The sequence below is a fragment of the Roseovarius sp. MMSF_3298 genome, assembly GCF_030733705.1.
Classification (GTDB): Bacteria; Pseudomonadota; Alphaproteobacteria; order Rhodobacterales; family Rhodobacteraceae; genus Roseovarius; species Roseovarius confluentis.
The window spans coordinates 1-55592 of sequence record NZ_JASHIN010000024.1 but is presented as its reverse complement, the minus strand read 5'-3'; the positions used below and the strand labels follow the sequence as shown (position 1 = coordinate 55592).

Annotated in this window: 57 protein-coding genes and 1 tRNA gene (1 of these 58 running past the window's edge); 22 read left to right on the top strand and 36 right to left on the bottom strand. The window is 63.7% G+C overall.

What is annotated here, in order from left to right:
* From rpoD to RBB18_RS18135, 9 genes are all read right to left on the bottom strand, one after another.
* Positions 1–793, bottom strand: partial view of an RNA polymerase sigma factor RpoD gene (gene rpoD, locus RBB18_RS18175; RefSeq protein WP_103764381.1) — the 5' end (the start) only. 1199 nt of this gene lie to the left of the window's left edge; the window shows 793 of its 1992 coding nt (coding positions 1–793); its start codon is at positions 791–793; the stop codon falls past the left edge of the window.
* Between the two features lie 113 nt (positions 794–906).
* Positions 907–2859 (bottom strand): DNA primase, encoded by a 1953-nt coding sequence (gene dnaG / locus RBB18_RS18170; protein ID WP_274593511.1) that lies wholly within the window; start codon positions 2857–2859, stop codon positions 907–909.
* A 50-nt stretch (positions 2860–2909) separates the two neighbouring features.
* Positions 2910–3239 (bottom strand): hypothetical protein, encoded by a 330-nt coding sequence (locus RBB18_RS18165; RefSeq protein WP_146050063.1) that lies wholly within the window; start codon positions 3237–3239, stop codon positions 2910–2912.
* A 41-nt stretch (positions 3240–3280) separates the two neighbouring features.
* Complete coding sequence (locus RBB18_RS18160) at positions 3281–3832, bottom strand: sarcosine oxidase subunit gamma (protein WP_103764384.1); 552 nt, start codon at positions 3830–3832, stop codon at positions 3281–3283.
* Positions 3825–6746 (bottom strand): sarcosine oxidase subunit alpha family protein, encoded by a 2922-nt coding sequence (locus RBB18_RS18155; protein ID WP_306111582.1) that lies wholly within the window; start codon positions 6744–6746, stop codon positions 3825–3827. The genes RBB18_RS18160 and RBB18_RS18155 overlap by 8 nt, the downstream gene beginning before the upstream one ends.
* Complete coding sequence (locus RBB18_RS18150; protein ID WP_306111581.1) at positions 6743–7006, bottom strand: sarcosine oxidase subunit delta; 264 nt, start codon at positions 7004–7006, stop codon at positions 6743–6745. The genes RBB18_RS18155 and RBB18_RS18150 overlap by 4 nt, the downstream gene beginning before the upstream one ends.
* Before the next feature lie 62 nt (positions 7007–7068).
* Entirely contained in the window at positions 7069–8322 is a 1254-nt protein-coding gene (locus tag RBB18_RS18145) for a sarcosine oxidase subunit beta family protein (protein WP_274593506.1), read from the bottom strand.
* A gap of 93 nt (positions 8323–8415) precedes the next feature.
* Positions 8416–9015, bottom strand: a complete 600-nt coding sequence (locus tag RBB18_RS18140) for a DUF6151 family protein (RefSeq protein WP_146050064.1) — start codon at positions 9013–9015, stop codon at positions 8416–8418.
* 22 nt (positions 9016–9037) lie between these two features.
* Positions 9038–10471 (bottom strand): Glu/Leu/Phe/Val dehydrogenase, encoded by a 1434-nt coding sequence (locus tag RBB18_RS18135; RefSeq protein WP_306111580.1) that lies wholly within the window; start codon positions 10469–10471, stop codon positions 9038–9040.
* Positions 10472–10796: 325 nt separating this feature from the next.
* Here RBB18_RS18135 and RBB18_RS18130 point away from each other — a divergent pair, with 325 nt between their 5' ends.
* The 3 genes from RBB18_RS18130 to RBB18_RS18120 are packed head-to-tail and all read left to right on the top strand — an operon-like array spanning position 10797 to position 13704.
* A complete protein-coding gene (locus tag RBB18_RS18130) occupies positions 10797–12590 on the top strand; it encodes a pilus assembly protein TadG-related protein (protein WP_245890535.1) in 1794 nt (597 codons plus the stop codon).
* Positions 12587–13123, top strand: a complete 537-nt coding sequence (locus tag RBB18_RS18125) for a TadE/TadG family type IV pilus assembly protein (protein WP_103764391.1) — start codon at positions 12587–12589, stop codon at positions 13121–13123. The genes RBB18_RS18130 and RBB18_RS18125 overlap by 4 nt, the downstream gene beginning before the upstream one ends.
* Entirely contained in the window at positions 13123–13704 is a 582-nt protein-coding gene (locus tag RBB18_RS18120; RefSeq protein ID WP_103764392.1) for a TadE/TadG family type IV pilus assembly protein, read from the top strand. The genes RBB18_RS18125 and RBB18_RS18120 overlap by 1 nt, the downstream gene beginning before the upstream one ends.
* 8 nt (positions 13705–13712) lie before the next feature.
* On the opposite strand, the gene RBB18_RS18115 is transcribed toward RBB18_RS18120, so the two are convergent.
* Positions 13713–14189 carry a hypothetical protein gene (locus tag RBB18_RS18115; RefSeq protein ID WP_274593501.1) on the bottom strand — a complete coding sequence of 159 codons (477 nt, stop codon included), beginning with the start codon at positions 14187–14189 and terminating at the stop codon, positions 13713–13715.
* An 85-nt stretch (positions 14190–14274) separates the two neighbouring features.
* Positions 14275–14865 (bottom strand): TetR/AcrR family transcriptional regulator, encoded by a 591-nt coding sequence (locus tag RBB18_RS18110; RefSeq protein WP_306111579.1) that lies wholly within the window; start codon positions 14863–14865, stop codon positions 14275–14277.
* A gap of 81 nt (positions 14866–14946) precedes the next feature.
* On the opposite strand from RBB18_RS18110, the gene RBB18_RS18105 reads away from it, so the two are divergent.
* From RBB18_RS18105 to RBB18_RS18080, 6 genes are all read left to right on the top strand, one after another.
* Positions 14947–15261 (top strand): hypothetical protein, encoded by a 315-nt coding sequence (locus tag RBB18_RS18105; RefSeq protein WP_306111578.1) that lies wholly within the window; start codon positions 14947–14949, stop codon positions 15259–15261.
* Between the two features lie 157 nt (positions 15262–15418).
* Complete coding sequence (locus tag RBB18_RS18100) at positions 15419–16705, top strand: homoserine dehydrogenase (protein WP_103764396.1); 1287 nt, start codon at positions 15419–15421, stop codon at positions 16703–16705.
* Between the two features lie 76 nt (positions 16706–16781).
* Positions 16782–17738: a class II fructose-bisphosphatase gene (gene glpX / locus RBB18_RS18095; RefSeq protein ID WP_274593498.1), complete on the top strand. Its 957-nt coding sequence runs from the start codon at positions 16782–16784 to the stop codon at positions 17736–17738.
* 5 nt (positions 17739–17743) lie between these two features.
* On the top strand, positions 17744–18307 hold the full coding sequence (locus tag RBB18_RS18090; protein ID WP_103764397.1) for an isochorismatase family protein: 564 nt from the start codon (positions 17744–17746) through the stop codon (positions 18305–18307).
* A complete protein-coding gene (gene recJ, locus RBB18_RS18085; RefSeq protein ID WP_306111577.1) occupies positions 18304–20046 on the top strand; it encodes a single-stranded-DNA-specific exonuclease RecJ in 1743 nt (580 codons plus the stop codon). The genes RBB18_RS18090 and recJ overlap by 4 nt, the downstream gene beginning before the upstream one ends.
* A 102-nt stretch (positions 20047–20148) precedes the next feature.
* A tRNA-Glu gene (locus tag RBB18_RS18080) sits at positions 20149–20223 on the top strand.
* 20 nt (positions 20224–20243) lie between these two features.
* On the opposite strand, the gene RBB18_RS18075 is transcribed toward RBB18_RS18080, so the two are convergent.
* The 4 genes from RBB18_RS18075 to RBB18_RS18060 are packed head-to-tail and all read right to left on the bottom strand — an operon-like array spanning position 20244 to position 22649.
* Positions 20244–21314, bottom strand: a complete 1071-nt coding sequence (locus tag RBB18_RS18075) for a tyrosine-type recombinase/integrase (RefSeq protein ID WP_306111576.1) — start codon at positions 21312–21314, stop codon at positions 20244–20246.
* Entirely contained in the window at positions 21311–21493 is a 183-nt protein-coding gene (locus RBB18_RS18070) for a hypothetical protein (protein WP_306111575.1), read from the bottom strand. The genes RBB18_RS18075 and RBB18_RS18070 overlap by 4 nt, the downstream gene beginning before the upstream one ends.
* Before the next feature lie 2 nt (positions 21494–21495).
* Positions 21496–22176, bottom strand: a complete 681-nt coding sequence (locus RBB18_RS18065; protein WP_306111574.1) for a MerR family transcriptional regulator — start codon at positions 22174–22176, stop codon at positions 21496–21498.
* Positions 22177–22208: 32 nt separating this feature from the next.
* Complete coding sequence (locus RBB18_RS18060) at positions 22209–22649, bottom strand: hypothetical protein (protein WP_306111573.1); 441 nt, start codon at positions 22647–22649, stop codon at positions 22209–22211.
* Between the two features lie 72 nt (positions 22650–22721).
* Here RBB18_RS18060 and RBB18_RS18055 point away from each other — a divergent pair, with 72 nt between their 5' ends.
* Together RBB18_RS18055 and RBB18_RS18050 are read left to right on the top strand one after the other, a co-directional pair.
* Entirely contained in the window at positions 22722–22979 is a 258-nt protein-coding gene (locus RBB18_RS18055; RefSeq protein ID WP_306111572.1) for a helix-turn-helix transcriptional regulator, read from the top strand.
* A 372-nt stretch (positions 22980–23351) separates the two neighbouring features.
* A complete protein-coding gene (locus RBB18_RS18050) occupies positions 23352–23519 on the top strand; it encodes a hypothetical protein (RefSeq protein WP_306111571.1) in 168 nt (55 codons plus the stop codon).
* Between the two features lie 121 nt (positions 23520–23640).
* Here RBB18_RS18050 and RBB18_RS18045 read toward each other — a convergent pair whose 3' ends face one another.
* The 8 genes from RBB18_RS18045 to RBB18_RS18010 form a co-directional block, all read right to left on the bottom strand.
* Positions 23641–24705: a phage portal protein gene (locus RBB18_RS18045; protein ID WP_306111570.1), complete on the bottom strand. Its 1065-nt coding sequence runs from the start codon at positions 24703–24705 to the stop codon at positions 23641–23643.
* A gap of 2 nt (positions 24706–24707) precedes the next feature.
* Positions 24708–25286 carry an HK97 family phage prohead protease gene (locus RBB18_RS18040; protein ID WP_306111569.1) on the bottom strand — a complete coding sequence of 193 codons (579 nt, stop codon included), beginning with the start codon at positions 25284–25286 and terminating at the stop codon, positions 24708–24710.
* Complete coding sequence (locus RBB18_RS18035) at positions 25286–26560, bottom strand: phage major capsid protein (RefSeq protein ID WP_306111568.1); 1275 nt, start codon at positions 26558–26560, stop codon at positions 25286–25288. Before RBB18_RS18035 ends, RBB18_RS18040 begins: the two co-directional genes overlap by 1 nt.
* A gap of 3 nt (positions 26561–26563) precedes the next feature.
* The gene (locus RBB18_RS18030; protein WP_306111567.1) at positions 26564–26902 is read right to left on the bottom strand and encodes an HNH endonuclease; all 339 of its coding nucleotides are present in this window, start codon (positions 26900–26902) and stop codon (positions 26564–26566) included.
* Positions 26899–27240, bottom strand: coding sequence for a head-tail adaptor protein (locus RBB18_RS18025; RefSeq protein WP_306111566.1), 342 nt, complete (start codon positions 27238–27240; stop codon positions 26899–26901). Before RBB18_RS18025 ends, RBB18_RS18030 begins: the two co-directional genes overlap by 4 nt.
* A complete protein-coding gene (locus RBB18_RS18020; RefSeq protein ID WP_306111565.1) occupies positions 27231–28721 on the bottom strand; it encodes a terminase TerL endonuclease subunit in 1491 nt (496 codons plus the stop codon). The genes RBB18_RS18025 and RBB18_RS18020 overlap by 10 nt, the downstream gene beginning before the upstream one ends.
* A gap of 206 nt (positions 28722–28927) precedes the next feature.
* Positions 28928–29656, bottom strand: a complete 729-nt coding sequence (locus RBB18_RS18015) for a helix-turn-helix domain-containing protein (RefSeq protein WP_306111564.1) — start codon at positions 29654–29656, stop codon at positions 28928–28930.
* On the bottom strand, positions 29653–30201 hold the full coding sequence (locus RBB18_RS18010) for a hypothetical protein (protein WP_306111563.1): 549 nt from the start codon (positions 30199–30201) through the stop codon (positions 29653–29655). Before RBB18_RS18010 ends, RBB18_RS18015 begins: the two co-directional genes overlap by 4 nt.
* Positions 30202–30685: 484 nt before the next feature.
* Here RBB18_RS18010 and RBB18_RS18005 point away from each other — a divergent pair, with 484 nt between their 5' ends.
* Together RBB18_RS18005 and RBB18_RS18000 are read left to right on the top strand one after the other, a co-directional pair.
* Positions 30686–31900, top strand: coding sequence for a CaiB/BaiF CoA-transferase family protein (locus RBB18_RS18005; RefSeq protein ID WP_306111562.1), 1215 nt, complete (start codon positions 30686–30688; stop codon positions 31898–31900).
* Complete coding sequence (locus RBB18_RS18000; protein ID WP_274593495.1) at positions 31897–32631, top strand: glutathione binding-like protein; 735 nt, start codon at positions 31897–31899, stop codon at positions 32629–32631. Before RBB18_RS18005 ends, RBB18_RS18000 begins: the two co-directional genes overlap by 4 nt.
* A gap of 87 nt (positions 32632–32718) precedes the next feature.
* Here the strand turns inward: RBB18_RS18000 and RBB18_RS17995 are convergent, their stop codons facing one another.
* Entirely contained in the window at positions 32719–34008 is a 1290-nt protein-coding gene (locus RBB18_RS17995) for an amidase (RefSeq protein WP_306111561.1), read from the bottom strand.
* A 431-nt stretch (positions 34009–34439) separates the two neighbouring features.
* Here RBB18_RS17995 and RBB18_RS17990 point away from each other — a divergent pair, with 431 nt between their 5' ends.
* From RBB18_RS17990 to RBB18_RS17980, 3 genes are all read left to right on the top strand, one after another.
* Positions 34440–35522 (top strand): TRAP transporter substrate-binding protein, encoded by a 1083-nt coding sequence (locus tag RBB18_RS17990; protein ID WP_103764401.1) that lies wholly within the window; start codon positions 34440–34442, stop codon positions 35520–35522.
* Between the two features lie 114 nt (positions 35523–35636).
* A complete protein-coding gene (locus RBB18_RS17985; protein ID WP_306111560.1) occupies positions 35637–36608 on the top strand; it encodes a TRAP transporter small permease subunit in 972 nt (323 codons plus the stop codon).
* Positions 36609–36632: 24 nt separating this feature from the next.
* The gene (locus RBB18_RS17980; protein ID WP_274593492.1) at positions 36633–39278 is read left to right on the top strand and encodes a TRAP transporter large permease subunit; all 2646 of its coding nucleotides are present in this window, start codon (positions 36633–36635) and stop codon (positions 39276–39278) included.
* 298 nt (positions 39279–39576) lie between these two features.
* Here the strand turns inward: RBB18_RS17980 and RBB18_RS17975 are convergent, their stop codons facing one another.
* The 3 genes from RBB18_RS17975 to RBB18_RS17965 are packed head-to-tail and all read right to left on the bottom strand — an operon-like array spanning position 39577 to position 41678.
* Positions 39577–40014, bottom strand: coding sequence for a response regulator (locus tag RBB18_RS17975; RefSeq protein ID WP_274593491.1), 438 nt, complete (start codon positions 40012–40014; stop codon positions 39577–39579).
* The gene (locus RBB18_RS17970; protein ID WP_306111559.1) at positions 40007–41185 is read right to left on the bottom strand and encodes an ATP-binding protein; all 1179 of its coding nucleotides are present in this window, start codon (positions 41183–41185) and stop codon (positions 40007–40009) included. Before RBB18_RS17970 ends, RBB18_RS17975 begins: the two co-directional genes overlap by 8 nt.
* On the bottom strand, positions 41169–41678 hold the full coding sequence (locus RBB18_RS17965; RefSeq protein WP_306121265.1) for a methanogen output domain 1-containing protein: 510 nt from the start codon (positions 41676–41678) through the stop codon (positions 41169–41171). The genes RBB18_RS17970 and RBB18_RS17965 overlap by 17 nt, the downstream gene beginning before the upstream one ends.
* Before the next feature lie 447 nt (positions 41679–42125).
* On the opposite strand from RBB18_RS17965, the gene RBB18_RS17960 reads away from it, so the two are divergent.
* Both RBB18_RS17960 and RBB18_RS17955 read left to right on the top strand, forming a co-directional pair.
* Positions 42126–43502 carry a hypothetical protein gene (locus RBB18_RS17960; RefSeq protein ID WP_306111557.1) on the top strand — a complete coding sequence of 459 codons (1377 nt, stop codon included), beginning with the start codon at positions 42126–42128 and terminating at the stop codon, positions 43500–43502.
* Between the two features lie 9 nt (positions 43503–43511).
* Positions 43512–44504, top strand: coding sequence for an NAD(P)H-quinone oxidoreductase (locus tag RBB18_RS17955; RefSeq protein ID WP_306111556.1), 993 nt, complete (start codon positions 43512–43514; stop codon positions 44502–44504).
* A gap of 24 nt (positions 44505–44528) precedes the next feature.
* On the opposite strand, the gene RBB18_RS17950 is transcribed toward RBB18_RS17955, so the two are convergent.
* Genes RBB18_RS17950 through RBB18_RS17930 form a run of 5 tightly spaced genes read right to left on the bottom strand, consistent with a single transcriptional unit; the run spans position 44529 to position 49321 of the window.
* Entirely contained in the window at positions 44529–46007 is a 1479-nt protein-coding gene (locus tag RBB18_RS17950; protein WP_306111555.1) for an aldehyde dehydrogenase, read from the bottom strand.
* An 8-nt stretch (positions 46008–46015) separates the two neighbouring features.
* A complete protein-coding gene (locus RBB18_RS17945; protein ID WP_306111554.1) occupies positions 46016–47050 on the bottom strand; it encodes an LLM class flavin-dependent oxidoreductase in 1035 nt (344 codons plus the stop codon).
* 3 nt (positions 47051–47053) lie between these two features.
* Positions 47054–47965 (bottom strand): flavin reductase family protein, encoded by a 912-nt coding sequence (locus RBB18_RS17940; RefSeq protein WP_103764444.1) that lies wholly within the window; start codon positions 47963–47965, stop codon positions 47054–47056.
* The gene (locus tag RBB18_RS17935; protein ID WP_103764409.1) at positions 47962–48750 is read right to left on the bottom strand and encodes an alpha/beta fold hydrolase; all 789 of its coding nucleotides are present in this window, start codon (positions 48748–48750) and stop codon (positions 47962–47964) included. The genes RBB18_RS17940 and RBB18_RS17935 overlap by 4 nt, the downstream gene beginning before the upstream one ends.
* On the bottom strand, positions 48722–49321 hold the full coding sequence (locus RBB18_RS17930) for an amino acid synthesis family protein (RefSeq protein ID WP_103764410.1): 600 nt from the start codon (positions 49319–49321) through the stop codon (positions 48722–48724). The genes RBB18_RS17935 and RBB18_RS17930 overlap by 29 nt, the downstream gene beginning before the upstream one ends.
* A 105-nt stretch (positions 49322–49426) precedes the next feature.
* On the opposite strand from RBB18_RS17930, the gene RBB18_RS17925 reads away from it, so the two are divergent.
* Positions 49427–50287 carry a LysR family transcriptional regulator gene (locus RBB18_RS17925; protein WP_306111553.1) on the top strand — a complete coding sequence of 287 codons (861 nt, stop codon included), beginning with the start codon at positions 49427–49429 and terminating at the stop codon, positions 50285–50287.
* Between the two features lie 94 nt (positions 50288–50381).
* Here RBB18_RS17925 and RBB18_RS17920 read toward each other — a convergent pair whose 3' ends face one another.
* Genes RBB18_RS17920 through RBB18_RS17905 form a run of 4 tightly spaced genes read right to left on the bottom strand, consistent with a single transcriptional unit; the run spans position 50382 to position 53719 of the window.
* On the bottom strand, positions 50382–51068 hold the full coding sequence (locus tag RBB18_RS17920) for an ABC transporter ATP-binding protein (RefSeq protein ID WP_306111552.1): 687 nt from the start codon (positions 51066–51068) through the stop codon (positions 50382–50384).
* A complete protein-coding gene (locus RBB18_RS17915) occupies positions 51065–51814 on the bottom strand; it encodes an ABC transporter ATP-binding protein (RefSeq protein ID WP_306111551.1) in 750 nt (249 codons plus the stop codon). The genes RBB18_RS17920 and RBB18_RS17915 overlap by 4 nt, the downstream gene beginning before the upstream one ends.
* Positions 51807–52790, bottom strand: a complete 984-nt coding sequence (locus RBB18_RS17910) for a branched-chain amino acid ABC transporter permease (RefSeq protein ID WP_103764445.1) — start codon at positions 52788–52790, stop codon at positions 51807–51809. The genes RBB18_RS17915 and RBB18_RS17910 overlap by 8 nt, the downstream gene beginning before the upstream one ends.
* 8 nt (positions 52791–52798) lie before the next feature.
* Positions 52799–53719 carry a branched-chain amino acid ABC transporter permease gene (locus tag RBB18_RS17905; protein WP_274593481.1) on the bottom strand — a complete coding sequence of 307 codons (921 nt, stop codon included), beginning with the start codon at positions 53717–53719 and terminating at the stop codon, positions 52799–52801.
* Positions 53720–53977: 258 nt separating this feature from the next.
* Between RBB18_RS17905 and RBB18_RS17900 the strand changes: the two genes are divergently transcribed.
* From RBB18_RS17900 to RBB18_RS17890, 3 genes are all read left to right on the top strand, one after another.
* Complete coding sequence (locus RBB18_RS17900) at positions 53978–54280, top strand: STAS domain-containing protein (protein ID WP_170067250.1); 303 nt, start codon at positions 53978–53980, stop codon at positions 54278–54280.
* Entirely contained in the window at positions 54277–54639 is a 363-nt protein-coding gene (locus RBB18_RS17895) for a response regulator (RefSeq protein WP_152473976.1), read from the top strand. Before RBB18_RS17900 ends, RBB18_RS17895 begins: the two co-directional genes overlap by 4 nt.
* Before the next feature lie 15 nt (positions 54640–54654).
* The coding region (locus RBB18_RS17890) for an Hpt domain-containing protein (RefSeq protein WP_306121264.1) at positions 54655–55592 on the top strand (938 nt) is incomplete at its 3' end.

Genomic DNA, 55592 nt, shown 5'->3' with positions numbered 1-55592 from the left:
CCGAGGCAATCCTGTCGAGCGTTTCCAATACGCGCGGCTTCAGCGTGGCTTCCATAGCCGCGAGGCTCATGTTGGCCTGTTCTTCGTCGTCCTCATCGTCGTCGCTGGCGATAGGGTTGCCGTCCGCGTCAAGCTCGGGCTCGCTCTTGTCTTCGGACTTTTCGTTCGGGGCACTGGCAATGTTGGCGGCCTCGACCACGGGCTCGTCGGTCTCGCCGTCGCCCATCTGGTCGCCGAACGTCGTCTCAAGGTCGATCACGTCGCGCAGCAGGATGTCCTCACCCAAAAGCTCGTCGCGCCAGATCGTGATCGCCTGGAAGGTAAGTGGGCTTTCGCACAGGCCCAAAATCATGGTGTTGCGCCCGGCCTCGATCCGCTTGGCGATCGCGATCTCGCCTTCGCGGCTCAGCAGTTCCACGGACCCCATCTCGCGCAGGTACATGCGCACCGGGTCGTCGGTACGGTCGAGCTTTTCGTCCTTGCCCGAGCCAAGCGCAACCTCGCCCTTCTTGCCGATCTCGGCAACGGCGGTGGTCTTCTGCTCTTCTTCCTCGGCTTCTTCTTCCTCGATGATGTTGATGCCCATCTCGGACAACATCGACATGACGTCCTCGATCTGCTCGCTCGACACCTGTTCGGGCGGCAGGACCTTGTTCAACTGGTCATAGGTAATGAAGCCGCGTTCCCGCGCCTCGCCGATCATCTTCTTGACGGCCGCCTGACTCATATCGAGCGAGATTTCGGCGTCCTGTTCTTCGGTCTTTTGATCGTCGTCGGTGTCCTTGGCGGCCATTCAGCTCTCCTGATCCCATCTGGGTGAAGGTGATTCGCTAAACCGAATCAACATGGCGACGGGGTGATTCGCAAACCCTTAACCCCTGATTGCTTAAGATAACATTCAAAGCGTTACCCGTCAGACCCTTTGTTGAACCCGATCTGATCCAGCAACGCATCGAATCGCTCTCTCTCTGCGCGGCTGACCGGGGCACCGTTTTGGCCCCGCTCATATTCCGTCTTGTCTTCCTGCTGGCTGGTCCATGCCCGGTTACGGGCCTGTGCTGCCTCGTTCAGCCGCCATGTCACGGCTTCATCGGCAACACCAGCAATGTCCTGCTCGGCTTCCCGGATTTCAGCCGCCAAACCGCGGTCTGCCTCCAGCTTCGCCAGTGTTTCGCCAACGGTCATGCGGGCAAGCTCCGCATCCCCCGGGCGCCGCACAGCAGGAACTAACGCGACATGGGGCAGCGACAACAGTTTTTCAACCACGTTGAGGCCGAGTCTTTCCGACAATTCGGATTCCAGCGTGCCGGTGCCGCCGGGCTGATGAAAAAGAAGCGCATCGCGGATCTGTCCGTGATGCGGCGGCTCGCATTGCAGGCGATCCAGGTCGACCTCGAACTCCGGCAGGATCTCAGGATTGCGGATCAGCGTGGCCAGAACCACCGCCTCTCGCAGATGGGTCTGCGCCGCATCTCCAGACGCCACCAGCAGCGAGGATTTCGTCGTCGCCCGCACCGGCTCGATCTTCTGCCACTTGCCATCCCGCGCCGCAAATCCGCCGCCGCTCTTGGGCTTCGGCCGGAACAACTGCCAGCGCAGGTCCTTGATCGCCTGTCCGTAGTGGCTGCGCAGGCTTGGGTCGCGAATTGTCATGATCTTCTCGCGCAGCGCCTTGTCCAGCGCCGCCCTGCGCTCGGGACTGTCGAAATCGCGCCCTTCCGTCTCGCGCTGCCACAGCAGGTCGACCATCGGCATCGCCTTGTCCAGCAGCGCCTGAACGGCACTCGCCCCCTCGGCCCGCAAGAGGTCATCGGGGTCTTGCCCCTCTGGCATCAGCACGAAGCGCAGCGACTTGCCCGCCTCCAGCAACGGCAGCGACAGGTCGATCACCCGGTAGGCCGCGCGCAGCCCCGCCGTGTCGCCATCCAGCGCCACGATCGGCTCGTCCGCGATTCGCCACAGCATGGCCAGTTGGTGTTCTGTCACCGCTGTGCCCAAGGGCGCCACCGATGCGCCGAACCCGGCCTCGGCCAGCGCGATCACGTCCATATAGCCCTCTGCCACGATCAGCGGCTGCCCCTTGCCCGCCGCCTCACGTGCAGGGCCGTGATGATAAAGCGTGCGCGACTTGTCGAAAAGCTCGGTTTCCGGGCTGTTGAGGTATTTCGCGTTGTCATCCGGATCCATCGCCCGCCCGCCGAAGGCGATGCAACGCCCCCGCGGGTCGCGGATCGGGAACATGATCCTGTTGCGGAACGTGTCATAGGGCTTGCCGCCCTTGTTGCTCGGCTTGGCCAGCCCGCAGCGCAGGATCAGGTCGTCCTCGACGCCCTTGCCTGTCAGGTGGTCCCACAGATCCTTCCACGCGTCGGCAGCAAACCCGATATCATAACGGTCCTGCGCCGCCTCATCCAGGCCGCGCCCCGCCAAGTAGTCGCGCGCCGCGCCCCCCGCCCCGGCCTTCAGCATCAGGCGGAAATGGCGCACCGCCATCTCCATCACCTCTACCAGCTGCGTGCGCCGGTCGGCCTTGGCCTGGGCTTGAGGGTCGCGCTCGGGCACGGTCATTCCGGCCTCTTGCGCCAGGATCTTTACCGCCTCCATGAACTCCACGTTCTCGGTCTCGCGCACAAAGGAAATGGCGTCGCCCTTCGCGTGACAGCCGAAGCAATAGTAATAGCCCTTGCGATCATCGACGTGAAAGCTGGCCGTCTTTTCGTGGTGGAAAGGGCAAGGTGCCCACATGTCGCCCTTGCCCTGGTTGGACTTGCGGTTGTCCCACATGACCTTGCGCCCCACCACCTGCACGAGGGAGGTGCGGGTGCGCAGCTCGTCAAGGAATCCGGGTGGCAGGCTCATCCCTGTAATATGGTCCAACCGAATGCCCGCGCCAAGGCGGTTTGCACGATTTAGGGCTGGAACCCCAGACAGCCTTCGCGATAGCGCTCTGTCACGACGCGGGCCGCATCCGGCTTGCCCATTTCCTGTGCGTCGATCGTGAACACCCAGTCCACCAGCGGCGGCACCATGGGCGTCAGCCGGGCCTCCACCTTGGCGGCACCGCTGGTCAGCTCTCGCTTGATGCGCTCAGCGTCCTTGCCGGCCTTTCGCTCGGCCGCGGCAATCCCGACGACCTTCGCGGTCTCGGTGCATATGACCGTCTTGTCCACCGCCGCCACGACCGACATCGGCACCGCGAGGCATAGCGCCCCGGCCATCCACAATATCCTGCCAAACATCGCCCGTCCTTTCGGCCACCCCCGGTACAGGCCCAACTCTGTCAACGCGCCGCCCGCACGGCAACCCCTTCCAGCGCCGTGCCAAGCTCATGCACCAGCGTCCGCGAAAAGGCCCGAAAGACCATAAGAAGAAACGTCGCCTCACCCGTGCGCGTCAGCGAGGCCGCCATATGCGCCACTTCCGTCCGCGCCGTGTGCCCCACTCCGAACACCCCGGTCCGCAGGTCTACCGGCGTCAGCCGCGCCAGCGCCTCGGCGGCCCTGTCGCCCTCGATCTCGACAGCCGCCCACGCATCGCTTTGATCCACCAGCGCCGCATGAACCGACAGTCCCTCACCCGGCTCCACACCGATCAGCAGGGCCTGCGTGCGCCCGAACCACATCACACCGCGCTCCGTCGTTCCTGTCATTCGCCCCGCGTCGGGCCAGCGCAGCCCATGCCCGGCCTCCAGCGCGCCCGAAAGCGCGTCATCCGCGCCGCGATAGGGCATGACAAGTGTCAGCGCGCCAAGGTCGACCTCGCGCAGCGCGACACCGCCGATCCTTGTCGGCATCATTCCGTCCATCGGGCTCTGCGCCGTCAGCTCACCCACGCATCCGCCCTCCCTCGGGATCGAAACCGCCCGGCGCAACGACCTCGCACAGCGTCGCCGAGCCTTTCAGATGCTCCACCATCCGCACATGCTCACCGATCCGCGCCCGGCCCCGTGCCAGAAACCCGAGCCCGATCACATGCCCCAGCATCGGTGAAAACGCCACCGAAGTGATGTAGCCCTCGTCGGTCTCGCTCACCGCCTCCGCGCCAGGAGCGAAAAGATGCGCCCCCGCGATCAGTTCCTTCACCGCGCCCACCGGCTTCAGCCCCACAAGCTGCGCCCGGTCCTCGTCCATCAATCCCGGCCGCGCCGCCATCGCCTTGCCGATGAAATCCTTCCTGTCGCTCATCATGCCCTGCATCCCGATGTCGAACGCCGTGGTGCGCCCGTGGATCTCGGCATGGGTGATGAACCCTTTCTCGATCCGCATGACATTGAGCGCCTCCATACCATAAGGACCGCCCTCCCGCGCCTCGGCCTTCTCGACCAGCAGATCAAAGAGCGCCGCGCCATATCGCGACGGCACCGCGATCTCATAGGCCAGCTCGCCCGAGAACGAGATCCGGAAAAGCCGCGCCCCGATGCCACCCGTTCGCACGTCCCCGCACGCCATGAAGGGCCAGTCCTCGTTGCCAAGCGCCTGCCCGACCACCTCCTCCAGCAGCGTCCGTGATTTCGGCCCGGCTACCGCGAACTGAGCCCATTGCTCGGTAACCGAGGCAAAGCGCACATCCAGATCGGGCCGCAGCACCTGGTGAGCGAACTCCATGTGCCGCATCACCTGTCCCGCTGCCGCCGTGGTGGTGGAGACAAGAAAATGCCGGTCGCCCAGGCGCGCGCAAGTGCCGTCATCCATGACATGCCCGTCCTCGCGCAGCATCAGGCCATAGCGCACACGCCCCACCTTCAGCGTCGACATCATGCCGGTGTACAGGAAATCGAGGAACGCCGCCGCATCCGGCCCTTGCACGTCGATTTTTCCCAGTGTCGAGACATCGCAGATGCCGACGTGGTCGCGCACCATCCGCACCTCGCGGTCGCAGGATTGCCGCCAGTGCGTTTCACCCGCCTTTGGGAAATAGCTGGGCCGGTACCACAGCCCCGCTTCGATCATCGGCGCGTTGCGCGCGACACTGGCCGCGTGCGAGGTGGTGAACCGCTCCGGCGCGAAACCCTTGCCTTTCGCCCCCGCGCCCATTGCGGCAATCGGCACCGGCACATAAGGCGGGCGAAAGGTGGTCGTCCCGGTCTCTGCGATCCCGCGCCCGGTGGCGTCGGCCAAGACCGCCAGCGCCGCGACGTTGGAATTCTTGCCCTGGTCCGGGGCCATGCCCTGGGTGGTGTAGCGCTTCATGTGCTCGACCGAGGTAAAATTCTCCTGCGCAGCCAGCGTCACGTCCTTCACCGTGACGTCATTCTGGAAATCCAGCCATGACCGGCCCTTGCCCGGAACATGCCAAAACGGCGTGATCTCATAGGTGCCGTCTTCCGCCCCCGGCACAGGCGCCTCAACCGCTTGCAGCCCAAGGTCCTCCACCACCGCCCTGCCCGCCGCAGCACCGCTTTCCAGACATCCGCGGGTCGAGAACGCCCCCATCGCCGCTCCCGCATAGCGCATCCCCGGCACCGCCCCCTCGCGCGGCAGGAACGCCGCCAGCCCTTCGTCCCACACGGGCCGCCCGCCCATGTGACAGCTCAGGTGCACGCTCGGGTTCCACCCGCCCGACATGGCCAGCACGTCGGCCTGCACCGCCTCGATCCGGTCGCCCTGCCGAAAGCGCACGGCCTCCACCCCCTTGCGCCCAACGGTGCCACAGACCTGCCCACCCGCGTAAAACGGCACGTCGAGGTCACAGACCGCATCCGCTCGCGCGTCGATCAGCGCCGATACATGAACGCCCGCCGCCTTCAAGTCCCGCGCCGTTCGATGTCCCGCATCGCTGTTGGCGAAAACCGCTACGCGGCGTCCGGGGCATACCCGCCAACGGTTCACATAGGCCCTCAGGGCGCCCGCCATCATAACACCGGGCCGGTCGTTGTTGGCGAATGCCACGGGCCGTTCGATCGCCCCCGCCGCCAGAACCGACCGCTTGGCGACGATCCGCCAGAAGCATCCCTTCAACGCGCGATCCGCCTCAGTCGCCAAACGCTCCAGCGCAGCATATGTGCCCTGATCATAGCCCCCCACCACCGCGGTGCGCGTCATCACCCGCACATTCCCCATAGCCGCCAGCCGCACCCGCATCGCTTCGGCCCAGGCATGACCTGCCTGCCCATCCACCTCCTCGACCTCGGCATTCAGCCGTCCGCCCGCCCGCGTGTCCTCCTCGGCCAGGATCACGTCCGCCCCGGCCTCGGCCGCCGTCATCGCGGCCATCAGCCCGGAAGGTCCCGCGCCGATGACCAGAACGTCGCAATGCGCAAAGGCGCGCTCCCACCGTTCCGGACCCGTCTTTCGCGACAGGGTGCCCAGCCCGGCTGCCCGGCGAATGACCGGCTCGTAGACCTTCTCCCAGAACGCCCTCGGCCACATGAAGGTCTTGTAGTAGAACCCCGCGCCAAGGAACGGCGCACCGAGGTCGTTCACCGCCATCAGGTCGAACTCAACCGACGGCCACGCGTTCTGCCCGAACGCCTGCAACCCTTCGTACAGCTCCACCATCGTGGCCCGCGCATTGGGCTCCTGCCCCGCACCGTGCCCCAGGGTGACTAACGCATTGGGCTCCTCGCTGCCCGCAGTGAAAACGCCCCGCGGCCGGTGATACTTGAACGACCGCGCCACCACCTTGACCCCCGCGCCCATCAGCGCCGAGGCCAACGTGTCGCCCTCAAACCCAAGGTGTTGCCGCCCATCGAAGGTAAAAGCCAGTGGCCGTGACCGGTCGATCAGCCCGTCACCGTCCAGCCTCATCGCGCCGCCTCTTCCGCCAGCACCGCCCTCAGAACCGCATGGCTGGCCGTGTCCCGCGTCACCACGAGCCACGCGCCGCAGCCGCTTTCGTGAAACCACAGGTCGCGCGTCTCGCCACAGGGGTTCTCGCGGTTGTGCACGTAATCGTCCCATGCCTTCGCGCCCGCGCCTTCACCGGGGCGTTCCAGCGCCACCGCGTGACCGGCATAGTAAAACTCCCGGCGGTCCCGCTCGCCGCAGATCGGACAGGGCAGCCTCATGCCACCACCCCCGGCTTTTTCTTGCCAGAAATACTCATGGACGGACGCCCGCCAATAGCACCTCAATGCAGGTTGTGCTGTGCACCGGTCCCCTCCTCATCCATCAGCCCACGCCCGGTGCGGAACCGGTCCAGCCGCAGCCGTTCCGCCGCCTTGTGCGGGCGGTCCGTCGCCACCAGATGCGCCATGCAATGTCCAGAGCCGGGCACCGCTTTGAATCCGCCATAGCACCAGCCACAATTCAGGTAGAGCCCCTCGACCGGCGCGCGGTCGATAATCGGGCTGCCATCCGGGCTCATGTCCATGATTCCGCCCCAACTGCGCAGCACCTTCGCCTGTCCGATCATCGGCATCAGGGTCATGCCTGCCTCCATCACGTGCTCGACCAGCGGCAGGTTCCCCCGCGCGGCATAGCTGGCATACATGTCCAGGTCCCCGCCAAAAACCAGCCCGCCCTTGTCCGACTGGCTGATATAGAAATGCCCCATGCCAAAACTGACCACGTGGTCGATGCAGGGTTTCAACCCTTCTGTCACGAAGGCCTGCAACACATGGCTCTCGATCGGCAGGCGCATTCCGGCGATCGCGGCCACCTGGCTTGACCGGCCCGCGACGATCACCGCGACCTTCTTGGCCCGGATCGCCCCGCGTGAGGTCTGCACGCCTTTGACCACGCCGCCCTCGATGTCGATGCCCGTCACCTCGCAGTTCTGGATCAGGTCCACACCCCGGTCGCTCGCCCCGCGGGCATAGCCCCAAGCCACCGCATCATGCCGCGCCGTTCCTGCGCGCCGCTGCAACAGCCCGCCGTAGATGGGGAACCGCGCCTGCGCGTAATCAAGGTACGGCAACACCTTCTTCAACCGCGCAACGCTCAGCAGCTCCGCGTCATCGCCCTGGTTGCGCATCGCGTTGCCACGGCGGATCGCCGCGTCGCGCTGCCCGTCGGAGTGGAACAGCACGATCTGCCCGCGCTGCGAATGCATCACGTTGTAGTTCAGCTCCTGCTCCAACCCTTCCCACAGCTTCAGCGAGTGGCTGTAAAATTCCGAGTTGCCGGGCAGAAAATAATTCGCCCGCACGATGGTGGTGTTGCGCCCCACATTGCCGCCGCCCAGGTACCCTTTTTCCAGCACCGCGACATTGGTGATCCCGTGCTCGCGCGCAAGGTAATAAGCCGTCGACAACCCATGCCCGCCGCCTCCGATGATCACCACGTCATAGGCATCCTTCGGACTTGCATCGCGCCAATGCGCCTGCCAGCCACGATTGCCGGTCAGACCTTCCCTGAGGACGCGCAGCCCCGAAAACCGCATCTTGTCATCTCCATCGCCACGGGCGCGAGTGAAGCAAGTTCGAAGAGGAATGGCAACTGGCCCCTGCGCCCACGAGCGGCGAAACCGGACCGTTCAGCGCAGGTGGTCTGGCGTGGCCCGCTGGCGCTGCTCCAAAGGAATGACAGAGACCGGCGCGATCGGCACACCTTCCGCAGTTAGAAGAGGGTTCGACTTTGCCCGCCCGCTGGTCCACGCACTAGTCATACAGCCCAGAACACGAAGGCCTGCGCCGATAAATCCACGATCGGACTGGGGCGCGCCTGGTTCGGGCCTTGCATGTTTCGTAAACGCCCGGCATCGCGACGGTCCCAGCCCGGACGCCATGCCGTCCAACTCTGCCTGCAGAAGAACCACGCCGACAAAGGGCAAGCCCACCCGCGACATGGTGTTGAAGATCGGCGTATCGCAGCATCTCGCGTGCCAGCGGAACAAGCCTTTGGGCGACAGGCGAAGTATTACGAGATGCTCCGCCCCGGCGTCGATCGTGACCCGATCCGGCGTCGTCTGCCAAATCTCGCTGCCGCCGCCGGGCGACAAGAGCTCGTCCGCGTGACCAAACAGGCCCGCCGCGGTCTGACAGTCCTTGCAGTAGCAGGTCACACGGGTGCCCGCCCCGCTGGCGGGCACCGCGAGTGTCACTTCGACCGCGCCGCAGCGGCAGGTCTTTTTCACCGTCGCGGCCAAATGTCCGCGCCTAGAGGCCCGCGGCGCGATAGCTGGTCGCGACCTTGTCGATCGATACAAGGTAGGCCGCCGTCCGCAGGTCGGTCACGTCCTCGCGGGCGTGCCACGTCTCGCGCATGGTCTGGTAGGCCGCGCGCATCGTGTCGTCCAGGCCAGACCGCACCAGTTCAAGCTCGCCTGCACCGCGCAGGTACTTCTGCTTGAAATCCGGCGTCATCGACCACGCGCCTTCAAGATGATCGTCCAGCCGGCTTAACTCGCGTACGATCAGTTCGTGGCGCGCCTCTTCCTGCCTGCGGCCCATCCGCCCGAACCGGATATGGCTCAGGTTCTTGACCCACTCGAAATAGGACACCGTCACACCGCCCGCGTTGGCATACATGTCCGGAATGATCACCGTGCCCTTGCCACGCAGAATCTCGTCTGCACCCGCCGTAACCGGACCATTCGCGGCCTCGATGATCAGCGGCGCCTTAATACGGTCAGCATTGCCAAGGTTGATCACACCCTCCATCGCGGCCGGGATCAGGATGTCGCACTCCTCTTCCAGGTATCTGGCGCCATCCTTGATGTAGTTCCCCGACGGAAACCCGTCGACGCCGCCATGCTTGGCGATCCAGTTCCGCAGCTCATCGATGTTCAGCCCATTCTCGTCATAGAGGCCGCCGTCGCGCTCGATCACCGCGATCACCTTGCAGCCATCTTCCTCGGACAGGAACTTGGCCGCATGATAGCCCACATTGCCGAGGCCCTGCACGATCACGCGCTTGCCGTCCAGTGACCCGCTCATTCCGGTTGCTTTCACGTCCTCGGGATGACGGAAGAACTCCTGCAACGCGTATTGCACGCCGCGGCCGGTGGCCTCGGTCCGGCCCTGGATACCGCCGGCATGGACCGGCTTGCCCGTAACGCAGGCGCGGCTGTTGATGTCGGTGGTGTTCATCCGGCGGTACTGGTCGGCGATCCATGCCATCTCGCGCTCGCCCGTGCCCATGTCGGGCGCAGGCACGTTCTGCGCGGGATGGATCAGGTCGCGCTTGGCCAGCTCGTAGGCGAACCGTCGCGTGATCAACTCCAGCTCATGCTCATCCCATTCGAGCGGGTCCACGCACAATCCGCCCTTCGATCCACCGAAAGGCGCCTCGACCAATGCACACTTGTAGGTCATCAGCGCCGCCAGCGCCTCGACCTCGTCCTGGTTCACCGCCATGGAATAGCGGATGCCGCCCTTCACGGGCTCCATGTGCTCGGAATGCACGCTGCGATAGCCGGTGAAGGTGTGGATGTGCCCGCGCAGGCGGACCCCGAACCGCACCGTGTAGGTCGCGTTGCAGACCCGGATCTTCTCTTCCAGGCCCGGCGGCAGATCCATCAGCGATACCGCGCGGTTGAACATCAGGTCCACGCTTTCGCGAAACGTCGGCTCCTTGATAGGTGCATTCATGGTTGGGTCTCCCTCTTCTGGCGCATGTGGCACGACTCCCCATAGCCCGCATGCATGTCACAATGGTTAAGCGAAGTGTCCCAATTGTCCACCATAGATGCCCGCCGCCTCCCGGGTGCCTGTGCACCGCGCGGCCGAGCCGCGATTCCCGGCTTTGTCGACCGTTCCGTAACAGTCTGGAAGATTTGAAAGATTTATCTCTTGCTGGTCGTCAATACTGCCAATTTCTTCCCGTTTTCGCCTTAATTTGACCATAGACCTTCCTGATAACAACAGGGATTTAATCCGTTCCTGGGGCGGGAACCATCCGAAGAGGTGTCAAAAAATGATCGTGTCGAAATTTATAATCCGGTCGCAACAAAGTACATCCCTGCCGACATACGCAATGGCGCGTAGCCGCGTTTCGAATTTCCGCAAAGACGAGGATGGCTCGATGGTCATCCTCACGCTTTTCATCTTCATCTTCATGCTCGTGATGGCCGGCCTCGGCATCGACACGATGCGCCACGAGATGCACCGCGCGCACCTGCAGGCGACGCTCGACTCCGCCGTTCTGGCCGGGGCCGGCGCCTCGTCAGAAGATGAAGCCAAGCATGTCGTCGAAGATTACTTCGCCAAATCTGGGATGGCACAATACCTCAAAATGATCAACGAAGACGACATCACAATGACACTCAACACGTCTAAAGTGACGGCGTCCGCCGATTTCGACATGGACACATACCTGATGAAGCTTTCAGGAGTGGAGCAGCTCTCGGCCACGGTCCAGTCTACGGCCGAGATGCGGATACCCAAGCTCGAAGTAGTTCTCGTCCTGGACGTATCCGGATCGATGGATGACAACGGGAAGATCGGCAACCTCAAGACTGCAGCCAAGTCATTTGTGACTAAAATCCTTGGCAACTCCGTGGAAGGCAGCACCGTTATCTCTATTGTGCCTTTCAGCACTTCAGTCACGCCCACGGACGGGATCTTCAAGGTTTTGGCCGTCGGCCAAGACCATTCGTACTCCAACTGTCTCTATCTCGAAGAAAACGACTACTCACACGCTTCTCTAGCGACGGGCTCCTCTTCCAACAGCTCGGGACAGAACCTCAAGCAGGCCGTGTACACGTCGATGTATGGCGGGTTTGACAATTTGGATTCGGAATGGCGATCCTGCTATACGGACGAGTACTTCCAGATCATGCCCTATTCTTTCAGCGTCTCGGATTTGCACGCCAAGATCGACGGGCTTGAAGCTGCAGGCAACACGTCGACTGATCAGGGGATCAAATACGGCTCCGCACTGTTGCACCCTGATTGGCGCGAAGTATCTGCGTCGCTCATTGCTGACGGGGAAATCGATGCATCTCTAACGAACGTCCCCGCCGACTACGACCAGCCTGAAACGCTTAAGGTCATGATCGTCATGGGCGACGGACAGAACACCACGACATATTTCTTTGACAAGTCGAACCCCGAATTCCGAGGCGCCCATTCTGATCTCCACAAGGTCAAGTACGAGAACATGGAATTCCAGTACGCCTACCAGAACCGCAACAAGGACCGTCACTATTATCACCCTTTGTACGAACAAATGTGTTCCAGAGGCGGATGGGAATGCATCTATAAAGGTGACGGCGTGGAAAGATCGGCATATTTTCTTGAAGATCCCGATCCGACCAACCGACACGGGGATTACGAGAGAGAGGCTTTCTATAACGTTGAGTTAGGTAGCTGGCACACGGCCGCGGAATTCAATGATTTCAAAAATAGCATCCCCGGTTTCATTTCCAGCGAAGATCTTTCTTGGGAAGAGGCGTGGGGTCTGATGTCGCCTTACTACTATGGGCAGATAACGGGCAACTGGGAGCCTTGGAATGACTATCGCTATTCCGAAAGCATCACCGGCGAAACCAAAAACCGGCGGATGAACGAAGTCTGCGGTGCCGCGAAAAGGGCAGGCTCTATCATCTACACGATTGGCTTTGAAATCTCGGAGGGTGGCGTTGCCGAAACTGCTCTGAAAGGCTGCGCTTCGTCCAACGCGCATTACTACCGTGTCGAGGGCCTCGACATCACCGATGCGTTCGGTTCCATCGCCGGCAACATGCAAGCCCTGAGGTTGACGCAATGATCCGCAGACTTAAAACAGCGCTTTTGCGTCTGGGCTATGAAGAAAGCGGCTCGGCATCGGTCGAATTCGTCATCATTTTTCCGATCTATCTGTCGTTCATCCTGATGTCGATCGAGCTGGGTTTCGTGACGATGCGCCACACGCTGCTGGAACGCGGCATGGATATCGCGGTGCGCGAGGTACGACTCGGGACAGGCACCGCCCCCCAGCATGACGCCATCAAGGATATTGTCTGCGACAACGCAGTCATGGTTCTGAACTGCAAGGACAAGCTGCGGCTGGAAATGCGCCCGGCCGACATCTTCGCTCTGCAATCGCTGGATACGACGGCTGACTGCACGGACAAGGCCGAACCGGCCAAGCCCGTGCGCACCTTCACCCCCGGTGTTGCAAACCAGCTGATGCTGATGCGCGCCTGTTACAAGTACGAGCCCTTTTTCCCCAAGGAATTCCTGGGTTCGGCGCTTGAGAAGGATGGCAGCGGCGAGGCTTCGATCATTTCCATGACCGCCTTCGTACAGGAGCCGAACTGATGCTGATGGCCCGTCTCAAAGTTTCCCTGCGCAGTTTTCTCGAAGGAACGCGCGGCTCGCTCACGGTCGAATCCGTGCTGTCACTGCCCCTGCTCTTCTGGGGTATGGCCGCCACTTTCGACTTCTTCGAGATCCACCGCTACAAGAGCGTCCGTGAAAAGGGCACGTTCACCATCGCGGACATGATCTCTCGCGAAACGCGGGCGGCCGGCCTGACTTCGATTTATATTGACAACGCCAAGATCCTGTTCGACGAGATCACCAACGACAACGGCGTCAACCAGATCCGCGTCTCGGTCGTGTCCTACGACAAAGACGACGACGAATACGGTATCGCCTGGTCGCAGGTGCGCGGCACAGGCCCCATGGCCCAGTTGACCACCGCGCAGGTCAAGGACTCGCATGCTACCCTGCCCGACGTCGCGGACGGCGAAGAGATCATCCTGGTCGAGTCCACCTCGTCCTATGAACCGCTCTTCAACGTTGGCCTCAACGACGTGACCATCAGCACCCGGGTGTTCAGCGCGATCCGCTTCGCGCCCCAGATCTGCTACGAAGGGATCTGCGGGCTTCAGAATTAATCCGCGCCTCAGGCGCGATCTGCCATCAGGGCGGCGATCATCTCGGCCATCATTTTCGACTGGTGTCCGGGCGTGACCCCGCCCAGCCCGATCCGGCGACCGATCCGCCACCACAGCCCCGGGCGCCACCGCGCCGGGGCTTTCGTTTTCGCCTTCACAAGAAAGCCGTTCGACGGTTTGAAGGCGAACAGGCCCCGGTCCATCGTCTCGATATCAGAAATCGCCACGATCACCTCGCCGTCGCTGCTGCGCACCGCGTGCCGTGTCAGTTCGACCCTCTGCGCCGTGGCCCGGCGCATCGCGTCTCCCATCCAGACCGCCGCGGCGCCCAGCAGAACCAGGAACGCCTGCCAGGCAACCGCATCGAAACTGCGCGTCAGCCCGATCCAGATCAGCACCGCTCCCAGCACCGCAAGGCAACCGACGCCCAGCACGCGCCGTCCCGTCGATGCCTGCATGACCGCCAATACCTCGTCGTCGTCCATCCCCGCCGTCTCCATGTTCGGTTGGCGGCCTGATAGCCGGATTGCGGACTCGGCGCGAGTGCGAAAAGAAACGCTCCGCCCGGCGCTATCCCTCGACCAGCCGGCGCACCATGTCCCAATACAGCGTCTCGACCTCGTCCAGGTTCAGCCGTCCCGCCTCGCGATACCAGGTATTGACCCCAGTCAGCAGAGCGATGACCGCCATCGCCGTGATCCGCGGCTCGGCCAAGGTAAAGACCCCCGCGTCCTGCCCGGCGCACAGGATCTCCTCCAGCCGGGTCTCGTAGACCCGACGCATTTCGGTGACAGCTTCAAAATTCTCGGCCGTCAGGTTACGCAACTCCATGTAGGACACGAACACGGCGTCGGCCCGCCGCGTATTGAACCGGATGTGGAACCGCGTGAACGCCTCGAGCCGGGCGCGGGGATCGTCGCCGCCTGGGTCCTCGGCCTGCCATGCGGCCAACAACGCGTCCATGTGCTCGCGCATCAGGTCAAACAGCAGCGATTGCTTGTCGGGCGTATAATTGTAGAGCGCCCCCGCCTGCACCCCAACCTCGTTCGCGATCTGCCGCATCGAAACGGCGGCAAACCCGTGCCGCGCGAAAAGCCGCATCGCGGCCTCGCGCACCCGCGGGCCTGTGGTCTTGGAATGCGAACCTTGCGTGCGTGCCATGCAATATAGGTAACTGAACGACCGTTCAGATAAAAGCCCCGCTTGCCTGTCGACCGTGATCGGTGGCATGAGAGACGCACCATGACGTCGACGCGCTACTTCATAGGCCTCACAGCCCTCACGCTGACCCTCGCGCTGTCGGCCTGCACCCAGTTTCCCGAACTGGACGACGCTACGTCTCGCGAAACGCGGCGCGCGCCCTATCCCGACCTTCTGCCGGTCGAGGACCTGCGCGCCCGCGTCGCCGCGCCGCGCACCAGCGAGCAGACCACCCGCACGCTCGAGGCCCGCGTCGCCGCCCTGCGCGCCCGCGCCGCCCGTCTGCGCGGCTCCGTAATCAACGATACCTCGCGGGCGCGGCTCGACCGCAAGATCACGATCGACGTGCCGCAATAACACCCGCCACCCAGCGCGCCCGAAATCGTTCAAAGATTTCGCTCCGTTTTCTTTTCAAGAAAACGGCCTCGCGCGGCAAGAAACCCGCGTTGCAAGGCCTGTCGCAACCGGCTAAACCCCAGTCAACCCGCCTCGACAAAATCTCAAGGAAACGCCCATGACTACCCCCCTTCGCCTCGGGATCGCCGGGCTCGGCACCGTCGGCACCGGCGTCGTCAAGATAGTTCGCCAGAAGGCCAGCCTTCTCGCTGCCCGCGCCGGCCGCCCGATTGCGATTTCCGCCGTCTCCGCCCGCACCCGTGACAAGGATCGCGGCGTCTCTCTATCGAGCTATGAGTGGGAAGACGATCCGGTGGCGCTGGCCACCCGCGACGATGTCGATGTCTTCATCGAACTGATGGGCGGTTCCGACGGTCCCGCCAAGGCCGCGACCGAGGCCGCGCTTGCCGCCGGCAAGGACGTGGTCACAGCCAACAAGGCGATGCTCGCCATCCACGGTCAAGCCCTCGCCGAACAGGCCGAATCCGCAGGCCGCACCCTGCGCTTCGAGGCCGCCGTCGCGGGCGGCATCCCCGTGATCAAGGCCCTGACCGAGGGGCTCGCCGGCAACGAGATCACCCGCGTCATGGGCGTGATGAATGGCACCTGCAACTACATCCTGACCCGGATGCAGTCCTCCGGCCTGCCTTATGAGGACGTCTTCGAGGAAGCAAACCAACTGGGCTATCTCGAGGCCGATCCGAACCTCGACGTCGGCGGCATCGACGCAGGCCACAAGCTGGCCATCCTCGCCTCCATCGCCTTCGGTACGCAGGTCGATTTCGACGCCATCAGCCTTGAAGGCATCCAGAAAATCACCATCGCCGACATCAAACAGGCCGCCGATATGGGCTACCGCATAAAGCTTCTGGGCGTCGCCCGGATGACCGGGCGCGGGCTGGAACAGCGCATGTCGCCCTGCCTCGTGCCGAAAAACTCTCCGCTGGGCCAGCTTGAAGGCGGCACCAACATGGTCGTCCTCGAAGGCGACGCCGTGGAACAGATCGTCTTGCGCGGCCCCGGCGCCGGCGAAGGACCCACCGCCAGCGCGGTTATGGGCGACGTGATGGACATCGCACGCGGCGTGCGACTGCCCACCTTCGGCATTCCTGCCACCGACCTCGGCAAACCGGCCACGGCGTCCGAAGCAGCGGCCGTGCCCTACTACCTGCGCATGGCGCTGCACGACAAGCCCGGTGCGCTGGCCAAAGTCGCCACCATCCTTGGCAACGCCGGCGTGTCGATAGACCGGATGCGCCAGTACCGTCACGAAGAGGCGACCGCCCCGGTGCTGATCGTCACCCACAAGACCGCGCCATCGGCACTGGCCTCGGCGCTCGAGGCGTTGTCGCAGGTCGATGTCGTCGCTTCCTCTCCCGTCGCCCTGCGCATCGAAAGCGTCTAAGGCACGCGCCCGACCTTGTGCCACGCCGGGCCAGCCGTTAATGCTGGACCGGCCTCAAGACCCGAAGGACTTTTTCATGACCGCCCCTTTCAACGACGCCCTCCTCTCACTCGCCTTGGCCCGCGTGTCTGAACAAGCCGCGCTTGCCTGCCGCCCGCTGATCGGTCGCGGCGACGAGAAAGCCGCCGATCAGGCCGCCGTGAACGCCATGCGCCAGGAACTGGGCGCGATGGACATCGCCGGCACCGTGGTTATCGGCGAGGGCGAACGGGACGAGGCACCGATGCTCTATATCGGTGAAGAGGTCGGCTCGGGGAACGGCCCTGAGGTCGACATCGCGCTCGACCCGCTCGAAGGCACCACCATCACCGCCAAGGCCATGCCGAACGCGCTCACAGTGATTTCAATGGCGCCGCGTGGCACGATGCTGCACGCGCCGGACGTCTACATGGACAAGCTCGCCGTCGGACCCGGCTATCCCGACGGCGTGGTCTCGCTCGACATGTCCCCCGCCGAACGGGTCCGGGCCCTTGCCAAGGAGAAGGGCGTCGACCCCTCGGACATCACCGTCTGCGTCTTGGAACGCCCCCGCCACGAGGCCACGATCGCCGAACTGCGCGCCACCGGCGCCTCGATCTATCTCATCGGCGACGGCGACGTGGCCGGCGTCATGCACTGCGCCGATCCCGAGGCGACCGGAATCGACATGTACATGGGCTCTGGCGGCGCACCCGAAGGTGTGCTGGCGGCCGGCGCCCTGAAATGCCTGGGCGGCCAGATCTGGGGTCGGCTGCTCTTTCGCAACGATGACGAGCGGGGCCGCGCCGAAAAGGCCGGCATCACAGATTTCGACCGCGTCTACACAAGGGACGAAATGGTGTCGTCCGACGTGATCTTCGCCGCCACCGGCGTGACGCAAGGCTCGCTGGTCGCCGGGCTCAAGCCGCGAGGCGACAGTATCGAAACCCAAACGCTCCTGCTGCGTTCTTCTACCGGAGAACGCCGCATCATGACCTGTCGCCACCCGATGTGAGACCAATGTTACCTGCCCTCGTCCTTATCGACTTCCAAACCGGCTTTGACGCCGATTTCTGGGGCGCCCGCAACAACCCCGACGCCGAGGATCGCGCGTCCCAGCTCCTGTCGGCGTGGCGCGAACGCGACGCCCCCATTTGCCACGTTCTGCACCTCAGCAAGGTCGTAGGCAGTCCGATCCACCCGGACTCGGGCGGTTGCGAGTTCAAGCCGCAGATGATGCCGCTGACCGGCGAGCCGGTGTTCGAAAAATCCACCAACTCCGCCTTCGTCGACCCCGCGCTTCATTCGCACCTGACATATCTTGGCGCAACCGAACTGGTGATATGCGGACTGACCACGCCGCACTGTGTGTCCACCAACGTTCGCTGGGCCGACAATATCGGCTATGACGTGACGCTCGCACACGATGCCTGCGCCGCCTTTTCGTTCTCCGCCGACACCGGCTGGAACCCCGACCTGTCACCGATGGATCCCGAACCGATCCACACCACCGCCGTATCGCACCTGCACGGCGAGTTCTGCCGGGCCCGCTCCGTCGCCGCGATCCTGCGCGACCTTTCATGAGCTACCTCGGAGTCGCGCGCTCCCTGACCGGGCGCCGCTGGATCGGCCCCACCCCCGATACTGACCGCCTGGCCGAGGCGATGGCGCAGGACACCACCCTGCCCCGTCCCCTCTGCCAGACGCTGGCGCGCCTCGGCGTGACCTCCTCCGACGCTGCGGCATATCTCGACCCCAAGCTGCGCGACCTCATGCCCGATCCGCGCAGCCTGAAAGACATGGAAACCGCCGCCGCACGATTCCTTCAGGCGGTCGAACGGCGCGAGAAAATTGCCGTCTTCGCCGACTACGATGTCGACGGAGGCGCGTCGGCGGCCCTCCTGATCGACTGGCTGCGCCAGATGGGATTGAACGCCACGCTCTACGTTCCCGACCGCATCGACGAAGGCTACGGCCCGAACGCCCCCGCCATGGCCGAACTCGCCGCCGCGCACGATCTGATCCTCTGCGTCGATTGCGGCACACTCAGCCACGAGGCGCTGGCCGCCGCCACCGCCGCCGATGTCGTCGTGCTCGATCACCATCTCGGTGGCGAAACCCTGCCGCCCGCACTGGCCGTGGTGAACCCCAACCGTCAGGATGAAAGCGGCGACCTTTCGCATCTCTGCGCCGCTGCCGTGGTGTTCCTCATGCTGGTCGAGGCCGGCCGCCAACTGCGCGACGCCGGCAAACAAGGCCCCGATCTCATGGCGATGCTCGACCTCGTGGCCTTGGCCACCGTCGCTGACGTGGCCCCTCTGCGCGACGTCAACCGCGCCTTCGTACGCACGGGCCTCGCCGTCATGGGCCAGCGCCGCCGCCCCGGCCTCGTGGCGCTGGGTGACGTGTCGCGGCTCGATACCGCGCCCACCGCCTATCACCTCGGCTTCGTCCTCGGCCCGCGCGTCAATGCCGGCGGCCGGGTGGGCCGCGCCGATCTGGGCGCGCGCCTTCTGGCCTGCAACGACCCGGCCGAGGCTGTGTCGTTGGCCGAGAAACTGGACGAACTCAACACCGAGCGCCGCGACGTCGAAACCGCCGTCCGCGCCGCCGCCCTCGATCAGGCCGAGGAGCGCGGTCTCGACGCTCCCCTTGTCTGGGCCGCGGGCGAAGGCTGGCATCCGGGCGTCGTCGGAATCGTCGCCTCGCGCCTCAAGGAAGCCACCAACCGCCCCGCCATCGTCATCGGCTTTGACGGAGACGAAGGCAAGGGCTCGGGCCGTTCGGTCTCCGGCGTCGATCTCGGCCACGCCATCCAGCGCCTTGCCGCCGAGGGGCTTTTGCTCAAGGGCGGCGGGCACAGGATGGCCGCCGGCCTGACCGTGGCACGGGGCAAGCTCGACGCCGCGATGACCCGCCTCTCCGACCTCCTCGCCCGCCAGGGTGCAGGCAGCTCCGGCCCCGCTGACCTGGCGCTTGATGGCCTGCTTATGCCCGGCGCCGCCACGCCGGAACTCGTTAACCAGATCGAACAGGCCGGCCCCTTCGGCGCCGGCGCACCCGGCCCCCGCTATGCCTTTTCCGACATGGGCATCACCTTCGCCAAGCGTGTCGGCGAAAGCCACCTGAAGATCCGCTTCGGTGATGGCACCGGGCCAAGTCTCGACGCAATCGCCTTTGGCGCTTACGACACGGCGCTGGGCCAGGCTTTGGAACAGCATGGCGGCGCACGGTTCCACCTGGCCGGACGCCTTGACATCAACACCTGGGGCGGCCGCCAGACCGTGCAACTCCGCCTCGAAGACGCCGCTCCCGCCGCCTGAGCGCCACGTCCCGCCCAGGCTCCGCGATACCCGCAAAATAATGCAAGAATCCCCTTGCGCCGGACGCGGCTTTTTCATAGTTACACGCTCACGCCAAGGCATGGCCCGTTCGTCTATCGGTTAGGACGCCAGGTTTTCAACCTGGAAAGAGGGGTTCGATTCCCCTACGGGCTGCCATTTCCTCATATAAAACATTGTTAATCATTGGCTTTCCCCTCCTTCCTGTCCAACACTTCAGGTAGGTTGGACACCTTTCCTGCGCTCAACTTCGCAAATCCGCTGTCCGCAAGACGCGCCCGGTTGGCCTTTTTCGTGTAGACTGCCGCCTGCGTCGTGTCCGCGTGTGCGAGGTAGGAAGCAATCTCCCACTCAGTCGCGCCAGCATCGGCAAGGCGTGTGGCACCGGCTTTCCGCAGACCGTGTAATGATCCGGGGACGTTCGCCTCGGCACACCTGTCCCGAAACCAGTTTCCCAGAGAAGCGACGGCATATGGCTTGTCGCTTTTGTCCTGGGTAACGAACAGCATCCTGTCCTTCGGAACGTGGCGCAGCTCCTCTTCCAGCTCGGGCAGTATAGGCATGTCGGCCGCTACTGCGGTCTTGTGCCTGCGATATGCGATCCGCCCTGCCTTGACGTGCTGGCGACCGACTCGGGCAAGGTCTTGCCGCGCCATGCCCGTGTTGAGCGCCAAAAGCATTACCAGGCGCGCTTTCGTGCCCGGCCCGTGACACTCCAGGAAGCGATTCACTTCGGCCTCTGTCCAAGTGTGGAAACCGTCAGGGTTCGTTTTCATCCGTTCAGCATGACGCGCCGGGTTTGGACCGGTGTAACCCAACTTCTTGGCCGCGAAGTTGAACAGCATCGAAAGGTTCTTCTTGACGGTGTTCGCGGCGGTCGGGCCTTTCTTCTTCGACATGAGGGCTTCGACGTGCCGGACTTCCAGCCGCTCGAATTGATACTTGCCCGCTTCTTTGCGCAACCAATCCAGTTCAAGCCTGATCGTCCGCTTGCGGCTGTCGGAGAGGTTCTGAAAGCGAAGACTGCGAAGGTATTGCTCGATCAGCCATGCCAGTGTTCCGGCAAGGGCCGTCGATGAGCTGGCAGCCTTGGAACCTGCAAGCGCCGCCTCATAGGCTGCCAGAAACTCGGGCGATCCGTAGGGACCGGGGATATTGGTGCGGAAGTCGCCGCGCTCAAACTTCCAGTAGACGCGCCCCTTTACCACGTTCTTACGGACGCCGGGATATGGGTTCTTGCGCCGCGTCATTTTAGCAGCTCGTCGGGATCGGGGCCAGCGACCTGCGCCGCCGCGCCCTCGGGGAACACGACGACGCGGCCCGTGGCATGATCCACCTCGACCCTGCCGATGCGCATGCCAGCGGACAGCGCCGCTTGCAGTGTGCGCTTGATTTCGGCTTGCGAGACAAGGGCCGGGCGCGCTGCCATTGCTATGCCCCCTCGGCCAAACGGATCGCCGGGCGCGGCAGGCGGTCGATCACCATTTGCGCCAGAGCGCCGAGGCAAAAGAGCATCACCGGGCCTTGGACGAAGGCTTCACCGTATTGAATGTTCCCGAAAAAGCTTTCGTCGGTGTCCTCGTCATCATGGAAGAATTCCAGCGAACCGTCCGCCCAGATGACAAGCCAGTTCGGATGCTTCATGCCCGAGATACCGGCAAGCTGCTCAGCCTCCTTGATCATGATTTCTTGGCTGCGCACCGTCTCCAGCATATCAATGTGAAACTCATCCCCGAGCTGGGCTTTGAAGTGAGACACCTCGTCGTCGGAGATTTCGCCAAGCTCGGCCTTGGCCTTATCCCGCACGGCATCCGAAAACGCTTTCGTGCTCCAAATCGTGCTTTGGAAAATGGCGCGGGCAGCATGTCCAGAAAACTCTTTGGCAGCTTCCGGGGTGGTGCCGCGCGAAACCAGCATCCCCATGACGAACATCACAAGCATATCCGCCAAGTTGTAGCGCGCATGGCCCTCTTGCCGAGGAAGGTGCCCCGCGCGCCGCCAGTTGCGAACCGTCGCCTGCTTGACCGCCGTGATCGCCTCGGCCTCGCTCGGGGTGTATGTTTCTAATTCTAGTTTCATCCGCCACACCTTGTTTCGTGTAGCATTACGCAAAGATGTTCTTCGTGTCAACGTACACGTTTCACCTATGCCTTGAAAGGTTCATGCCTCTCTTCGAACTGGTAAGCGATGTGCCGGGATCTAGCCGTGGCAGCATCGATCAAATCGAGACCATTAAGACCTTGGTTAGCCAACCAGTACAGCGCGTGGCGAGCGTCATCGCCATCAGAGAGCGTTGAACTTGAAGCGATAAGTGATATTAATTCGAGAGCCGCCCTGGGCGCGTAGTACGGCTCCGCGATATCTCGCGTGTCCATCAAGGTGCGGTGAATATCACGAAGCGCCTCCTTCGGCTCTTTTGGCAAATCTTTTTCGTACTGTTCTTGTCTCTGACGTAACTCCGCAACTTCGTTTTTATGCTGTTCGAAGATACGCTTGTGGGCAAGCGCATCCCCTTTGACCTCCTTGTTTTCCCAATCCTTTACAGGACGAGCTTCGGCATTCGCGCCAACGCGTTCTTTATCCATTGTCAGGGTCTCCAAATGTGTTATTGATCCGTAGGGATCATATGACACACTGATCCCAAGGGATCAAGGGAAATGATTTATTCTAACCAACTTCGAGCCGCAAGAGCGCTTGTAGGCATGAGCCAAGCGGAACTTGCAAAAGCTGCTGGTTTGTCGGTTCCAACAGTCAAGCGCGCCGAAGGAGCTGGCGTGTTGGCGGCGTCGGATCATTCAATCTCAGCACTCGCTCAAGCTTTGGAACAGGCCGGAGTTGAATTCATTGAAGAGAACGGCCGCGGGCCAGGTGTAAGATTAAAGGAAAGGACGGGAGATGCGACCCTCGGAGATTGAAAGAATCAAGCTTTTCTCGAACTATTTGAATGGCATAGCGATATCAATTTTCGCGATTGGCGGAATCGGTTTCGTTTATCAAATTATGGAGAGTGGTGAGGATTTGAATTCTAAAGCGTTCGCCAAATATGCTGCCGCCGGAGTCTTATCCATTGCCATCCACATGTATGCACAGGTTCAGCTCAGACGATTAGACAAAGGTACACCCTGACCTGCATCACTTTGCCTGGCCCGCGCGATGAATTAACTGAGATAGTGTTGGGACCGAACGACGCTATAATTTTACCGCAATCGCTCTAGACAAGTACGCTTAAAATTTATCGGATAGCAAAATCTGGGGCTAAGCCGTCAGTTTAGAAAGAGGGAAATAGAATGGATAAAGAGACCATCGAAGCGCTGACCGATGCAATCAAGGCATTAACATTCAGCACGAACGTTCAGTGCGAGTTGATGGAATCTCTGCAAGCTAAGCAGAGCGATCTGATCACGGAAATTAAAACCTTACGCAATGCTATTGAGAAAAGTTCTCCGAAAGGTTGACCAGATAAGATGCGCGCCGCGCTCCGCTTTCTGACCGGAGCCGCGCGCTGTCGGGGTTTACCCACTCACCGACTTACGGGATCGCTTCGGGAAAATCCTAGAAAGCCCAGGCGCGATCTGCCTATTCCTTCCAATCAACCATGCGCATGGCACCGGCCACGTCGGCGGATGGAATGCCCGCTTCCTTCGCCTCGGCCATCGTTTTGATGATCGCGGACAGCGCCCTGGCGCGTCCGCCGGCGTCGAAGGCTTGCAGGGGCCGTATGGTGTCGATCTCCACCAGCCCGCCGAGCTTGGCGGATGCCTCATCGGCCAGTAGCGCCGCGATCGGTTGCAGCGTCCAGATTGCGAGCTGGCGTTGCGCTTCCCTGACGGCCGGCCCAGTCGAGGCGCGGTTCACCAGGGACGGCAGGACACCATAGGCCATGAGGATGCCCTCTCGGGCCGCTGCCAGCGTCTCGGCCGTCATGCTCTTTGACAGGTCCGGCGAGAGCTGATCCGGCTTCTGGCCGATCTGGGGGTTCATCCCGGCCGCCGTCGCCTGGGCCACGCCTTCAATCACAAGCGTGGAGCCGCGCCGTCCCTGGAAGGCTCCGCGCATCGAGGCCATGTCATCCGCCCCGGTATCCGGTAGCGGCACGATCTGCGAGCCAAGCGGGGCATTCTCGAAGGTTTCACCCAGGGCCGATTCAACGGCGTGGAGCAAAGCCCCGGTGAGGCTGGACCGGCGCAGGGGCGCGGTGCCGATCCATGGCGTCAGATTGTCCGAGCCGATCCGCAGGTGCAGCACCTCGGCCGCAAGGGCCGTGACGGTGCGCCCGCCGCCGGCCTCCGGGATGGACAGGCGATAGGCGCGCGGGCGCCCGTCGCGGGTGGTCACGTCCCAGTCCGTTGCCGGGACCAGCCCCAGCTCTGTGATCAGGAATACCGCCTCACCGTTCAAAGCGGACGCTCGGGCAATCATTGCCATCGTCTGGCGCGTCAGCAACTCGGTGCCGGACACGTCTGCCATGGCGAAACCGCCCTCCCACAGGCTGACGCAGCTTTGCACCGTTGACGTCAGCTCGGCCACGCCGCGCCGCCCGCTGATGTAGCTGTCCCGCGCTGCCATGACTTGAGCAGTATAGCCGGATCCGCTGGACCGGCTCTCGATTGTGCGCAGCTTGTTCATAAGCCATCCGAGCATGGTCACCTCCAACGGGTTGCAGCGTGGAAGCGCGGCGCGCGCGCAACTAGATTTTCAGCGGGTTGCCAGTTCCGGGCCTCAATCTGGGCCTGCGGATAGGCGGGTTTCGTGACAGCGCTGATCTCGATCAGGTCAGCCACCTTGATGGTGCGGAGGATCGCCGTTCCCCGTTCTTCGACCGTCTCGCCGCCCGGCCGGACGCGGAAACCGGGGGACAGCCCCCGCACCAGCCCGGCCGCGTGGGCCGAGAGGAAGTCCCGAACATAGCTGACCCGGCCCATGTCCGCGCTGATCGTCGCCTCAACAGTCAAGGCGTCGTCCGTTTCGGTCAGAGCCAGAGTGCCGGCCGAGCGCGAGGCCAGCGGCTTGTTGAAGTCATGGCCGGACAGGAAATGCACGTCCTCGCCGCGTTCCAGGCGATCAGCGAAGGCACGAGCTGCGATCATCTCACGACGCTCACGGCCCATGCCCACACGCTCGGCCAACACCGTTTCCCGGCCATAGGGGAAGATTGCCCGAAGGCGGGTTTCCCCGCCCTCGGTACGCAGCTCAAGACTGCCGACATGTGCGCCCCAGAGCATTACGGCCCCGCTTCCAGTTCGAGGCCTGTCAGCAGTTCGAGTTGGGCCGGGCGAGCCACGGTCACGTCCATGGTGGCAAGGGCAGTGATCCGCAGCCCGCCAGACTGCGCATCGCTGTAGGGGTCGCGGATCATGTCCACCGCGCCCCATGCGCCGATGAAGATCGGGGCCACGCCGCCCGCCGCGGTGGTCAGCAGCGCCGAGGTGGCGGAAGGCGTCCCAGACGGCGCGGCAAGCGCGTTGTTCGTCATGGCGATGTTGCCCGCCGGGATGTTCTTCACCAGCCGGTCCCACTCGGACACAGCCGTGCCGCTGATCAGGGCACTGTCCAGATAGTCCCACAGCTCGGGGCGGATCAGTGACCGCACCGCATCCGGCGAACCGGCCGCATTGGCTGTCATGAAGCGGGTGACGGCCGAGCGGAACGCGCCCCAGCTCGCCAGCGCATCCACCGCCGTGGACGTGATGCCGTAGGTGGCCGCGCCCGCGATGACGCCGAGCGGCTGGCCATTGGCCCCGGTGCCGAGGAACGCCGCCTGATCCATTGCCGCGCCCATTGCGCCGCTCATATCCCGCCGCACCGCCTGTTCCAGCGCCGCGCCGGATTGCTTGAGCGTCTTTCGCGTGATGCGCATCTGAATGCCGAGATTGTGGTCCGGCGACATTGCGCGGTCGGTGGTGGCGTAGGTGGTCGGTCCGGCCACGTTCGCCGTCTCGCCGTCCGCCCAGCCGGCCGTGACAGCCGAGGTGGTCACCGGCCACTCCACCGCGCCCGCCTCGATGCTGATCATCTGCGCGCCCATGCGCGCCGCCACGCTGTCCGGGAACAGGCGGTCGATGATGGGACGGGTCTGGACCGGGTTCGGGGTGCCGCTGGCGACGGTTTCACCGGCCCGGACTTCCAGCGCCTGCCACGGCACGGGGATGCCTCTGAACCCGCCGGCGGTGCGCAGCTCGGTCACAATCTCGGCCGTCTGGCCGTCTAGCTGGCGCCCTTCATCCAGGGCCAGGGCAACCTGGCGCAGCTCAAACCCGGCCATCAACTCGGCCCATTCCTGAGCGGAGCGGGTTTCAAGCTCGTCGCCCGCATCCCGGCGTTCGGTATCTTCTGCGATCAGGGCCGCGCGATACCGGGTCTCGTTGGAGCGGTATTCCCGGTCCAAATCGTCCATCTTCCCGACTTCATCCTCGGACGGGTTTTCCTTTCCTGCCAGTTCGGCAAGGGTTTGGCGGATTTCGCTTTGCCGCCGTGCGATCTTCACAGATTCGAGCATTGGTTATCCTTTCTGCTCAACAGGTTTGGTGCCGGGCCGTTCAAGCGACTCGACCATGTTCCGCCAGTCCTGACGGTCCTTTCGGGGCGGGGGGTGCCCGCACTCGATCCGGGTCTTTCGGGTGTGGCAACCAGGGCAAAGCGCTTGAAGGTTGCCGGGGTCATAGGACAGTTCGGGATGCGTCCTGACGGGCTTAATGTGGTCGACCTCCAGCCGCCCACCACACCCGCAGGACGTGCAGCGGTAGCGGTCGCGCTCGAGGATCTCGGCCCGCAGCGCTTTCCAGCGTTTGGTACGAGTGACCTTTTGGGAATGCCGGTGATGTTCCTTGCGGATGCTCATGGGACGGTATCCGAATGTGCGGTGATTTCGAGGAAACCCCGGCTGTCCGGCACCTCCTTGATGCCGTCGATCTCAAAGGTGATGCCTTCGTGGACCAAGCGGTCAGTGCGCTTGATCCCGCGCCCGAAAGTCGTCGCGCGAATGACGAACCGGGTCACCATCTTGTTGTCCCAGGCACCGGCGCTCATGCGCTCGGCGTCCGAAACGTCGCGCCGCCTGGCGAAGATCGCCGGGCCGTAGTCGTTCCACTCGTATTCAGATCCGCCGAAGCCGTCCGGCGTAGTCGTCGCTCGCCGGATTTGAATGCGACGGTTGAGGCTACCGGCGTTCAGAACCATGCCATCCTCGCTTTCGTCTTGGGTTGCGCCGCCACACGCGCACCCTGGGCGACGGCGAGCACGGATGCCGCCGCGGCGTCAATCCGGCCAGTGGAACGGGCTTTGGCGAGCTTGAGGTTGTTCGCCGGGTCGCGCAGGCAGACCGCATCCGAGAACGCCGAGCGCAGCAGCAGAGACGGCCGCGCCTTCACCAGACCGTCGAAGGCGGCGCGGCGGAACCGCTCACAATCCTCGCCGCCGTCCCGGAAGCCCTGGCCGCGCCAGACGCAGGGAGCACGGACGCCCGCGCGGGTCAGCGCCTCGGCCAGCTCGGCCTGCTTGTAGCGGTCCATCGTGATCGCAGTGACGGATTCGCCCTCGACGTGGCGCATCACCTCGGCCAGCCACGGGGCCACAGGCACCGTCTTGTCGCCCAGGACGGTCAGCTCGCCTCGGTCGTGCATCTCGACATAGCGCCCGGCCACGCCGTCCGCCTGGCCCCGGTCCAGCAGGTTCGGCATGGACGGGAAGGTGCCCAGGCATTCGAGCCGCCCGGTTTCGGGCCAGTAAAAGGCCGCTGCCGTCATCGAGGCCGAGCCGCCCAGGTCGATCCCGATCACCACGCCGCCCTGGCGCGGGGGCAGCGTATCCGTCTCGCAGTGCTGCCATTCGTCGGGGGTGAGGAGCATATCCCGCGACTCGCCGGACACACGCTCATTGCGATTGTAGAGCCGGAAACTCGTGAGGCTAGAACCGCCTCGCGCAATTGCCCGCTGCGCTTGGGCCGTCAGCCATTCGAGGTCACCGCCGATGCCGTGTGGAGCGCCGGGGTTGGCGATCAGCAGGCTTTCGGCGTCGTCGGCCGGCAGGCCCGGTGAGGGCCGGTGCTCTTGGACGTAGGAACCGGGTGCCGGATCGTCGATCCAGCGGGAAAACGGGTGCGTATCGTCACTGGCGGAAGTGCTGATGAGGAAGGCGCGGCCCTTTCGCTTGCCGAGGCCGGACAGGAGCGCGTGTTCCAGCTCGTCGCCGCGATCGAGCGCCCAGTGGCCGCGTTCGTCCAGGATCGCCATCGTCGGCGCGCCGCCCAGAGCGGACTTGCCGTCAGCCGCGATGACGCGGAGCACGTGTCCCCCGCTGTCGCCCTCAAACTCGATTTCGAGGCGTGGGGCGCGGCGGTAGATCAGCCGGCGCTGGATTTCGAGCGGCAGGGTCGCAGCGAACCCGGCCACGAAGTCCCAGATGATGCGCCCCTGATCGCGGGTCCGAGCTGCTGCGACGATCTCGCGCCGGGGCTGGCGGTCCCAGACGCCAATGAGACCGCCGAGCGCAAGGCCCGCCGTGATCGCGGATTTGCCGTTGCCACGCCCGATGCTTAGAACGGCGTTGGCCGTGTCGTCAGCCATCGCGCCTTCAATGAACCGGCGCTGGAAGGGTGCCAGCGTGATTGCTTTGCCGGCATTCGGCCCCTCGGGGATGGACAGGCTATGCATGAAATGCATGGCTTTTTCTGCTGGGGTCGCAGATTCCAATTTCCCGCCGGGCGCGAAAGTTGAAAACTCCCATCCACGGTCTCCCGTCGACACAAAAGTTGCGGCATTGGGACCGGATGCGAAGAGGTCAGACTGTTGATCGCTCGAATGAACGATTGCAGGTGCAGTCGCCCTTTCGATCTTAGTTCCGTCAGCCTTTCTCCACTGCCTCTCCTTCATGCTCGGCCGTCCTTTTGCTCGATCATGCGAGCGCTGGCCCAATTCAAATATTTCTCGGTAATACTTGCCTGGATGCTGCCGCTGTCATTCGGTGGGAATGCGAACGGCATGCGCCATCCAACACCGCTCGCGTCGCTGTGTCGGACACCAAGCTCTGAAACACTTGGCCAACCTTTCTCTGCAAGCCAAGCGTTCCACGTGCTCTCACGGTGACTGCCTGGCTCTATCAGCGCTGACTGCCAGACTGGTGATGCAACTGTGCTTCCCTGCTCTCGCGCGCTTTGGTTCTTTACTTGGTTCCTTCCTTTATATGGGGTGGCGCAGATTTGACCCGCGTTCGGTTCAGATTTGACCCGCGTTCCGTCATCAATCGCGGGTCGTTTCTGACCCGCGTTCCGCGCCCTTTGGCCCGTGAACTGAACCACCTCACCACGGCTCTTGCCCGGTATCAGAAACGTGTGTTGAGCCGTCCGATTACGAGCTGTGCCGGTCGTCTTCGAGAGCCATCCACCGTTGACCAGGTCCGCCAAGGCACGCTTGATCGTCGCCTCAGAGACGCAGAGATGATCCGCCAAGGTCTCCCGAGATGGGTTGCACTGCCCCGTACTGCCATTGGCAAAATCCAGCGCCAGTGCCTGCCCCACCAGGCGCGCGGTCGTGGAGAGATCCGATGCCCGACGCACGGCTTGCGCCCATTCTTGCCGCCAATTGCCTGGCCAACTCATGCCTGCACCCCTCGATATCGCGCACCAATTCTGACCATGTGCGGAGACGTTGTGAGGGACTTCGCGTCCATTGGAGACCGCCCGTCGTAGTGCAGCGCGGCCTGGTCCATGATCGCTTGAGCGAGGTCAGAGGGGATCTGAGATGCTGTCGAGCCGAAACCGGCCTGATACTCGATTAGGATCAGCCTTGGCGTCAGATTCTGGAAACTCGAATTCCAGTGAATGTAAGGTCGGATCCCGCCTGCAAAATCAAAAGCGGTGAAGGTCTCACCATCAATCGATACAGTCGGCGGATTCTCCTCGTCTGCAGGGCCTATAGGCAGTCTAATTCCACAGTCTTGCGTGGGATCAAAGATCTTCACTCGGATCGTCTGCGTCAGCAGCGCAATCTGTGCGAATTGCTCAATTTCGTGAGCCGCAGCGCGGGCCATGGTATCGACCGCTGAGAGCTCTTCATCGTCATCTGCCCTGAGATGTGTCTGGACGTCTTGCAGCAAGAACGGCGCGGCGCTGCTGGAAGGAAAACGGTTCACGACCATCTTCATGCCGGCATCTCCACTTCGCTGATGTGCCGAAGCCGTCTCCAAAATCTGGAGACGGACCATGCATCGGCGGTGCCGAACGTTAGGGCGTTGGACAAATCCAAATATTCCCCTTTGTTTTCAAAGGGCGTCTTTTTTCCGATTGGACGGATTAAGTCATTGTTATCGCAGGAAAATGCAACAACCCTACGGGCTGCCACTTCTCCCTTGCATGCCAGCTCTCTGCGCAACTGCGCCTTCATTCCGCTTGGGGTCGAGGACTCACGGTCGCCCCCAAGGTAGAGACCTCGAATTTGCGCGTCAAAGCATCCGCTGCACGGCCAAGAGCGCTCACGAAATTGCGGTGCAGTGGCCGCAAACCGCTATCCGCGTCAGGTAGCAAGCGGACCGCGCCGGCATTCCTTGGTTTGTATCTCGGCGCAGGACGGTTCAGAGTTGCGGCGGGGTCTGCTCCCCCGGCACAAGGATCATAGTGGAGACGCACCAGATGCCAGGACCGCTGCACGGGTATCGTATAATTGACCTGACGACGATGATCTCTGGCCCGCTGGCCACGATGACGCTTGCCGATCAGGGCGCCGAGGTGATCAAGATCGAACACCCGGAAGGCGGCGATCACAGCCGTCAGGTGACCGGACGGCGCGGCGGCTTCTCGGCCTCGTTCCTCAACAACAATCGCGGCAAGAAATCCGTCACGCTGAACCTCAAGGATCCGCGCGGCGTTGCGGCCGCGCTGCGCCTCTGCCAGTCGGCGGACGTCTTCGTGCAGAACTTCCGCCCCGGCGTGGCCGAGCGGATCGGGCTGGGCGAGGCGGCGGTGCGCGCGGTACGACCCGACATCATCTACACCTCCATCGCCGGTTTCGGGTTTCACGGCGACTGGGCCGGCAAGCCCGTCTACGACCCGCTTATTCAGGCACTGTCCGGGCTGGCCAGCGTGCAGGGCGGCGCGGATGCCGCGCGTCCCCGGTTGGTGCGCACCATCCTGCCCGACAAGCTGACCGCGATCCAGACCGCTCAAAGCATCACTGCCGCCTTGCTGGCCCGCGGACGCACCGGTGAAGGCAGCCACGTGCGGATATCCATGCTGGACACGGTGCTGGCCTTTCTCTGGAGCTCGGACATGGCCGGCTACACCTTCATCGGTGACGAGGTCGAACCGGAGAAAAGCGCCGATGCGCAGACCTTCGTGGAACTCATTTACCAGACCAGGGATGGCTGGATGGCAGTCTCGGCCCACACCGACAACACCTGGGCCGGGCTCGCCGCCGCGGTGAACCGGCCCGACTGGCTGAACGACCCGCGTTTTGCCACGGTCGCGGCGCGCGAAGAGAACAAGCCCGCGCGGCTGGAACTGACGCAGGAGGCGCTGCTGCAGGACACGACCGCCAACTGGATGGACCGCCTTGGCGCCCATGACGTGCCCTGCGCCCCGGTCCTGACCCGGGCCGAGGTTTACGCCCACCCGCAGGTCGCCGCCAATCGGATCATCCTCGAACAGGATCACCCCCAGGCCGGCCCGCTGCGCCAGACGCATACGCCGGCCCGGTTTTCCGCCACGCCGCCAGACGTCCCCCGCCCTGCCCGACGGCTTGGCGAAGACACCCGCACCGTGTTGGCAGAGGCGGGCTACGCCGCGGCCGAAATCGACGCGATGATAGCGGACGGCATCGCCACCGACACGCAGGACAGCACCGAATGATAGACTTCTACTATGCCCCCACGCCCAACGGCTGGAAGGCCGCCATAATGCTCGAGGAGACGGGGTTGGACTATCGCCCGATCCTTATGCGCCTCAGCGAGGGGGACCAGTTTGCCCCCGGCTTTCTTCAGATCAGCCCCAATGCAAAGATGCCAGCCATCGTCGATCACGCGCCCGATGCGACGTGGGGCGACACCCCCGTGCCGGTGTTCGAGTCCGGTGCGATCCTGCTTTACCTTGCTTACAAGGTCGGCCAGTTCGCCCCGCCCGAAAGCGACCCGCGCGCCCGGAAGGAGCTGATGGAGTGGCTGTTCTGGCAGGTCGGGAACCAGGGGCCGATGGGCGGACAGCTCAGCCATTTCCGCAATTACGCCCCGGAGGACGAGCGCGACTACGGCTTCAAACGGTACCTGGGCGAATACGACCGCAACCTCGGCGTCCTTGAGGCACGCCTGGAGGCGCGCGACTATATCCTGGGCGACTACTCCATCGCGGACATGCTGGCCTTTCCGTGGGCCTTCATCGCAAAGCCGCTCGGCGCCTCGCTGGATGACTTTCCCCGCGTGGCCGACTGGCGGGCCAGGATCAAGGCACGCCCGGCTGTGCAACGCGCGATCGACTTGCACAAATCCGAACAGAATGGCGGACGCCACCGGGTGGACAACAACAGCATTCTGTTCAACCAATCCGCCGCCTCGTTCAAGTCCAAGCCCGACGACGGCACGGCGTAGTCACGACCATCCACCCTACCGCTCGAACGTGGCAGCCTTTCTCTTGATGTCCGACCCACCGGTATCACGCGGCACGATGCGGCGACTTCAATCAGGAAGAAAGCGCGACATAAGCCAGTCTGCGACCGTCAGAACCCCTCGGTCGTTTCCCATCGCTCCCACAACCTGAACGCCGATGGGCAGGCCCGCATCCGTCTGCAACAGAGGCACCGAGCAACACGGAAGGCCCAGCAGGCTCCAGATCCGGTTGAAACTGGGCGACCCAGTCCCGCTTTCAAAAAGCGGTGCGGGCCCCGTGGACGAGGGCGTCAACCAGACTGCATCGCGCGGCACAAGCCCGTCGACCAGATGGCGCAAGCTGCGCATGGCCTGCCTGTCCGCAATCTTTTGATCACCTGCAAAGGCGCTGCCTTTTTCCAGCTCGGCTCTCAGCGCGTCCGACAGCAGGTCCGGCCATTCGGCATGTTCATGGGCCAGCGCCTCCGCCGCTTCCATCGCCATGATTCGCGCATGCAGCCCCGGCGCATCCTCAAACGCGGCCACGATCTCGGGCGCGAACTCACACTCCGAGACCTTGTCACCCAGCCCCGTCTCAAACGCCGCCCATGCCTGCACCAGCTCCGGCTCGGCCTCGTTCCACACGGGCGAGCGGTAGACTGGCAGTTTCGGCGGCGCGGCACTTGCATCCGGTTGCAGGTCCAGCCCTGTCAGCGCCTCGACGAAAAGCGCCGCATCCGGCACGGACCGCGCGAACACCCCAACTGTATCCAGGCCGCGCGAAAGCGGTGCGACACCGCCGGTTTCGACCAGATCGAAGGACGGTTTGAACCCCACCACACCGCAGAACGACGCCGGGCGAATGATCGAACCGGAGGTCTGCGTCCCGAAGGCAAGCGGCACCATGCCACACGCGACCGCGGCGGCCGAACCCGAGGACGATCCTCCGGGCGTGCGGCTCGGATCATGCGGGTTGCGCGTGCGTGTCGGCTGATAAAACGCGAACTCGGTCGTTTCCGTCTTTCCAAGCGCGATACCACCCGCGCCGCGCGCCAGCGCGACCGCCCCCGCATCGAACCCTGCAACCCGATCCTTCCAGATCGCGGAACCGCAACGCCACGGCATGTCTCTGACCGCAAAGATATCTTTCACCGCGATGGGGACACCGCGAAGTTTGCCGGAAACAGGCGCAGCATCGATCCTCTCTGCTGCGTCCAGTGCTCCGCTTTCATCCACGTAAACCCACGCCTTCAGCTCCGGCTCCAGTTGCTCGATGATCTCCAGCCGCTGCCGCACCGCCTGCGTGGCGGTCATCTCACCCGACTCGATCATGCGTGCGGTCTCGATCGCGCCCGGTGCGTTCTTCGTCAATGCCGACAATATTCTTGCTCCCTGATCCAATACCAGTTCGTCCGCAGATCGAACCCGCGCATTACCCAACGTCACCTTACGAGAATCCCGCGAGCCTGCGCGCGGCAAACTAGCTCTCGTTCGGAATCTTGCGAGCGGATGGACGGCATGTTCTGCCGCACCGATCGACTTGCAATCAGCTCCGCCCCTCAATCGCTACAATATTAATCACTTGAGCGGAGTCGTGCCGCAATTTCGTGCATAAAACAATGATTGTCACGAAATGCATAACAGCTATGTTTCCTGCAATGGGTTGGGCACCATTTGCATCGCTCAGCGAGCGCATTGGGGGTTGCTGCTTATGGTTTGAAAATGGACGCGACTGACGTACTCAGTCTCACAGCTAGGTGCTCGCACGAAAACACCCCGAACAAAAATACCATCAACAGGAGGAATGAAGAATGGAGAGACGTAAGTTTCTGAAATACGCCACGACCGGCGCAGCCGCTTCGGCACTGGCCGCACCCGCGGTCGCACAAGACCGGATCGAAATGACGATCGTATCGACCTGGGGCCGTGACTTCCCGGGTCTCGGTACCAGTGCCCAACGCCTGGCAGCGCGAATCGAGGAAGTGACCGAAGGACGGATCGCCGTGCAATACTTCGCTGCCGGCGAGCGCGTGGGCGCGTTCGACAGCTTTGACGAGGTCGCCTCTGGCAACGCAAGCGCCTATATCGGCACCGATTACTATTGGAAGGGCAAGCACCCCGGCTGGGCGCCATTCACGGCCGTCCCCTTCGGCCTGACCTACTCCGAGATTGACGCCTGGATGAAGTTCGGCGGCGGTCAGGATCTGCTGGACAAGATCGGCGCCGAGTTCGGCATCAAGGGCATTCCGTGTGGCAACACCGGCCTGCAGATGGGCGGCTGGTTCAACAAGGAAATCAACTCGCCCGAAGATCTCAAGGGCCTCAAGATGCGTATCCCCGGCCTCGGCGGCGACGTCATGGCCAAGGTCGGCGCCTCGCCGGTTTCGCTTCCGGGTGGTCAGATCTACGAAAACCTCGTTTCGGGCGCCATCGACGCGACCGAATGGGTGGGTCCGTGGAACGACTTCTTCCTCAAGCTCTACGAGGCGGCGCAATACTATTACTGGCCGGGTATGCACGAGCCGGCCTCGCAGGTCAGCCTGGGCATGAACAAGGACTGGTGGGACGCCCTGAGCGAAAGCGACAAGCGCATCATCACCGTCTGCTGTGCCGAAGAGAACGCCCGCCAGCCCGCCGAGACCAACTATCAAAACGGTATCTACCTGAACCGTCTGGTCAACGAGTACGGCGTGGAGCTGCGCGAGTTCAACGATGACGTCTACGAGGCATTCGGCGAGGCCGCGACCGAGGTGATCGAGGAAACCCGCGATCACAGCGCCCTGGCTGCCGAGATCATCGACAGCTTCCTCGAGGCCCGCAACAACGTCGGTGTCTGGAGCAACTACTCCGATGCGCCCTACGTGGCGAAGCGCAACCGCTTCCTGCGTATCTGACGGCCTCTTGGTCATTCACGCTGGCACAAACAACGGCCAGCCCTGTCGAGGCGGAAGACATTCCGCCTCGGCCAACGTATAACGGGACGCTGAATTTTCTGGGAGGGGCCTGCGATGGTCAGTGCTGATATGGGGGCGCCAGCAGTCGTGCCTCGCGCGTTCGGTTGGCTTGTTCTAAGTGCCACCGCCGCATTTCTGATCAACGCCATCCTCAGGTTCTGGTTCGACCTGCCCGGTGCAGGCGCAGTCCTGTCAGGCGGCGGCGCGCTGGCCGCATTGCAGCTTGGCATCTACGCGCTTTTCGCCGTGGTCGCACTTTATGGCGTTCTGCGATCCCGCGACATCTCCCTTCGCACCGATGCGGCACGGGTCGCGGCGCTCAACACCTTCCTCGTCCGCGCGGCGTTCTGGGTCGTCCTTCTGGTCGGCGTAGGTGACGCGGTTGTCTCGTTCCTGCGCGTGAACGGCCAACTCGAGGCCGTCGTCGGCTCCGACCTGGCCGGCAGCCTGGGCCGGGCCGAGTATCGTGGACTCTACTTTCACACCCCGCTGGTGATCCTCGGCATACTGATCGCCGCCGTGACCCGGTCACTTGGCTTTATATGGCTGGCCCTGCTGGTCGTGGTGGCGGAGCTCCTGATCGTCTTCAGCCGCTTCGTATTCTCTTACGAACAGGCTTTCATGGCCGATCTCGTCCGGTTCTGGTACGGCGCTCTGTTCCTGTTCGCCTCGGCCTACACCCTGTACGAGGACGGCCACGTACGCGTGGACCTCTTCTATGCAAGCATGCGTCGCGAAGCCAAGGGCAAGGTCAACGCCTGGGGCGCCGTCCTTTTGGGCCTGTCGCTGTGCTGGACGATCCTGATCGTGGGCTTCGGTTCTTCGTCCAGTATCATCGTCGGCCCGATCCTCGTGTTCGAAGTCACACAGTCGGGCTTCGGCATGTATGTGAAATACTTCATGGCCGGATTCCTCGGGGTGTTCGCCGTGACGATGATGCTGCAATTCGTGGCGCAGTTCTTCGAAGCAATCGCCGACAAACGTGGCGAACCGGGTGCGCGGCAGACGCACACGGACATGATGTAACCGAACTCGACGGGAACCGCGCGTATGGAAATCGTCTTTCTCCTCTTGCTTGTCTTCATCATGGCCGCGGCCCTGGGGTCCGGCTATCCGGTCGCCTTTTCGCTGCCCGGTGCCGCGATCATCACGGTCCTTCTGGCCGCCGGCGCGGGTTATCTCTTCGGGGGCGGAACGGACGCCTTTTTCGTGTCCGGCGGTCCCTCGCAATGGCTCAGCGCCGGGGTGACCAATCTCCGAGGGGTCTATTGGGAACCCGAACGCGACACGCTGATCGCAATTCCTCTCTTCATCTTCATGGGCATCATGCTGCAACGCTCAAAGATCGCAGAGGATCTTCTCGTGACCATGGCCCAGCTCTTCGGCCCTGTCCCCGGGGGCCTGGGCATTTCGGTCGTGGTCGTGGGCGCCTTGCTGGCGGCAACCACCGGTATCGTCGGTGCAACCGTGGTCGCCATGGGCCTGATCTCGCTGCCCGCGATGATGCGCAACGGCTACGCCAACCCGCTGTCCACGGGCATCATCTCGGCCTCCGGCACACTGGGCCAGATCATCCCGCCTTCCATCGTGCTGATCATCCTCGCCGACCAGCTGGCCTCCGCAGTGGATCAGGCCGGACAGGCGCGCCAGGACCTCTACAAGGAAGTCACCGGCGAACTGACCATGCCGTCCGAATTCGCCGTAGGATCGACCAGTGCGGGCGACATGTTCCTCGGCGCGCTGGTGCCGGGCCTGGTGCTTGTCGGGCTCTACATCCTCTTTATCCTCGCCGTTGCCCTGATCCGCCCACGCTATGCGCCCGCCGTGCCATACGAAGGCCGCTACGACCTGAAATTCGCAGGCAGGGTGTTGCTCGCGATGGTGCCGCCGCTGGCCCTGATCGTCATGGTCCTGGGCTCGATCATCGGCGGCATCGCCACCGTGAACCAGGCCGGCGCAATCGGTGCCATCGGCGCCATGATCATGGCCGGCTACCGCCTTTACGAAGGCGGCGGACGCCTGCGCTACGTGCCCGCGATCATCTCCCTCATCGGGCTTGGCGTCATCGGATACGTGCTGTCGAACTATGACACCAACATCCAGAACATCACCAATGCCGACGACCAGTTCGGCGTCAATCTGGCGGTGTTCGGCGTCATCCTGACCGTGATCGGCATCGCCTGGAGCGGCTATCGCGCCTATGTCACCGAAAACGCCCTGACCGGCGTGATGCTCGAAACGGCCAAGACCACGTCACTGGTCTTCATCATCCTGCTCGGCGCCGCGATGCTGACCGCCGCCTTCCGTGCCTTTGGCGGCGAGGAACTGGTCAAGCACTTCCTCGAAGGTCTCCCGGGCGGCTTCTGGACCAAGTTCGCCATCGTGATGCTGGTGATCTTCGTCCTTGGCTTCTTCCTCGATTTCATCGAGATCGCCGTCGTGGTGGTGCCGATCGTCGCGCCGATCCTTCTGGCGGACCCCGAGGCGAACGTGACCGCCGTCTGGCTCGGCGTCATGATCGGGTTGAACATCCAGACGTCCTTCCTCACGCCTCCCTTCGGATTTGCGCTCTTCTACCTGCGCGGCGTGGCGTCCAAGGCCGTGAAGACCATCCAGATCTATATCGGCGTGCTGCCGTTCATCGGGCTGCAGCTGCTCTCGCTCGTCATCGTCGCCTACTATCCACCGTTGGTAAACTACCTGCCGATGCGCAGCTCGCTGACGGCAGAAACCGCGCCGCCGCCGATCAATCCCGCGCTGCAATACTGTGTCGAGGAATACGTGGCCCAGGAATTCGCCCAGAACGGGGACGAGATCGAAGCCGCCATCGACCGCGCGGCGGGGCTTGACCTGTCCTATCTGCCCGACGACGTGCGTGAAGATTTCGAGCGCGGCGTCTCCAAGGCGCGCGAGGCCCTGCCGATGATGCAGGAGATCGAGGATATCAAGGCAGAGCTCGCCGCACAGGCCGTCGACTATCGCCCGCAACACAGCTTCGTGCGCGGCCTGCAAAGCGAAGCGCGGATCATCAATGCCGAACTTGAAGACCTGCGCGTGCAGGTCAGTCGCGGCTTTGGCGATACCGAGGCCTTGCAGGCGCGGGCCGAGGAAATGGAAGCCGAGCGCGAAGCGATCCTCGCCCAGATTCCTGAAAGCTGGGACGAAGCGGAACAGGCCTATAGCCAGATCACCGCAAATGATCGTCGCGCGCGCAACCTCTACCGTCGGACGGTCGACCAGGCCTACGAGCCAGTCCAGGAGCTGAGGCAGATCATCATGTCAGCCGACGCGCTGGCCGAGATCGAGGGCGAACTGCAGCCCCTTGCCCGTGACGCGGCCGACATGGACCGCGAGACCGCGGACGCGCGCTTCAAGGAGGTCGAACGCATGTTCGGCGACGTGGCAGGCGGCAACGAGATCCGCGGCCTGCTCTCCGACGCCCGCCGCGAGATCGACGCCCGCACGCCCAATCCCGAACGCGCGCTGGAGTTCATCGAAGAGGCACAGGCCCTTTACGAGCAAGAGCTGGCATGGCGCTCCCGCGCGGCCGAAGAGTTGCTGCCCGAGCTTGACCGCTACGACATGGCCATTCGCGATACGATCGGCTTGCGCAAGCAACCGAAACTGCCAAGGGAACAGGCGCTCTTCATCGCATCGTGCAACGCCGAGCATCGTGACATCTCGCTGAACTTCTGATGGCATAAGGTCCCGCGGAAACTAGAAGGCCGAGGCCCCCGGCGTACCGATGGCGCTCCGGTCAGCGACTGGTCCAGACGTCGCGCGTCGGGCCGCTCAGCTTGCGCCAGGCATTCGCGACGGCGGGGGCAATCGGCGGCGTGCCGGGGTGCCGCTTCCGATCGGTTCGCAAATACGAAATACCCCGGATGGCCAGCCTGGCCAAATGTGGCGCAAAGCCCGCCCGATCCGTCGTCCATTCCGAAATTGCCGGACCCCAGTCCGGCCCTATCGGAGGCAGGTCTTCACCGTGTTTGGGTCAAACCACGGGTCGGCCCGCCGCCTTCAATTGTGCGGCGATCGCTTCGATCTGCGCCTGCACCAACGGCTTGTTGGCAAACTCGTCGATGGCACAAAACGCCTTCGCCCGCTCGATATCCTGCGGATTGACCGAAGAGGTCAGCATCACGATGATCATCCGGCAGAAATCTTTTCCGAACCGCGCCAACGCTTCCTCCAGAAATTCGAACCCGTTCATCCTAGGCATGTTTATGTCCAGAAACAGCACGTCGATCACCGGCCTGTCGGGCCGTTCGAGGAACGCCAGCGCCTCTTCGGCCATGGCAAACTTGATCAGGTTGTTCACCAGCCCCGTGCGTCGCATCAGCCGCTCGCAGGCCGCGTGAAAAAACGTGTCGTCATCGATCAACATCACGGTCTCGATGGCCGCGCTTGCGCCGTCCGTCAGGTCAGTCATCGCGTGCAACGTTCAGCTTGAGGATAAAGATCGACCCGCCGTCCGGGTTCTCGTCGACATCGAGCGTCCCGTTCAGATTCTGAACAATCCGGCGGCACATCGTCAGGCCCAGGCCGCTGCCGGGTATCTCGTCATGCCGATGCAGCCGGCTGAACAGGTCGAAGATCCTGGCGCGGTACTCCGGCGCGATGCCGACGCCGTTATCCGCGACCCTGATCGTCACCATTTCGTCCGAGTCGGCCTCTTCCGCACCGATATCGATCTTGGCAGGCCGGTCGGGGTGGCGGAACTTGATCGCGTTCGACAGCAGGTTCTGGAACAACACGCGCAGCATCACTGGCTCGCCCGAAACAACCGGTAGCGGGCCGGTGCGCACCGTGGCCGACGCGCCCGTGATCTCGGCCCTGAGGTCGGCGATCACATCCGCGAGAACCTCCTCCAGCGGGCAAGGCTCGCAGGGCATGACCGACCCGATAAGCTCCGTGTAGTGCAAAAGGTCCTCTATCAGCACCGACATGCGCGACAGCGTCTCTCGGCTCATCCCGACCAGTTCCGCCTTCTCTCGGTCCAGCGCGCGACTGCCGCACGCGTCCAGTTCAGACAACAGCATCGAAACCGTCTGAAGCGGCGATTTCAGGTCGTGCGATACCGCATAGGCAAAGGACTTCAATTCCGCATTGGCGGCGTTCAGGTCATTGTTCGCCTTCTCAAGACACAGACGGTGCTGGCGTTCCCGGCGCGCCCTCTCATTGGCGCCCTCCAGTTCGGCATTCAACTCCCGAAAAGGTTTGCCCAACGCGTCGCCGCTTTCCGACACCAGCACGAAACGGTTCGGCGCGCGTGTCCCGTTACGGATCGCACCAACCCGGAACCGGATGCGGCGTGGCAGCCCGGGCCTCTTTGCGCGCAGTGGCAGCAGCATCGCATCGCCGGAGGCTGCGATTATCATTTCCCGCACCGCGTCTTCCGACGATATCTCGAACACGTCAGGCAAGGCCCAGCGCTCTGGCACGGCTTCGTCTTGGAACAGGTGACGCACCAGCTTTTCAGCCACTGCATTCGCCACATGCACGCGCGCCGCGCGGTCGACAAGCATCGCGTGTTTCGGCAATGCTTGAAAGGCACTTACCTCGTTGTCGCGGTGCCGCGCCGCGTCAGCCAAAGTACTCACGGCCCGCCTCGCCTTCGGTAAGGTGCACGATCACCCGACAACCCAGGTCGCCGCGTGCGATAGTTTGAGGCTTTTCCACCCGCGCATAACCCAAGTTGCTGGCTGCAATCCGGCCAAACACGCTCGTTGTCATCATGCACAGCGATTCCCGGCCCTCGACCTGACCCGCGAACGGACAGCTGCTGTTGACCAGAACAATCTTCTCGGGCGAGATCGACTCAACCTTGAACGCGCCCTCGATCCGCTCTTTCAGGTCCACCAGCGCCTGCGCCACCTGCGTCACATCAAGCGCATCAGTCTCAAAGATCGCCCGGTATTCCTCATTCATCGTTTCGCCGATCCGCGATCCGACCCGCCCAATGAACCCTTCCGCCGCTTCCAGGCCAACACGGGATTCCAGCACTTTCGCAAGTTCGCTCAGTAGCTCTCTCAGGAATTCGTCGCGATTGCGGCTGATCACCTTGTCAGCACCCGCGATTGGCGCCATTTCCATCCAATCTTCTCCGGCTGTTGGTTTCGTATCCCGATGCTAGGGCAAAGAGATTAACGAAACACCAAGAGCGCGCGGCTCCCCAAGGTCCACCTGCTCGAAATTTCACCACGCAAAAACAACACCTTGTCTTAAATTTCACCTGCTGGACCTGGAAACATCGGCCAATCGCGCGTTCCAATCTGGACTTCGCCTCGCCCCTCGCGGAAGTTGCCCCTGCAGGATACACAGCCATGACCCACACCGCACCAGACGCCCCCGGACACGCACCTATGCTCGTGCGGGAACAACGCACCGCCCCGGCGGTTTCCTTCTCAGCACGGCCGACACAGCCCGACTCATCCAAGAAAGTCGCCATGAGTGATCTCTCCAGACCCGCCCGGGATACGTATCACGGTCCACCCGGCAAATCCGGCGCGGCCCTGCACACTGCCTTCGGTACGCGCGTTCATGGCTGACTTTCTTCTGACATCAAGGCGCTGGCGTGACATTCTCAATTCGCTGCTGGCGCTCTACCTTCTGGGCACCGGGGTCGCGGCCATCGTGCTGCCGGTGCCGGAACTCCCGGCGGTTTTTGCCCTCTTGGCGTTGGCGCTGCTCAACCGTCACGGCCTTAATCGCCCGGCCTGGATCATCGGAAGCATCGTTCTGATGCTCTTGCTATGGGGCAGCATCGGCGGCTGGCTAACGGCGACGGGCGGCCTTGGCAGGTTCACTTTCCTGTCGGCCTTCCTCATCGCGCTCGGGCTGCTCAGTCGCGCCGCCTCGCGCGCGCCCGACATCCGCCGGGCCGCCGCCGTGATGGCAAGCCGCCCGCGCGGCGCGCGCTACCTCTTCGTGTCTCTCGGCACCCACATCTTCGGGATCTTCCTCAATTTCGGCGCCGCCAGCCTGATGGCCACCCTGCTGGCCCAGATTCGCGACAAGCTGGAACAGCAGAACGCGGTCGGGACCCTGACCCTCGCGATGCTGCGTGGCTTCGGCGCCATGCCGATGTGGTCGCCCCTGGCGTTGTCGACCATCGTCACCCTCTCGATCCTGCCCGAGGTCGATTATTTCCAGATCCTGCCCTATGGTCTGGTCGCCGCCGGCCTGTATCTCTTCGCGGGCTATATCGCGTCGCGAAGCACCCTCGCCGACCCTGACCAGAAAACCCTGACACGCGCCATGCCAACCCTTCCCGAACAGCTCATCCTCCTGCGCGTCGTCGCCCGTGTTGCAGCGCTGGTTGCGGTCGCCTTCACGCTCCACCGTTTTGCAGGCCTCTCCATGCCCGCCGCTGTGCTGGTGGCGGTGGTGGTCTTTTCGCTGGCCTGGTGGGCGATCCAGATCGTCTCCGGCAATGCCCCCGGACTGCAGCGCGAACTGGCCGTCACCGCGCAATCAGGCGTCAACGAGCTTGTCGTCGTTTCCTGCGCGGGCTTTCTTGGCGCCGTCATCGCCTGGTTCGTGAGCAGCGTCGACGGCGCCCTGCCAACGCCGCCCACCGCGCTACTGCCCCTGCTTGTCGCTTTGGTGCCGTTGGCGATGGTGACGGGCGGCCTCCTGGCGCTCAATCCGATCGTTTCGGCCAGCATATTGCTGGGCGTACTGCACCCGCTGGTGCCGACCCCGGCCCTCCTTTGGCTGGCGCTGGCCGCGATCCTCGGCTGGGGTGTCACCGCCAGCTCGACCCCCTTCACCGCCAACGTGCTGATCACCACCCGGATCATGCAGGTCGAACCGGCCCCACTCCTGCGCCGCGGCAACCTGAAGCTGACCGTTTTGTCGCTCGCCGCGCTGGGTCTCTTCCTGGCCACCGGCACGTTTCTCGCACTCCAAGCCTAGGAGCCCTCGATGACCTCGACCATGCAAGCCATCTTCGCCAGCAAGCCCGGCGGCCCCGACGTTCTGCGCCCCCGTGAGGTCCCGGTTCCGCAGCCCGGCCCGGACGAGGTGCTGATCCGCGTCGCCGCCGCCGGTGTGAACCGCCCCGACCTGCTTCAGCGCGAGGGCGCCTATCCCCCGCCACCCGGCGTGACCGAAGTGCTCGGCCTCGAAGTCGCCGGCGAAATCGTGGGCTGCGGCGACGAGGTGCTGTCGTTCTCGCCGGGCGACAAGGTCTGTGCACTGGTGGCGGGCGGCGGCTACGCCGAATACTGCGTCGCCCCGGCGCCACAGGTGCTACCCTGGCCCACCGGCCTGTCGGCAGTCGAGGCCGCAGCCCTGCCCGAAACCTACTTCACCGTCTGGACCAACCTCTTTCGCATCGCGCGCCTTGCCCAGGGCGAAAGCGTTCTGATCCACGGCGGCGCAAGCGGCATCGGCACCACCGCGATCCAGCTCGCGCGCGCCATGGGCGCCACCGTCTACGCCACCGCCGGCACCGACGACAAATGCCAGGCCTGCCGAGATCTCGGCGCCACGGAGGCGATCAATTACAAAACCGCACGCTTCGAGGACAAAATCACCCGCCTCACGGACGGCCGGGGCGTCGATGTCATCCTCGACATGATCTGCGCCGAGTATCTCGACCGCAACCTCGCCTCGCTCGCGGTCTCGGGGCGGCTGGTCGTCATCGCCTTTCTCGGAGGCGGCGAGGCACAGGTCGATATCAAGGCGTTGGTCAGCAAGCGCCAGACCCTGTGCGGCAGCACCTTGCGCCCGCAATCGCCTCAGGAAAAAGGCCTTATCGCGGCCGACCTGTCGGCACAGGTCTGGCCGCTGCTGGAACAGGGCACGGTCCGCCCTCTGATCAACTCCGTCCACCCGCTCGCCCGCGCCTGCGATGCCCATGCCGAGCTTGAGGCAGGCAATCACGTGGGCAAGATCGTCCTGACGGTCGACTGACCACGCGCAGGCGCGCCGAACGCGTCAACGCATCACGAAGGGATTTGCCATCGGGGAGGGGGACGTGTTGATCCACGTCGTCTTGGTGCGCGTGTAGTCATGGATGGCGTCCAGACCCGCCTCGCGCCCATACCCCGAGCGGTCGACCCCTCCGAAGGGCGCGATCGGAGATACGGCGCGATAGGTATTCACCCAACAAATCCCCGCCTTGAGCCGCGATGACACCCGGTGCGCACGCGCCAGGTTCTCGGTGAAAACCCCGGACCCAAGGCCGAAGGGCGTGCCGTTGGCAAGCGCGATGGCGTCTTCCTCGGTGTCGAAGGGCAAGAGCGACATCACAGGGCCGAACATTTCGACCTTCAGCGTCTCAGTCTCCGCATCGGCGCATTCCACAAGCGTCGGCGCCATGTAATTTCCGGGCCGGTCCAACGGCGCACCCCCAAAGCGAATAGTCGCGCCCCCGGCCACAGCCGCAGCAAGGGTCTTTTCGATCTTGTGAACCTGGTCCGTCGTGCAGAGCGGTCCAATCTGCGTTCCGGCGTCGAGCGGGTCGCCGATGACCACCCCTTTCATCTTTTCTTCGATCTTTCCCGCCACCGCATCCAGAACCGAGCGGTGCACCAACCCGCGCGACCCGGCCACGCAGCTTTGGCCGGACGCGCCGAAATTGCCCGCGATCAGTCCGTTCGCGGCACCGTCCAGATCCGCATCCTCGAAAACCAGGATGGGAGATTTGCCGCCAAGTTCCAGCGTCGTGACCGCGAAGTTCTCAGCCGAATTGCGCACCACGTGGCGTGCCGTGTCGGGTCCGCCGGTAAAGGCGATGCGGTCGACATCCGGATGGCGGGTCAGCGGGATGGCACAGTTCTCCGCGTCGCCCGTGATGACCGAGACGACACCCGCAGGAAAGCCGGCGCGCTCAATCAGACGTGCGAATTCGAGCATGGGCGCAGGCGCGGTTTCGGCCGCCTTCAAGACCACGGCACAGCCCGCCGCAAGCGCAGGTCCAAGCTTTGTCGCGGTCAGGAACATCTGCGCGTTCCACGGCACGATGGCGGCCACGACACCAATCGGCTCGCGCCGCGTAAACACATGCATGTCGGGTTTGTCGATCGGCAGGACGGCACCTTCGATCTTGTCGGCCAGCCCCGCGTAATAGCGATAGTAATCGCCCACATAGGCAGTCTGGCTCGACGTCTCGGCCAGCAGCTTGCCACTATCGGTGGTCTCGATCCGTCCGATCTCGGCGGCATTTTCCTCGATCAGGTCGGCCAGCCGGTACAGCAGCTTGCCCCGCTGCGTCTGGGTCATGTCGCGCCACACGGGATCGTTCAGCGCGCGGCGGGCCGCAAGGATCGCGCGGTCGACGTCCGATTTCGAGGCGCAGGCGAACGTCGCCCAGTCCTCGCCGGTTGCCGGGTTCTGCGAGGTCATGATCTGGCCGTCGGACCCTTCGGTCCAGGACCCGTCGATGAAAAGCTGGTAGTGCGGTCGGGCGTTCATATCGGTCCTCACGTAAAGGCGGGCATGACATCGTCGATGAAGCGGGTGAGCGACGCGCGTTTACGCTCGAAGCTCATGCCGCTGTCGATCCAGAAGGAATATTCGTCATAGCCAAGGTCCTCGTATTTCCTGATCTTGGCAATGACATCTTCGGCGGTACCGATGGTCAGGTCCCGGGCCATGTTCTCCGGCGCCATCATGGCGTTGCCCGCGATCTCCTCGTCCGAAAGCGGCGCAAGCAGGCCCTGTTCGACGGGGCGCTTGTTCTGGAACCAGGCTCCGAAATAGCAATAGAACCGCGAGAACTCCCGCGCCGCCCGGTCAACGTCATCGGCATCCGCGCCGACATAGGTATGATGCAAGAGCATGACCTTGGGGCGCGGGCCATCGTGGCTCTCGCAGGCCGCGTTGAAGCGGGCCATCAGTGTTTCGATCTCGTCCATCCCCTGCCAGAGTGGCGTCACCTGTATGTTGAACCCGTTGTGCACGCCGAATTCGTGGCTGTTGGGGTCGCGCGCGGCGATCCAGATCGGCGGGCCGCCATCCTGCACCGGCTTGGGCGCGGCGGTTGCGGCGGGGAAGCTGTAGAATTCGCCTTCGTGGGCGCAGTCGCCAGCCCAGAGCTTGGGAAGTAGCGGCGTGCTCTCGCGCATTCTCTGCCCCGCTTCCCAGGCATCCATGCCCGGCATCAGCCGCTCATATTCGTAGGAATAGGCACCGCGGGCAATGCCAAGCTCGATGCGTCCGTCTGTCATCAGGTCCGCCGCCGCGGCCTCGCCGGCCAGCTTGATCGGGTGCCAGAACGGCGCGATGATCGTCCCCGTCCCCAGCTTCACGTTTCGGGTGTGGTGGGACAGGTTGACCAGTGTCGTCAGCGGGTTCGGCGCGATGGTGAATTCCATCCCGTGATGCTCGCCGGTCCATATGGCGCGCATACCGGCCTCGTCCGCCATCTTGCAAAGCGCGATCAGCTCTTCGTTCAGCTGACGGTGTGATTGTTCGGGCGTCAGGCGCTCCATGTGCACGAAAAGAGAAAAATCCATGCGTCAGGTCCTTTCAGGCAAATGGTGAACATCTCCGCGCCGGGCATCGCCAACATAGAGGCCGAAGCTGCGGGTCTCGGCCTCCTCTGCAAAGCGGTGCATCATCTGCGTGATCGCCGCCGTTGCGAAGGTCAGCCCGGGAATGTCGCGGATCGGATGACGGGTGAATGCCGAACCTGCGGCCGAGGCATTCGCCAGGAAATAGGAGCATTGGACATTGCCGTCGTCGAACACCGCGTAGGCAGGCCCCAGGCGGACGGGCTGGCCGCGCGAACCGAGGTTTCCCGCAAGTGTTCGGCGGACATGTTGCCGCTCGGTCGAGATCACCTGTGGCGGGCGATAGCCGGCATCGGTCTTTTCAAGAAGGACCTCATCGCCTTCAGTGATGATCGCCCCCAGCAGGGCCGTGTTGCCCGCAGGGTCGAGCGCGGCGCGCTCAAGGCCGAGGCTGAAGAACTGCCCGCCTGCATATCCAAGGCCGCGTCCGGCGTCGTGATGAAAGGCACGCACCTCGCCGAGCAGGATGGCGTGATCGCCCGCGTCGACCACTTGGTGCGTCGTGCAGGAGAATTGCGCGAGCGCCCCGTCAATTAGGACGTTGCCATGCGGGTCCGCCCGGTGCGGGGTGCGGGCAAAGCGGTCTCCCTTGAAGGTCGCAAAGGTATTGGCCACGTCTTCCTGCCCTTCGGCAAGGACGTTGACGGCAAAGTGCGAACAGCTTGCGAAACTGTCGTAGGACGACAGGAACCTGCCCGGGCAGACCAGCAGGAGCGGCGGATCAAGCGAAACCGAAGAGAACGAATTGGCCGTGAACCCCAGCGGCGTCCCATCCGCCGCCTTGCAGGTCACGACCGTGACGCCGGTCATGAAGCTGCCGAAAGCCCGGCGCAGCGCGCGCGGATCGAGTGCGCTCATGGCCATACCTCCCGCGCGAGGTCGAGCATCGCGGCGTTCACCTCATCGGCATGGGTCATAGGCATCATGTGCGCCGCGCCCTCGACAATCAGTGCACGGCCGCGCGGCGCCAGCACAGCCATGGCGCGCGACATATCAGGCGTGGAATTCGGCTCCAGCGCCCCGGTTGCAAAGAGCGCGGGACAGGCCAGCGACCGCAGTGCCGTCCGGCTCGGTCCCCGGGACTCCGCAAACGCCGTGTAGGCCAGTTTGTAGCCTCGCGGGTCCACATTGCGCAGCCAGGTCTCGCAGGCGGACCGCTCGGGCGAGGCCGCATCGCCGAACCAGCGGTGCAGCGTCGACGACGGATCTGGCGCGCGCGTTTCGTCAAAACTGGCGGCCCGCGCCCGAACCGCCGCATCGGCCTCCGGCGTGCGCTCGAAGACGGCGTTGAGCGCGGCGACCGCGCAGACATGCGACGGCGCGCGTACGGCCACGTCGAGAGCGATCATCGCGCCCATGGAATGTCCCACCAGCATCGCGGCTTGCGGCAAGGTTTCGACCACCGCCAGGGCGGCCTCCACGTAGGTCTCCAATGTCGGCGTTCCGTCCGGGCACTGGCTGCCGCCATGGCCCGGCATGTCCGGTGCGATGACGCGATAGTCGCCCCCCAGCGTGTCGACCTGCGGCCCCCAGGCATCGGCGTTCAGGCCAACCCCGTGCAGCAACACCACGGGGTGCCCCTCGCCGACGTCGATCGCCGACAGGCCGGCAACCTCAGACCGCGGCAGGATTGTCGACGTCATGGCCCAAATCCTTCAGGTCCTGATAGCGATCCCCGATCCGGTGATGCGGCCGGCCGGACAATGCCGCGCCCAGCACGACGATGACCTCGTCATCGCGCGGCGCATCGGGGATTGAGAACTGTATCGTCAGATAGTGCGACCGCCTCCCGGCATCGTTCTTGTCCATCAACGGCACCATGATAGGCGCGTTGGCGGGGCCGCGGGTGTTGGTGAAAGCGAGATAGGACTTGGCCTCTACCGCCTCTCGGAAATGATTGCCGAAGCGCAGCGTGTGGATCAGGCCCGACGCGTGCTCAATCTCTCCATCCAACCCCACGACGGCGGCCTTGCCATAAGCCTCGATCGCGGCGCCGCTGCCGGCAAGGCCGATCATCCTCTCTGTCAACATCTTGCCCAGGACCGGCCCATAGGCCTGTATCTCGGGCTTAAGATCCGGCACGAAACGGCCGGCCCACGGGTTTTTCAGGACAGCGGCAACCGCGAACATGCGCCAGGGCGCCTCGGCCGCACGGAACCCCTCGACAAGAACCTCCTCGTCATAGGTCACTATCTTCCTGATCTCGGGCGTCATCTCATCCTCCGTTCGCTTTGAACCAGAGTTAGAAAATGGCGGATTTTTTGACAAATGATCGATTCATGTGCTTAGGTATTAGCAACACTTATATCTAGCTTGACCATGGCAAAATCCCTTCCTCCTCTCGGCTGGCTGCGCTCTTTCGAGGCCGCGGCGCGTCACCTGAGCTTTACGGCCGCGGCCGAGGAACTGGGCCTGACCCAATCCGCCATAAGCCAGCAGGTGAAGTCCCTGGAGACACGGCTGGGTGTCCCACTTTTCACGCGACGCGCGCGCGGACTTGCCCTGACGGATGTCGGCCGACGTCTGCTGCCCAATGTCGAAGCGCCGCTTCAGGCCTTGGCGACCGCAATGGTTGGTATGGACACGGAACCGCCGGGGGGGATACTTACGATTGCGGCCTCGGTCAGCGTGGCGCAATGGATCATCGCACCGTGGCTGCCGGAGTTTCGTCTCCGCCATCCGACCACCAATATCCGGCTGCTGAGTGCGATCTGGCCGGACGATTATCATTCGTTCCGCGCCGATATCGAGATACGCTTCGGATCAGCACGCCAAGTCGGGCCCGATGCCGACGCCATTTTGCCGAACCGTCTGATTGCCGTGAAATCCCCGAAACTTGCGGGGGGCTTGCAGGACCTGCCCCTTATCGAAGCGGTCGGCACCTCCAGCGGCTGGCAAAGCTGGTCCAAGGCGATCGGGAAGACGCCGCAGCCAGCCCTGCAAACCGATACCTACGGGATGGCACTGCATCTCGCGTCGCTTGGCAATGGCGTCGCATTGGTCAACGAGTGGCTGGCGGGCCACGCGTTGCAAACCGGACTGGTCGAGCGCGCCCACCCCGCGTCGATCCCGGCTCACGAGGGGTATTTCCTGTCGATTGACCAAAGCAAGCCAGCGGCTGCAGAGATGCGCGCATGGCTGATGCAAGGCGATCCCGATCACAGCAGCGTTGTCACATAGGGGCCAGCGAAAAGACGACCGTCAGCGCCATGACCTTGATTGTCCCGACCGACCACGGGCCAACCTGACGACGCCCCCCGCAGCCCTGCGCCGTTCAAACGCCCACGAACCGCTCCGTGATATCCGGCGTCAGCGCGTCCATGTTACCCGCCCACACCGTTTTACCCCGCTCCAGCAGCACAGCGCGGTCCGCCACCTGCGCCAGTTCCTTCACCGACTTGTCGATCACCAGCAGCGCCATACCCGACGCGCCGCGCACCTGTCCCAAAGCCGCCCAGATTTCCGCCCGAACGAGCGGTGCAAGCCCCTCGGTGGCCTCGTCGAGGATCATCAGCCTTGGGTTGGTCATCAGCGCCCGGCCAATCGCCAGCATCTGCTGCTCGCCCCCCGACAGTGACGCCGCCACCTGCCCCGCACGCTCTTCCAGCCGCGGAAACAAGTCCGCCACCCGCGCCCGGTCCCATGGGCCGGGCCGGGCCGCTGCCAACAGGTTCTCCGCAACCGTCAGGTCCCGGAAACACCGCCGCCCCTCCGGCACAAGGCCAATCCCCAGCCGCGCGGCCCGGTGGCTCGGCAGATTGTGCAAATCCTGGCCGTCGAAGCGCAATACACCCAGGCTGGGGATCATCCGGCAGATCGCCCGCACCGTGGTGGTCTTGCCCATCCCGTTGCGCCCCATCAGCGCCACGGCCTCGCCCGCGCCCACCTTTAGGTCCACGCCGAACAGCGCCTGGCTAGCGCCATAGCTTGCCTCCAGCCCTTCGACCTGCAACAGGCTCATGCCTCTTCCCCCAGATAGGCGTCGCGCACCGCCCGGTCCGCCCGGATCTCGGCCACTGTCCCCGTTGCGATGATCCGCCCGTAGACCAGCACACTGATCCGGTCCGCCAGGGCAAAGACCGCGTCCATGTCATGCTCCACCAACAGGATCGGAGCCGTGCCGCGCAATTCGCTCAGGAATCCCGTCATCCGCTTCGAGCCTTCCGCGCCAAGCCCCGCCATCGGCTCGTCCATCACGAAGGCACGCGGGCCAAGGCTCAGCGCCACCGCCACTTCCAACTGCCGCCGCTGCCCGTGCGACAGGTCCGCACACCGCGTCGCCGCCACGTCCTCCAGCCCCACCTGCGCCAGCGCCGCCTCTGCCCTGTCGCGCAAATCGGCCTGGCGCAACGCTGCCCCGAAGAACCGCCAGGGCCGCCCCAAGGCCCCCAGCGCGCCCAGCACCACGTTCTGCAGCACCGTGTCTTCCATCGCCAATTGCGACACCTGGAACGTCCGGCCCAGCCCGGCCCGCGCCCGCGCCGCTGCCCCCGTCCGCGTCACGTCTGTCCCGCCCAGCCACACCTGTCCGGCATCCGGGCGCAAAAGCCCGCAAACCTGCTGGATCAACGTCGACTTGCCCGCGCCATTGGGCCCGATGATGGCGTGAATCTCTCCCGCCTTCAGGTCGAGCGACACGTCCTCGCTCGCCGTCAAAGCGCCGAACCGCTTCGTGATCCCCCGCGTCTCCAGCACCAGCTCAGTCATGCGCGACCGCCCTGCCCGCCAAGAGCCCGACGATGCCACCCCGCGCAAACAGCACGATCAGCAGCAGGATCACCCCCAGCCAGATCAACCAGAACTCCGTCAGCCCGCCCAGCCAATGCTCCAGCACGACGAACACCGCCGCCCCCACCACCGGGCCGAACAGCCGCCCGACGCCGCCAAGGATCACAAGGATGATGATCTCGCCCGAGAACTGCCAGCTGAACATCGTCGGGCTGACAAACCGGTTGAGATCGGCAAAGAGCGCCCCGGCCAGCCCCGTGATCGCGCCCGAAATCACGAAGGCCACCAGCTTCAGACGCATCGGGTTCAGCCCCACCGTCTCCACCCGCACCGGCACCTGCCGTGCCGCGTTCAACGCCAAACCGAAAGGCGACCGCATCAGCCGCGCGTTCAGCCACAGCACCGCGCAGAGGATCGCGAAACAAACCCCGAAGAACTGGATCGGCACCAGCGTGTTCAGCCCCGGAAAGCCGTTGCGCACATAGATCGACAGGCCGTCTTCGCCACCATAGGCGCTCCACGAGATCGCGAAGTAGAAAAACATCTGGCCAAAGGCCAGCGTAATCATGATGAAATAGACCCCGCTCGTGCGCAGGCTCAAAACCCCGATCACCAGCGCCGCCAGTGCCGAGGCCACGACGGCCACCAGCCATATCACCGGCATGCTCTTGGTGCCTTCGATCAGCATCGGCCATTCGGTCACCGCGGTGTAGGTCTGCGCATGATGCGCCAGTATGCCCATCGCATATCCGCCGATGCCAAAGAACACCGCATGCCCCAGGCTGACCAGCCCGCCCAGCCCCAGCGCGATGTTCAGCCCCACCGCGGCCAGCGCCAAAATCGCCACACGGGTCGCCAGCGTGATGGTGAAGGGCTCGTCCGCCACGAGCGCCCAAAGCGGCACCGCAACCAGCCCGGCCAGAACCGCGAAATTGACCCAGAATTCCCGGCTCATGCCCCCAATCATGCCCGCGCTCCGAACAGGCCCGTGGGCCTCCACACCAGCACCGCGCTCATCAGGATGTAGATCGCCATCGACGCCAGCGATGCCCCGACCTGCGTGCCCGCCGCCGGCTCCATGAACAGCTTGAAGAACTCGGGCAGGAATATCCCTCCAAGCGTATCCGTCAGCCCCACCAGGATCGCGCCCACGAAGGCCCCCCTGATCGACCCGATCCCCCCGATCACGATCACCACGAACGCCAGGATCAGGACCGGCTCACCCATGCCCACCTGCACCGACTGGATCGCACCCACCAGCGCGCCCGCAAGCCCCGCCAGCGCCGCGCCCAGCGCAAAGACAAGCGTGTACAGCTTCGAGATGTCCACGCCCAGCGCCGCGATCATCTCCCTATCGTTCTCCCCTGCCCGGATACGGATGCCGATCCGCGTGCGTTCGATCAACAGCCACAGACCCAACGCCACGGCCAGCCCCACGCCGATCAGCGCCAGCCGGTACAGCGGATACTGGATGCCTCCCGGCAGCGTCACCGGCCCCGACAGCGCGTCGGGAATGTCCAGGTACAGCGGGAAAGAGCCAAAGAGGTACCGCGTGCCCTCAGAGAAGATCAGGATCAGCGCGAAAGTGGCCAGCACTTGGTCCAAATGATCGGTCGCGTATAATCGCCGGATCACGGCCACTTCCACGACCGCGCCGACCGCCGCCGCCACGGCCAGCGCCGCGCCCAGCGCCAGCAGGAAGCTCCCCGTCGCCGCCGCCACCGCCGCGGCGGCAAAGGCGCCCACCATGTAAAGCGACCCGTGCGCGAGGTTGATCAGCCCCATCACCCCGAAGATCAGCGTCAGGCCCGCGGCCATCAGGAACAGCATCACCCCGAACTGAAGCCCGTTCAGAACCTGTTCGATGATCAGAATGCTCGACATCCGCGCCGCTTTCCCCTGCCGCTATCCGCTGCCCGATGGCGCGGGGTTAAACCACGCCCGGCGCCCAAGGCCAAGCCCCCGCGGCACGCGCGCACTGCGCGCCCCGATGCGGTACGGCCCGACTCGCGCCGTTCTCCCTTATGCAGAACGGCCGGCCCGGGTTTTCTCCGGAAAACAATCGGTTGCCGCTTAACGCCATTTTAAGCCGGCCCTCCTAGCATCCGGCCAGTAACGCATATGCAGTGTGAAGGGCCCCGCATGACAGAACCAGACACTCCAGCCGATGACGCGCCGCTTGACCTTCCCGAGCGCATGGATTTCGCCGCCTGTGAAACCCTGGCGGCCAGCCTCGATGACCGCCGCGGCGCGCGTCTTTGTCTTCACGCCGGCAATGTCGGCTTTCTCGGCGCCCTTGCGGCCGAGATTCTGCTGCGCGCCCGGCAGGAATGGCAGGCCGACGGCACCGCGTTCGACCTGATCGACCCGTCGCCCGATTTTCTCAAGGGGCTGGCTCTTCTCGGCATCCCCAGAAACGCCCTGGTTCAAGAGGACATCGCATGACCCGCATTCTGGCCGTCGACGATTCGCGCACGATGCGCAGCATGTTGCAACAGGCCCTGACCGGCGCCGGGTTCGAGGTCGAACTCGCCGAGGATGGTGTTGACGGGCTCGAACGTCTCGAAACTGCCGATCCCGACCTGATCATTACCGACATCAACATGCCGCGGCTCGACGGGTTCGGCTTCATCGACGGGGTGCGCAAGGGCGATCGGGTCTCGACCGTGCCGATCCTGGTGCTGACCACCGAAAGCGGCGACGCGCTCAAGCAACGAGCGCGCGACGCCGGTGCCACCGGCTGGATCGTCAAGCCGTTCGACGAGGAGAAACTCGTTCAGATCATCCAGCGTCTCGTCGTCTGAGGAAGGGATAAAGACATGAACGACCTCAACCAGATGTTCTTTCAGGAATGCGACGACCTGCTCGAACAGCTCTCCTCCGGCCTGAACGACCTCGAGGCGGGCGCAGGCGACGAGGAAACCGTCAACAGCATGTTCCGCGCCGTCCACTCGATGAAGGGCGGCGCCGGGGCCTTCGGCCTGGATCAACTCGTCTCCTTCGCCCACGCGTTCGAGAACGTGCTCGACGACATACGCAGCCAAAGGCTGGTGGTGGGCGACAATGTCGTCAACCTCCTGCTGACCGCCAGCGATCACCTCGCCGATCTCGTCGAGGCCGCCAGCCAGGGCACCGAACTGCCGCCCGAACAGGGCGCGTCAATCCTCAGCGACCTCAAACATGTCAGCAATGCCGCCAACGGCACATCCGGCGACGAGCAAGAGACCGTTGAAGAGGTCGACGAAGCCGATTTTCAACCGACGTTCCTCGCGATCGATGGCGACCTGCCCTCGCTCGACGACATGGCGGCCCCCGAGGCGGACGCGCCGGTAACGATCCGGTTCAAGGCCTCGCAACAGCTCTTTGCCAACGGTCACGATCCCGCAATCCTGTTCCGCAGCCTCGAAACGCTCGGCACGCTAGAAATCGAGGCCGATCTCTCCGCGCTCACGCCCCTTCGCGACGGCCCCTGGTCCAAGCCCGCGCTCAGCTGGACGCTGACTTTCACCGCCGACGATTCCGTCGACGAGGCCGCCATTCGCGAGGTCTTCGAATTCGTCGAAGGACTGTGCGAACTCGAGATTTCCGCAGCCGCGACCGGCCCTGGCGGCCTGCCGCCCCTGCCCGCGCCGTCCGATATCCAGCTGCCCCCCGACGCATTGGCCCAAGACACGGGCACGGCAGCTGCAGTGGCGCAACCCACCGGCGACGCTCCGGCGCCCGACCAATCCGATGCAGCGGCGCCCGCCACCAGCGC

Bases quoted from the DNA above. Each gene is read 5' to 3' on its own strand.
- RBB18_RS17925 (WP_306111553.1), top strand. From the start codon at position 49,427: ATGGCAAAATCCCTTCCTCCTCTCGGCTGGCTGCGCTCTTTCGAGGCC.
- RBB18_RS17915 (WP_306111551.1), bottom strand. From the start codon at position 51,814: ATGACTGAGCTGGTGCTGGAGACGCGGGGGATCACGAAGCGGTTCGGC.
- RBB18_RS17930 (WP_103764410.1), bottom strand. From the start codon at position 49,321: ATGACGCCCGAGATCAGGAAGATAGTGACCTATGACGAGGAGGTTCTT.
- RBB18_RS18155 (WP_306111582.1), bottom strand. From the start codon at position 6,746: ATGAGGCTGGACGGTGACGGGCTGATCGACCGGTCACGGCCACTGGCT.
- RBB18_RS18075 (WP_306111576.1), bottom strand. From the start codon at position 21,314: ATGACGCGGCGCAAGAACCCATATCCCGGCGTCCGTAAGAACGTGGTA.
- RBB18_RS17895 (WP_152473976.1), top strand. From the start codon at position 54,277: ATGACCCGCATTCTGGCCGTCGACGATTCGCGCACGATGCGCAGCATG.
- RBB18_RS17910 (WP_103764445.1), bottom strand. From the start codon at position 52,790: ATGAGCCGGGAATTCTGGGTCAATTTCGCGGTTCTGGCCGGGCTGGTT.
- RBB18_RS17950 (WP_306111555.1), bottom strand. From the start codon at position 46,007: ATGAACGCCCGACCGCACTACCAGCTTTTCATCGACGGGTCCTGGACC.
- RBB18_RS18000 (WP_274593495.1), top strand. From the start codon at position 31,897: ATGATAGACTTCTACTATGCCCCCACGCCCAACGGCTGGAAGGCCGCC.
- RBB18_RS17940 (WP_103764444.1), bottom strand. From the start codon at position 47,965: ATGAGCGCACTCGATCCGCGCGCGCTGCGCCGGGCTTTCGGCAGCTTC.
- RBB18_RS18165 (WP_146050063.1), bottom strand. From the start codon at position 3,239: ATGTTTGGCAGGATATTGTGGATGGCCGGGGCGCTATGCCTCGCGGTG.
- dnaG (WP_274593511.1), bottom strand. From the start codon at position 2,859: ATGAGCCTGCCACCCGGATTCCTTGACGAGCTGCGCACCCGCACCTCC.
- RBB18_RS18020 (WP_306111565.1), bottom strand. From the start codon at position 28,721: ATGCATTTCATGCATAGCCTGTCCATCCCCGAGGGGCCGAATGCCGGC.
- RBB18_RS17905 (WP_274593481.1), bottom strand. From the start codon at position 53,719: ATGTCGAGCATTCTGATCATCGAACAGGTTCTGAACGGGCTTCAGTTC.
- RBB18_RS18110 (WP_306111579.1), bottom strand. From the start codon at position 14,865: ATGGCACGCACGCAAGGTTCGCATTCCAAGACCACAGGCCCGCGGGTG.
- recJ (WP_306111577.1), top strand. From the start codon at position 18,304: ATGAGCTACCTCGGAGTCGCGCGCTCCCTGACCGGGCGCCGCTGGATC.
- RBB18_RS18105 (WP_306111578.1), top strand. From the start codon at position 14,947: ATGACGTCGACGCGCTACTTCATAGGCCTCACAGCCCTCACGCTGACC.
- RBB18_RS18035 (WP_306111568.1), bottom strand. From the start codon at position 26,560: ATGCTCGAATCTGTGAAGATCGCACGGCGGCAAAGCGAAATCCGCCAA.
- RBB18_RS18120 (WP_103764392.1), top strand. From the start codon at position 13,123: ATGCTGATGGCCCGTCTCAAAGTTTCCCTGCGCAGTTTTCTCGAAGGA.
- RBB18_RS18045 (WP_306111570.1), bottom strand. From the start codon at position 24,705: ATGCTCGGATGGCTTATGAACAAGCTGCGCACAATCGAGAGCCGGTCC.
- RBB18_RS17965 (WP_306121265.1), bottom strand. From the start codon at position 41,678: ATGGAAATGGCGCCAATCGCGGGTGCTGACAAGGTGATCAGCCGCAAT.
- RBB18_RS17955 (WP_306111556.1), top strand. From the start codon at position 43,512: ATGACCTCGACCATGCAAGCCATCTTCGCCAGCAAGCCCGGCGGCCCC.
- RBB18_RS17980 (WP_274593492.1), top strand. From the start codon at position 36,633: ATGGAAATCGTCTTTCTCCTCTTGCTTGTCTTCATCATGGCCGCGGCC.
- RBB18_RS18040 (WP_306111569.1), bottom strand. From the start codon at position 25,286: ATGCTCTGGGGCGCACATGTCGGCAGTCTTGAGCTGCGTACCGAGGGC.
- glpX (WP_274593498.1), top strand. From the start codon at position 16,782: ATGACCGCCCCTTTCAACGACGCCCTCCTCTCACTCGCCTTGGCCCGC.
- RBB18_RS18115 (WP_274593501.1), bottom strand. From the start codon at position 14,189: ATGGACGACGACGAGGTATTGGCGGTCATGCAGGCATCGACGGGACGG.
- RBB18_RS18015 (WP_306111564.1), bottom strand. From the start codon at position 29,656: ATGAGTTGGCCAGGCAATTGGCGGCAAGAATGGGCGCAAGCCGTGCGT.
- RBB18_RS17975 (WP_274593491.1), bottom strand. From the start codon at position 40,014: ATGACTGACCTGACGGACGGCGCAAGCGCGGCCATCGAGACCGTGATG.
- RBB18_RS18070 (WP_306111575.1), bottom strand. From the start codon at position 21,493: ATGGCAGCGCGCCCGGCCCTTGTCTCGCAAGCCGAAATCAAGCGCACA.
- RBB18_RS18025 (WP_306111566.1), bottom strand. From the start codon at position 27,240: ATGGTTCTGAACGCCGGTAGCCTCAACCGTCGCATTCAAATCCGGCGA.
- RBB18_RS18050 (WP_306111571.1), top strand. From the start codon at position 23,352: ATGGATAAAGAGACCATCGAAGCGCTGACCGATGCAATCAAGGCATTA.
- RBB18_RS17945 (WP_306111554.1), bottom strand. From the start codon at position 47,050: ATGGATTTTTCTCTTTTCGTGCACATGGAGCGCCTGACGCCCGAACAA.
- RBB18_RS17985 (WP_306111560.1), top strand. From the start codon at position 35,637: ATGGTCAGTGCTGATATGGGGGCGCCAGCAGTCGTGCCTCGCGCGTTC.
- RBB18_RS18100 (WP_103764396.1), top strand. From the start codon at position 15,419: ATGACTACCCCCCTTCGCCTCGGGATCGCCGGGCTCGGCACCGTCGGC.
- RBB18_RS18130 (WP_245890535.1), top strand. From the start codon at position 10,797: ATGATCGTGTCGAAATTTATAATCCGGTCGCAACAAAGTACATCCCTG.
- RBB18_RS18150 (WP_306111581.1), bottom strand. From the start codon at position 7,006: ATGAGGCTGCCCTGTCCGATCTGCGGCGAGCGGGACCGCCGGGAGTTT.
- RBB18_RS18090 (WP_103764397.1), top strand. From the start codon at position 17,744: ATGTTACCTGCCCTCGTCCTTATCGACTTCCAAACCGGCTTTGACGCC.
- RBB18_RS17900 (WP_170067250.1), top strand. From the start codon at position 53,978: ATGACAGAACCAGACACTCCAGCCGATGACGCGCCGCTTGACCTTCCC.
- RBB18_RS18125 (WP_103764391.1), top strand. From the start codon at position 12,587: ATGATCCGCAGACTTAAAACAGCGCTTTTGCGTCTGGGCTATGAAGAA.
- RBB18_RS17920 (WP_306111552.1), bottom strand. From the start codon at position 51,068: ATGAGCCTGTTGCAGGTCGAAGGGCTGGAGGCAAGCTATGGCGCTAGC.
- RBB18_RS17990 (WP_103764401.1), top strand. From the start codon at position 34,440: ATGGAGAGACGTAAGTTTCTGAAATACGCCACGACCGGCGCAGCCGCT.
- RBB18_RS18135 (WP_306111580.1), bottom strand. From the start codon at position 10,471: ATGAATGCACCTATCAAGGAGCCGACGTTTCGCGAAAGCGTGGACCTG.
- RBB18_RS18060 (WP_306111573.1), bottom strand. From the start codon at position 22,649: ATGGATAAAGAACGCGTTGGCGCGAATGCCGAAGCTCGTCCTGTAAAG.
- RBB18_RS18010 (WP_306111563.1), bottom strand. From the start codon at position 30,201: ATGAAGATGGTCGTGAACCGTTTTCCTTCCAGCAGCGCCGCGCCGTTC.
- RBB18_RS17960 (WP_306111557.1), top strand. From the start codon at position 42,126: ATGGCTGACTTTCTTCTGACATCAAGGCGCTGGCGTGACATTCTCAAT.
- RBB18_RS18030 (WP_306111567.1), bottom strand. From the start codon at position 26,902: ATGAGCATCCGCAAGGAACATCACCGGCATTCCCAAAAGGTCACTCGT.
- RBB18_RS18005 (WP_306111562.1), top strand. From the start codon at position 30,686: ATGCCAGGACCGCTGCACGGGTATCGTATAATTGACCTGACGACGATG.
- RBB18_RS18055 (WP_306111572.1), top strand. From the start codon at position 22,722: ATGATTTATTCTAACCAACTTCGAGCCGCAAGAGCGCTTGTAGGCATG.
- RBB18_RS18145 (WP_274593506.1), bottom strand. From the start codon at position 8,322: ATGCGGTTTTCGGGGCTGCGCGTCCTCAGGGAAGGTCTGACCGGCAAT.
- RBB18_RS17935 (WP_103764409.1), bottom strand. From the start codon at position 48,750: ATGACGTCGACAATCCTGCCGCGGTCTGAGGTTGCCGGCCTGTCGGCG.